Genomic DNA, 56001 nt, shown 5'->3' with positions numbered 1-56001 from the left:
CCACAGCGTATCGCGGGTGGTATCATCTCGGACGATGTATTTATCTTTCGGCGAACGGCCGGTAAAAATACCGGTATCGACGGCGATAGCACCAAGATTCGTCAACACACCTCGCTCGTACCCTTCCAGCGCGGGATTAAGCTCTTCCTGATACAGCGTATCGTAATCGGGGTTGTAGACCACTTCCTGGACGTCGTGAATACCATAAGCCTTGAGATCTTGCGGGGTTAAACCATTAACACGCATATCACTGCTCCTTAGCCAATATGTACTGCCTGAAATTGTAGGGTTTTTCTGGGGATGTTAACCGCGACGGGGCTCATAGATTTACGTATCTGGTCAAAACCCTTACTAACGGAAAACGCTGCGACTCCAGTCACAGGGCGGGCAGATTATCGCAGGAATCGCTTTTTGGTTGGGGAAAATGTTCTTAAAAGGTTAATCTCTGGTGAATTTATCCGGAAGAATGTGAATGTAATCGCATACATGAAAGAGAATTACGTAAGGGTTACATTGGGAAAACGATTCATGTCTCCTGCAACTATGATTTCAGATATTGCCGTTGAGACCCTGATATCGCTTTAATGGGACACTGTATTTTTGTAAGCAAGGGATGAATGATGGACAACAGTGAAACGTTATCCCCTTCAACGCGCCTGGCCGTCGTGCTGGCGGGCGCTTTACAGGGAGTGCTCTGCTATGCCATAACCTGGTACATCGGGCATGCAAAATTGCCGTCCGATACGCTGTGGTTGATGTGCGTTATTCCTGCCACCGTGGTAATGACGACCACGATGTCGCTTGCTGTGACATCGTTCAGAAAACCTTTTTTGTGGCTGGCGCTCGGGTTGATCGGCGCGGCAGTCGCGGGTATGGGCGGCTGGCTTAAGTGGAGTGTTGCAGGACTCGAAAGCTGGAGTCTCAGAGATGAGATGCTCATTTTCGGTTTTCATCTGCTGCTGATGACGTTGTTGGTGTTGCCATGGCTTCAGCGGCATCTGGATCCCGTCCCGACTACCTCGTTTTACAGCGATTTTTATCAACGCAACTGGCATAACGCGCTGACGCTGCTCATTATTTTTGTTTCGAATGGTCTCTTCTGGCTGGTGCTTTTCCTCTGGGCCGAGCTTTTCGAACTTATCGGCATCGGCTTTTTTGATTGGCTATTCTTCCATTCTGACGGGTTTATTTCAGTGGCGATTGGCGTGGTTTCAGCCAGTGCGGCCGTGCTCACGCGTATGCAGGTAAGGTTAATCCTTGCCCTGCAACATCTGCTGACCCTCATCGCCACCGGTCTGCTTCCCCTGATGGCGGCGCTGGCGCTGCTCTTTATTGGCGCGTTGCCTATTGTCGGCTTTGAAACCATTTCAGCCAGAATATCCGCCGCGGGCTTGCTGACCACCTTAGCGCTGCTGCTGTTATTCCTGGTGACGATAGTGTGGCATCCACAGCGTCAAACGCTGCCTTACTATGCCCCGCTGCGAGGGATAATTCGCCTTGCCGTGGCTATCGTACCCGCGTATCCGGTTCTGGCGGGATGGGCGCTGTGGCTACGCATTTCGCAATACGGCTGGTCACCCGAGCGTTTGTACGGGGTATTAATAACCATCGTGGCGCTGGTCTGGGCGGTCGGATTTTGCGCCAGCGTCCTGATCCAGCGTCGTGAACCGGAGAAGATCCATGCGTACGTCATCCCTGCGACCGGGCTGCTTTCCCTCATCTTCCTGGCGTTGATCCATACCCCTGTGCTGGATCCGTGGCGAATAAGCGTAGCAAGCCATATGGCCCGCTATCAGGAAGGCAGAATAACTGCGGATCAAGTCAGCCTGTATATGCTCAGTAACGCTGGACGAAAGGGGCGGGAGGCGATGCTCACGCTTCAAAACGATCCGCAGTTTATCTCTAACCCAAAACGCCAGCGTGAAATAAATGGTCTTCTCTCCGGGAACGCTGGCGGAGCAGGTAAGATGACCGCCGCGATGCTGGAAAAACAGGTCCAGCTCGCACCGGGAATGGCTCGTCCTGATAAGGCATTATGGCAAGCCATGCTCAGCAATCAGTATCGCTTTGAGAGCTGCGATAGCGCCCAGAGTAACTGTTTACTCATGCCGCTGGATCTTAACAGCGACGGCATGCCGGAAGCCGTGCTATTTCAATTTACCGATCGCACGATCGTGGCTTACACACAAACCGACACGGGCTGGAGGATCGCCGGGGACGCGTGGAAAATGCCGGAGGCATTGACCAGAGAAGAACTTGACCGCGCATTGAGGCAGAGGAAAGTGAAATCTGTCGTGAAGCCCTGGGCGGATATTGAGATTTTTGGGGAGCGTGTCGATATGAGCTACGACAGTTACAATAATGCGCAGTGGCGTTAGTGCTTTTTCTTGCCGGGTGGCGCTACGCTTACCCGGCCTACAATTAGCAATCATATGAAAAAATTGCACCATTCATTGTAGGCCCGTGCAAGCATAGCGCCGCCGGTCACCAGGCTCAGAGCTTAGTGAACCTGCGGATCCGCCGGAGAGGCGTTATTGCGGATCTCCGCGATATCCATCGAATTGAACACGTAGTGCGTACCGCAGTAGTCACAGTGCATATCGATTTCACCGTCTTCCGCCATGATGCTGTCGATCTCTTCATCCGGCAGGGTTTTCAGTGCGCCAGCACAACGCTCGCGGGAGCAGGTGCACTTAAATTCCACCGCCTGCGGATCGTAAACCGTCACTTCTTCTTCGTGGTACAGACGCCACAGCACGTCGGTCGCCGACAGGGTGAACAGCTCTTCCGCTTTGATGGTTTCCGTCAGCGTTGCCAGATGCTCGAAATCGTTGGTCTGTGCATCCTGCGCAGGCAGAACCTGGAGCAGCATACCGCCGGCAGCAGGCTGGCCGTCAACTTCACCGGTACGGATGAACAGGCGGGTTGGCAGCTGTTCGGAACGCATGAAGTAATCTTCCAGGCAGGCGGCAAGCGTATCGCCTTCCAGACCGACCACGCCCTGATAGCGCTCACCTTCTTCAGGCGAGATGGTGATGACCAGGTAGCCGTTACCGACCAGCGTTTTCAGATCGGCATTTTCAGGGATATCACCCTGAACGCGCGCCACGCCGCGCATCTGCTGCTGATTATTGCCGTTGATCACCGCCAGCGACATTGGGCCATCGCCCTGCAACTGTACGGTAATATCGCCTGCGAATTTCAGCGTGGCGGTCAGCAGGCTGGTGGCAACCAGCAGTTCGCCCAACAGGTTTTTCACCGGCAGCGGGTAGTTGTGGTTTTCCAGAATCTGTTTCCAGGTTTCGGATACGGTGACCAGCTCGCCGCGCACGGCGAATTGTTCAAACAGATAGCGGTGTAATTGGTCGTGTTGGGCCATTTTCATCTCTCGTGCAGGTGAGGGTTACTCGTTCTCACCGTGTTTAAATTTCATCAGATCGCGGCGCTCTTTTTTATCCGGTCGCCGGTCCGGGTGAGGCATGGTCAGCGCATTCATTTTGCGCGCCAGCGCGGTTTTCTCACGCTTCTCTATGCTCTGGGCCGTCTCTTCATAAAGCAAAACGGCTTCGGTTGCGGGCCGCCGCTGTTCGGTAATGGCTTTCACCACGACCGTTTTCTCATCGTTACCCTGGCGAAGCGTCAACGTGGCATTCAGTTCAACCAGCTTGCTCGGTTTGCTGCGCTGGCCGTTGTAATGCACCTTTCCGCCATCAACCATTTCACGGGCAAGGGCGCGCGTTTTATAAAAACGGGCGGCCCACAGCCATTTATCCAGTCTTACCCCATCAGAGGGTTTTTCTTTCATGGCGTCTCCTTCACGGTAAGTGAGGGGATCATCCGGCGATAGTCGTTCAGCCCCGGATGTCGCAGATAGCTTTTTTCAGCCAGGCCGGAATCAGGATTGGTCACGCCCAGGCAATAGCGAATGCCAAATGCGGCCGCAGCATCCAGAATTGGCTCACTGTCGTCAATGAACAGCGTCCGTTCCGGCTGTAAACCGGTCTCTTCCACCACGGCATGCCACAACCGCTGATCCTCTTTCGGATAACCAAATGTGTGGGTGGAAAGCAATAAATCAAGGTGTGAAGCAAGACCAGTATGTTCCAGCTTCACGGCCAGGTTATGGGGATGCGCATTTGTCAGCAAAATGCGGCGCTTACCGCAGGCTTTCAGCGCGTCCAGAAACGGGACCGTATCGTCACGCAGTACGGCGCGTGCGCCCTGGGCGGTGGTCATGGCACAAATATCCAGACCGAGTCGCTCGCTCCAGTAGTCAAGACAGTACCAGTTTAGCGTATGCTGCACCGCGCTATATTGCGAACGAATGAATTCCTGCGCTTCCGCTGGGGAGATCCCCTGCTGTTCACCGTATGTTTCGGGGACAAGCTTTTGCCAGAAATAGTTATCAAAGGCGAGATCGAGCAGCGTACCGTCCATATCAAGCAGGACGGTATCGACCGCCTGCCAGTCGATATCAAGATGCATAAGGGGGAACTCCAGCCAGAAGAAACGTGCGCGACAGGGTAGCACAACTTGTCGCGCAGGGACGTTATCCGATCAGGCTCTCAGAAGAGGAGATCAGTTTCGGGTTAAGGCATTTTTCGTAGTAGGCCTGGATGTCTGCCAGTCGCGTGCGGGAGCGCTGGTAGCGGCGTACGGCCTGAAACCCGTTCCAGACAATGCACGCCAGCATCGCAATCAGCAGCAGAGATGTTCCTACGTAGCGCCACAGGCCAGCGCTGTCAGGCATGCGGTGCAGGCCAATATGACGCGTGCCGTTGGCGTCGGTAAACAAGGTAGTGACGATCCCTTCCGCGCTGAACGGCGTTCGCATCAGCATCTGTGCCAGGCGCTGAAATTCGCTCCACTGTTCCTGAGCAGGATAGTCATACAGTGAAACCTGCGGGTAGGGTTGATCCACCAGGTCGCTGCCTTCATCGCTGGCAATCACAAATCCGCCTGGCGCCGGGCTGTTAAGCGCCTGGGCCGCACGGGTGGTTTCACGCAGCACGAAGGGGGCGGTAGACGTCGCCACCAGGTTATCCAGCGACTCGGCGCTGACCGGACGCAGAAGCACGTTCACGCCGTCGAGGCGTCCCGCTTCGGCGCGTTTCACCAGCGCATCCCAGTCCTTACTGTTGCCGAGGTTGACCAGCGCGTTCTTAAGCCGGATACAGTCATCCTGAGCGGAACAGAGATCTTCAGTTTTCAGGACGATTTCGCCAAAGTCATCCAGCAGCACCATGCCCGACTTCTGAATGGCCGAGCGCAGGGCAGGACTCACGCGAGAATCATCATCCGGTTTCGGATGGAGCTGGCGATTAATCGTCTGGGTGAGCGCGGTGGCCTTATTGACCACATCCGATTCCGGCAGCGGCAGCGGAGAGGCATCATTCCAGATGATCTGAGAGCAGTCGAAAGGCGCGAACGGCGAGTTCTGGCGCGTGTTCCAGGCGCCGGGCGTGTGGATATTACACATCCCGGTACCTTTCAGCCGCAACGTATCTCCCACGCGTACACCCGCTTCTTCAAGCTGCTGGACGCTGGTGGCTTCCACGGTTTGCGCCCCTTTGATCCACGACAGGGTAAACTTGATCGGCATATCCAGCGGCACGAAGAGCAGCAGCATAACGAAGACTAGCGCGGCGCCACCGGCAATCACCGCGCTGCGAAGCCAGTGCTGAAGCGGGAAGTTTTTCACTTCGTCGTGCAGGGACAAATAACGTCCCTGGCGTACAACGTGGCGGTCGAGATAGATATCAATATCCGTTTTGTGGCCCAGGTCCTGCGCAATCCACGGCTGCCAGTGGCGCGGATAGATAAGATCGATAATCCCGAGCGAGATATTGTTGATATGTTCCTGATCGTTCTCGCCGAACAATCCCCAGCGTTTTGGGGTTCCGCGCAGGCAGTGAATTTCACGTAACGACGTTTTGGCCGGCGGGGCAAATATGCCCCACAGTCCGGCGGCCAGCAGCAGTACGGCGCCACCCGCGAGCCACGGAACAAACACGTCCGGCGTCAGCAGGCAGATGAAAAAGAGCAGGAACGAGACGACAATCAGCACCGCTTCGCGAATGCCATCCGGGCGGCTCAGGACGTACTCTTCATGCGTCTCCTGACGGATGTTCAGCAGTTCAATCTGCTCTGTCTCTTCACCGCGAATGGAGGCCTGCGTTCCGCTCGCGCGCTCCAGCGCAAAGCGTGGCGCTTCCTGAACATATTCGCTCAGGGTATGACCATTAAGGGAAATAACCAGCGGCAACGTGTCGGTATGGATCAGCTCGACGCTGTTTTCATCGTTAATATACTGCTCCCAGAAGGGCGGCAGGTGGACTTCAACAGAATCGAGATAGTAACGCCACTTGTTGGGATCGTCGGTAGTGATGCCGTAGCGGGTAATGGAGCGCGTCACGCACAGAACAGTGTCGCTTTGTGCGTTCAGGTTAAGCGATACGGGGGCGGTGCTGGCGCCGGTAGGGCCAGGCGAAAGCCGGGATCGGTTCAGCGTGTCGAGATACTGCTCAACGGTGCTGCGTTCCTCTGGCGAGAGCTTGCGCGTGTTTGCCCCGGCGAACGCGTTTAAAAAGGGCAGCCGATAACGGCGATGTACGCGGCGCCTGAATACCCACACCGCAATCGACGCGCAGGCCAGCACAGCAGCGAGAAAAATCAAAATGGTGCTCATGCTTTCCCCATCTTACTTATCTTCTTACAGGTGTTGTCAGTCGCACCTTTTGTACAATGAATGAGATTCTGTGGTCGGCTATCGGCAAGTATGGAGTCTAACTTGAGCATGTTGACGCGCATCCCAGTGACCGGTAATGATACCAAAGCCTGTTCCGGCGCGATATCAGCAAATTCCTGGAAACATTTCAACCTCTTGACATTTGTTTTGAAATGAGAATCGCATTCAGTTACGTTGCATAAATGTAAATAAAGAGCAATTGACATTGCCGAAACCGTGCGGCGTATCGCACAATAAAGCCAGTTCACCCAGCAAAGACCCGTCAAGATGACCAAACCCTTACAAAAGCCCACCATTCTGAATGTTGAAACCGTCGCGAAATCGCGTCTGTTTAATGTTGAAAGCGTGGATCTGGAATTCAGCAACGGCGTGCGTCGTGTTTATGAGCGTATGCGCCCCTCCACGCGCGAAGCGGTGATGATTGTGCCCATTGTCGACGAGCACCTGATCCTCATTCGTGAATACGCCGTGGGCATAGAATCCTACGAGCTGGGCTTTTCCAAAGGACTGATCGACCCGGGCGAAACGGTTTTTGAAGCGGCAAACCGGGAGCTGAAAGAAGAGGTCGGTTTTGGCGCGAAGGAGCTGACGTTCCTGAAAAAGCTGAGTATGGCGCCGTCCTATTTCTCCAGTAAAATGAACATTGTTGTCGCGGAAGATCTCTATCCTGAATCCCTGGAAGGAGACGAGCCGGAACCGCTGCCGCAGGTTCGCTGGCCGCTGGCCCACCTGATGGATTTGCTGGAAGATCCTGACTTTAACGAGGCGCGCAACGTGAGCGCACTGTTCCTGGTGCGGGAGTGGCTGAAGGGGCAGGGGCGTTTGTAGCGCCACCCGTAAAAACGGCAACCGATGGTTGCCGTTTTGCATTACGCTGTAGGCCGGGTCAGGCGTCGCCGCCACCCGGCTTTTTTGTCGGCGTCAGAAGAGCTCGTGCGTTTCGCCGTTATCAATGATTTCGGTTCCCACCTCGTGCACTGCCTGCGTGGTGGGCTGCGTGCCCTCGATGAAATACTCTGCGCGGCTGTTGCCACCGTTCGCAAGCTGCCCGGTGCTGCGGTCAATATTGACCGTGACAATGCCCGGCGGAGGCGTTAGCGGCTGCTCCGGTACGCCGTCGAGAGCGGCCTTCATGTAAGCATCCCAGGCCGGCTGCGCACTCTTCGCCCCGCCCTCGTAACCGGAAATCTGATCTTTAATCGCGCCAGAAGCGGTTGTGCGCCCCAGAGTGCGGCGGTGATCGTCAAAACCAATCCAGACCGAGGTGACAACGCCCGGGCCATAACCCGAGAACCAGGCATCTTTTGAACTGTTGGTGGTGCCGGTTTTACCGCCAATGTCGCGGCGCTGTAAATCGCGGCCCGCTCGCCAGCCGGTGCCTTGCCAGCCCGGTTCGCCAAAGATGTTGGTGTTCAGCGCGCTCTTAATCAGGAACGACAGCGGGGTGCTGATGACGTGCGGGGCATACTCCTGCGCGCCGCTCTGGGCGACCAGCGCCTGATTGGCCTGTTCCAGCTGAGGCTGCGGCACCGTCAGATTCTGACGTTCCTGAGAGATCGCCACATCTTCCATATCCTTGTTTTCAAGAACATTTGATTTTGGCGTGTCGCCGTAAATCACCGGGATATCGCATTCAGGGCAGGCAATTTTCGGCTTCGCTTCAAACAGCACGCCGCCCTGATCGTTCTCGATTTTGCTAATGAAATACGGATCGACCAGGAAGCCGCCGTTCGCCATTACCGAGTATCCACGCGCGACCTGAAGCGGCGTAAAGGACGCGGAGCCGAGCGCCAGAGATTCGGTATGGACGATGTTTTGCGCCGGGAAGCCGAAGCGTTGCAGATACTCTGCCGCATAATCAACGCCCATCGCACGCATCGCGCGAACCATGACCACGTTCTTCGACTGGCCAAGTCCCTGACGAAGACGGATAGGGCCAGCGTATTGCGCCGGGGAGTTCTTCGGCTGCCAGTCAGAGCCCGCACCGGCATCCCAGCGGGAAATTGGCACGTCGTTGAGAATACTGGCGAGCGTCAGACCTTTGTCCATCGCCGCGGTATACAGGAACGGTTTGATGTTCGAACCGACCTGACGCAGCGCCTGGGTTGCGCGGTTAAATTTGCTCTGGTTGAAATCGAACCCGCCCACCAGCGCCATCACGGCACCGTTTTGCGGATTGATGGAGACCAGGGCAGAGTTGACGTCCGGCACCTGCGCCAGCCACCAGGCATCACCGACCTGACGTACCCAGATTTGTTGTCCGGTTTGTACGACATCGGTCACTTTACGCGGCGTCGGGCCCTGAAGAGTGTCGGAGCGGTACGGACGCGCCCAGCGGACACCCTCCATGCGCAGCGACACAGAGGTGCCATCGGCCATCATTGCCACCGCTTCCTGCGGATCGGCCTGGGTTACCACCGCCGGACGCAGCGGGCCATAGGTCGGCAGCGCCTTCAGGGAATCGGTGATTTTTTTGCTGTCCCATGCGCCTTCGCCCACTCTCCACAGCACGTTAGACGGGCCGCGATAGCCGTGACGCATATCGTAATCCATCACGTTATTACGCACCGCCTGCTGGGCAGCCTGTTGCACCTTGCGGGTCACGGTGGTGTAAACGCGATAGCCGTCTTCATACGCTTTGTCGCCGTAGCGGCGCACCATCTCCTGGCGAACCATTTCCGTCAGATACGGCGATGAGAAAGCAATTTCCGGCGCATGGTAATTGGCGTCGATAACCTCGCCGCGCGCCCGATCGTAGTCATCCTGGCTGATGTAGCCTTCGCTCAGCATACGCGACAGCACCACGTTGCGACGCGCGGTGGCGCGGTCCAGTGAGTAGAGCGGGTTAAACGTGGACGGCGCTTTTGGCAGGCCGGCAATGGTCGCCATTTCGCTCAGCGTGAGCTGATCGATCGGCTTACCAAAATAGACCTGCGCCGCTGCCCCTACGCCATAGGCGCGGTAGCCCAGATAGATCTTGTTGAGGTAAAGCTCAAGGATCTCGTCTTTGCTCAGCAGTTGCTCAATGCGGATCGCGAGGAACACCTCTTTGATCTTTCGCATTAGCGTCTTTTCCGGGCTCAGGAAGAAGTTACGCGCCAACTGCTGGGTAATGGTACTTGCCCCCTGAGAGGCATGACCAGAGAACAGCGCCACGCTTGCCGCACGGAAAATACCGACCGGATCCACACCGTGGTGCTCGTAAAAACGGCTGTCCTCGGTGGCGATAAAGGCCTTCACCATGACGGGTGGAATTTCATTTAAGGTCAACGGGATACGACGTTTCTCGCCGTATTGCGCCATCAGTTCACCGTCGGCGCTATAGACCTGCATAGGGATCTGGAGCCGCACATCACGAAGCGTGGCGACATCAGGTAGTTGCGGCTCGACATATTTGTACAAACCAATAATCGAGCCTGCTCCCAGCAGAATGCAACAGACTGCAAGGATCAATAAATACTTTACGAACTTCACCGGAGATTTCCCATTTGGTTTAGCCTGGGCAGTTTCTAAACAATCGCGCGGTAGTATAAAGGCAAGCCTGATTCATTGATATAGCCGTCACTCCGACGGGCGATAAGGAGATCGTGAAGCATGGCTTTTAAAACGTGGCAAACAGGCGTTCATATTCAACAGGATAAGGTGGTCGCGGTGGCGCTGACCCGGGAGCGGGCCGGCTGGCGTTTACGCCGCTGGTGGGCCGTGCCGCTGCCGGACGGCATTATCGGGGAGGGGAAAATACTCAAGCCAGATCATCTGGTTAATGCATTACGCGGCTGGCGGAAAACGTTGCCGCACGCGCATCGGGTTTTTCTCTCATTTCCGGCGACGCGTGTGCTGCAACGCGCGTTGCCCCGGCCCAACGTAGCCTTGCGCGACAGCGAACAGCTCACGTGGGTAGGGGCCACATTAGCACGTGAGCTGGAGATGCCCGCCGATACGCTCTGCTTTGACTACGCGCAGGATACGTTCAGCAACACATTTCATGTCACCGCGGCGCAAAACAGAGAGGTCGATACTCTGCTGTCGCTGGCGAAAGCGCTGCGTTTGCGCCTGGCCGCCATCGCCCCGGATGCCGGCGCGCTGGCTAATCTTCTCTCTGCTGTTGAACCCGCCCGGTGCGTGGCCTGGAGGGATGAAGACCAGTGGTTATGGGCGATGCGTCATCAGTGGGGGCGGCGCTATACCACAGAAGCGGCGACGGTGAATGAGCTGGCGGCGCTGCTTGCGCTGTCTCCTTCTGACATCGCCGTTTTTGATGCTGCTCGCGATCCCTGGAAAGCGGTGACGCTGTGTCAGCCGCCGCTGCCTGAATGCGGTGCTGAGTACACCGTCGCCCTGGCGCTGGCCATGAGCGAGGCACGTTGATGAGCATGCCCAATCTTTTACCGTGGCGTCGGCAACAGCGTATTCAGCGTCTGCGCTTCTGGGGCCTGCTGTACGTCGCCTCGTTGCTGGTGATGCTGGCGGGCGGCGTTAGCCTGCGGGCGGCTCAGTCTCTCTCGTCACAGGCGTTGCAAAGCGATCTGGCGGGCACGCGTGCGGTGCAGAAGGTATTGAAAGCCCGTCAGCCGCAGCCAGCGGCGCTGAATACCCCTTCTCAGCCGCCCGAGCCGGTGGCCTGGCAACCCGTGCTGGAATCCCTCGCAGGCGTCATGCCCCAGCAGGCCTGGCTGACGGCGCTGCGTTACCAGCCACCCACGCTGATCCTGACGGGTTATACCTCCTCACTTCCGGCGCTCTCCGCCATGACCGATGCGCTAAAAAGGGTGGCGGGTTTTAACCCCGGGCCGACAGGCGAACTGCAACAGGATAGCCAGGGGCGATGGATGTTCTCTTTTCAGCTGCATAGCCGGAGGTAGCCAGTGGGGATCTGGTATCAACGCTGGGCTGATGCACGCCCTTCCCGACGCGTACTTTGCTGGTTGATGGCATCGGGGTTCATCGCGTTTGTGATGTGGGGGCTGCTGCTCAGACCCCAAGCTCTTCGCTACGCCGACATTCAGGCGCAGGCCATCAGTACACAGCGGATTAATACCTCGCTGTGGCCAGAAGCCAGACGGCGACCGGGGGTGACGCAAGGGAAGCCCTCACAGCCCTTTTCTCCGCTGGTATTTCAGCGTGAGGACGCAAGGCTGGTGTACTGGAAGCCGCAAAAGAGTGGGGGAGAGCTGGCGCTGGATATCTCATGGAGTGCCGTTCCGGCGCTCTTTTCCCGGCTGGCGCTTAAGAACGTGCGGGTGAGCGCGTTTGATCTTACGCCTCAGGGTAAACAGCTACGCCTCAGCCTGCAACTGGAGGTCGGTCATGCGCGGTAAAGCCCGTTTGCTGATCCTGCTTTCTACGCTTTTCCTGACCGGGATGCGGGATCCCTTCTCAGTGCCACAGGAGCGCTGCGCAGCAGGGCAACTGAGCCAGTGGCGTTATCAGGGGATAATCAGTGGCGGCATAGATATCGGCCTTATGCAGGACGGGCAGAAACGTTGGCACCGGGTAAAAACGCAGATGCGGTTACCGCCAGGCTGGCGGGTGAGTGCGATAGATAAACAACAACTGACCGTTGATGTCGGCGACATGTGCGAGCCGAAGCGATGGACATGGCAACGAGAAGGAACGAAAAAAAGTGAAGATAAGGATATTGCTGTTGCTGACGGCACTCAGCCAACCCCTGTGGGCCGCCACGCCAAAACCGGTCACCCTGCTGGTGGATGACGTCCCGGTGGTGCAGGTATTACAGGCGTTGATAGCGCAGGCGGACCGCAATCTGGTGGTCTCGCCGGACGTCAGCGGTTCGCTTTCGCTGAACTTAACACGGGTGCCCTGGAGGCAAGCGCTCCAGACGGTAGTAAACAGCGCCGGGCTGGTATTGCGGGAAGAGGGCGGCATTTTTTATGTGCATACGGCAGCCTGGCAACGGGAACAACAGACGCGTAAAGAGCAGGAGCGAGCCCAGCGTCTGCTCGATGCCCCGCTTCTCTCTCACAGCATTCCGTTTGCCTGGGCGGATGCAGCCGAATTGCAAAAAGCGGCGGAGAAGCTCTTAAGCCCGAAAGGCAGTCTGTCCGTCGACAAGCGCACCAACCGTCTCCTGATAAGAGATAACCAGACGGTTGTGGACACGCTCACGCGCTGGGCGGCGCAGATGGATCTGCCCATCGAGCAGGTGGAGCTGGCGGCGCAAATCGTGACCATCAATGAAAAAAGCCTGCGCGAGCTGGGCGTGAAGTGGAGTCTCGCCGAGGCGTCAGAGGCGGGAAAAGTGGGGCAGGTAACGACGCTTGGTGCCGATCTGTCGGTGGCCAGTGCGACTACCCACGTGGGGTTCAACATCGGGCGCATCAACGGCAGGATGCTGGATCTTGAGCTGTCTGCGCTTGAGCAAAAGCAGCAGGTGGACATCATCGCCAGCCCACGGCTGCTGGCGTCGCATATGCAACCGGCCAGCATCAAGCAGGGCAGTGAAATTCCGTATCAGGTTTCCAGCGGCGAGAGCGGGGCGACATCCGTTGAATTTAAAGAGGCGGTATTAGGGATGGAGGTTACTCCAGTAGTGTTGTCAGGCGGACGCGTACGCCTGAAGCTGCATATCAGTGAAAATATGCCCGGACAGGTACTGCAACAGGCAGACGGCGAAACGCTGGCGATTGATAAACAGGAGATCGAAACGCAGGTAGAAGTAAAAAGTGGGGAAACGATCGCGCTGGGCGGGATCTTTTCGCAAAAGAATAAAACCGGACGCGATAGCGTGCCTGTACTGGGCAACATACCGTGGCTGGGTCAGTTGTTTCGCCATGACGGAAAAGATAACGAACGGCGCGAGCTGGTGGTGTTTATCACGCCACGTCTGGTCAGTATTCATTAATGGGTAACGATCCCCGCAATGATTTTGCATTCAGTTTGTTGCAGATGTTTGACGTGGGGCATGAATTAGCATACAAGGAGTACCGATTTGAGTTGGACTTACGTCTTATTTCCTTATGCGCCGGGAACGGTGATTTAATCAGTTGCCAAACAAGCCGGAGTATTGAGATAATTTTTCGTCTGACTCTCGCTCTATTGCAAATGAGGTTTCAGTTCATGTCCTGCTACGCCAGGTGTCTGCGCAGCGGGGATTACCATTAACGAATAGTCTTAGTAGTACCGAAAAAATGGCAGAGAAACGCAATATCTTTCTGGTTGGGCCTATGGGTGCCGGCAAAAGCACTATTGGGCGTCAGTTAGCTCAACAACTCAATATGGAATTTTACGATTCTGATCAAGAGATTGAGAAACGAACCGGAGCGGATGTGGGCTGGGTCTTCGACGTAGAAGGCGAAGAAGGTTTCCGTGACCGAGAAGAAAAAGTGATCAACGAACTCACGGAAAAACAGGGCATTGTGCTGGCAACAGGCGGCGGCTCTGTAAAATCTCGCGAAACCCGCAACCGTCTCTCCGCCCGTGGCGTAGTGGTCTATCTTGAGACGACCATCGAAAAACAGCTGGCACGCACGCAGCGTGATAAAAAGCGCCCGTTGTTGCAGGTTGAAACACCGCCACGTGAAGTTCTGGAAGCTTTGGCCGATGAACGCAATCCTCTGTACGAAGAGATTGCTGATGTGACCATTCGTACTGACGATCAAAGCGCTAAAGTGGTTGCAAACCAGATTATTCATATGCTGGAAAGCAACTGATTCTGGCTTTATATACACTCGCCTGCGGGTAAAAGCATTTAAGGTGGATGTCGCGTCATGGAGAGGATTACAGTTACTCTCGGGGAACGTAGTTACCCTATCACCATCGCGGCTGGTTTGTTTAACGATCCAGCTTCCTTCTTACCACTGAAAGCGGGTGATCAGGCGATGCTGGTCACCAACGAGACGCTGGCTCCGCTTTATCTCGAACGTGTACGCCACCTGCTTGAGCAGGCGGGCGTGAAGGTCGACAGTGTGATTCTGCCCGATGGCGAGCAGTACAAAAGCCTGACGGTACTGGATACCGTCTTTACCGCACTTCTGCAAAAACCGCACGGTCGTGATACAACACTGCTTGCTCTTGGCGGCGGCGTTGTGGGCGATCTGACCGGTTTTGCAGCCGCCAGCTATCAGCGCGGTGTGCGCTTTATTCAAATTCCAACCACGTTGCTGTCACAGGTCGATTCTTCTGTAGGCGGTAAAACGGCGGTTAACCATCCGCTCGGCAAAAACATGATTGGCGCGTTCTACCAGCCTGCATCGGTGGTGGTGGATCTCGACTGTCTGAAAACGTTGCCAGCACGCGAACTGGCGTCTGGCCTTGCAGAAGTGATCAAATACGGCATTATTCTTGACGGTGAGTTCTTCAACTGGCTGGAAGAGAATATGGATGGGCTGCTGCGCCTCGATGGGCAGGCGATGGCCTACTGTATTCGCCGTTGCTGTGAGCTGAAAGCAGAAGTCGTTGTCGCAGATGAGCGTGAAACCGGCTTACGTGCTTTACTGAATCTGGGGCATACGTTTGGTCACGCGATCGAAGCCGAAATGGGCTACGGTAACTGGCTTCACGGTGAAGCTGTCGCTGCCGGGATGGTTATGGCGGCCCGTGCCTCTGAACGTCTGGGGCAGTTCAGGCCGGAAGAGACAGCACGTATCATCGCGTTGCTTAAGCGCGCTGGCTTGCCGGTGAGTGGTCCGCAGGAAATGTCTGCGCAGGCGTACCTTCCCCACATGATGCGCGATAAAAAAGTATTGGCAGGTGAGATGCGTTTGGTGCTCCCGCTTGCAATAGGGAAAAGTGAAGTGCGCGGCGGAGTGCCGCACGAAGTCGTACTTGGCGCTATTGCTGATTGTCAGCAGGCGTAACAACTAGAAAGGTCAGACCGCTGTAACAGGTGGTCGTTTTAGCTTCAGGTAAATGCAGAGTCGTTGGCAGAAGCCTTTGAGTGGGGTGTTAAATGGATGAATTCAAACCAGAAGACGAGCTGAAACCCGATCCCAGCGATCGTCGTACTGGTCGTTCTCGTCAATCTTCAGAACGTGATAACGAGCCGCAGATCAACTTTGACGATGTCGATCTGGATGCAGACGATCGTCGCCCTTCGCGTAGCCGCAACGCGCGCAATGAGCGTGAAGACGAGGAGTTTGAATCCGAAGAAGAGTTAATGGATGAACAGCCTGTTGAACGTCGTCCGCGCAAGCGTAAAAAAGCGGTAGCGGCAAAACCGGCCTCCCGTCAGTACATCATGATGGGCCTTGGCGTTCTGGTGCTGGTACTGCTGATTGTCGGCATTGGTTCCGCACTAAAAGCCCCTTCTACCCATTCTACCGAGCAGACCGCGTCTGCCGAGAAGAGCATCGACCTGTCTGGTAACGATGCGAGCAACCAGGCGAATGGCGCTCAGCCTGCGCCGGGCACCACCTCCGCAGAACAGACCGCAGGCAACACCAGCGCCGGTCAGGATATCTCTCTGCCGCCTGTCTCTTCTACCCCGACTCAGGGCCAGGCGTCAGCTACGCCTGAAGGCCAGCAGCGTGTTGAGGTTCAGGGCGATCTGAACAACGCGCTGATGCAGCCGCAGAATCAGGAGCAGGTTAACGCTGCCGTGGTGAACTCCACGCTGCCAACTGAACCCGCCACCGTTGCGCCAGTGCATGGCAGCAATGCCCAGCAGCAAACTGCGGCAACGGAAACCAAACCGCGCCAGACGCAGACTGCGCCGCGTCAGGAACGTAAGCAGGCCGTGATTGAGCCGAAGCGTGAGACGAAACCACAGGCCGTGGCAAAAGCGCCAGAAACGAAAGCGCCAGCGCAGACAAAACCTGCGGTGAGCCAGCCGGTTAAAGCGCCAACGCCTGCGGCAACCGCTGCGCCGAAAGCAACGGCGACCACAACCGCGCCTGCGGCAACTGCGGCACCGGCTGCAACGCCAGCCGCTAGTGCATCCGGCACCACAGCAGGGAAAACGACGGGTAACGTGGGTTCTCTTAAAGCTGCTTCATCCAGCAACTACACGTTGCAGCTGAGCAGTTCGTCTAACTACGACAACCTCAACGCCTGGGCGAAGAAATCGAATCTGAAAAACTACGTGGTTTATCAGACGACCCGTAACGGACAGCCGTGGTACGTGCTGGTAAGCGGTGTTTATGCTTCTAAAGATGAAGCAAAACGTGCCGTCTCCACGCTGCCAGCCGATGTGCAGGCGAAAAATCCGTGGGCGAAGCCGATTCATCAGGTGCAGGCCGATCTGAAGTAATGTTTAAAGCGCAGGATGCTGTCGGAGCTTTCTCCACAGCCGGAGAAGGTGTAATCAGTTAGTCAGCATGAAAAAAAATCGCGCTTTTCTGAAATGGGCAGGGGGGAAATACCCCCTGCTCGATGATATTAAAAAGCACCTGCCGAAAGGCGAGTGTCTTATCGAGCCCTTCGTGGGTGCTGGATCGGTGTTCCTGAATACCGATTTTTCTCGTTATATCCTGGCGGATATCAACAGCGACCTTATCAGCCTCTATAACATCGTCAAACTGCGTACCGATGAGTATGTGGAAGAGGCGCGAAAGCTGTTTACCCCAGAGAATAACAACCCGGACGTCTACTATCAGTTCCGCGCTGAGTTTAATCAGAGCCAGGATCCGTTCCGTCGCGCGCTGTTGTTTCTTTATCTCAACCGCCATGGCTACAACGGCCTGTGCCGGTATAATCTGCGTGGCGAGTTTAACGTGCCGTTTGGCCGCTATAAGCGCCCCTACTTCCCGCAGGACGAGCTGTATCACTTTGCTGAAAAAGCGCAGAATGCCGAATTCTACTGCCTCTCCTATGAAGAGTGCATGGAGCTGGCGGGCGTAAACTCGGTGGTTTATTGCGACCCGCCTTACGCGCCGCTGTCTGCCACGGCAAACTTCACCGCCTACCATACCAACAGCTTTAGCCCTGCCGAGCAGGCGCGTCTGGCGGAGTTGGCGGAAAAGCTGGTCAGCAAAAGAATTCCGGTGTTAATTTCGAATCACGACACGCCTGATACGCGCGAATGGTACAAAGCCGCGAAGCATTTTCAGGTAAAAGTGCGGCGTAGCATTAGCAGCAACGGCGGCACACGTAAAAAGGTGGACGAACTTCTGGCGCTTTATCGACCCTGAGCCTTTGCCCGCCGGTAAACACATTTCAAGGAGATGCGGATGAAACAGTTTTTGATTGCTCCCTCAATTCTGTCGGCCGATTTTGCCCGCCTGGGTGAAGACACTGCCAAAGCTCTCGCGGCTGGCGCGGACGTAGTCCATTTCGACGTGATGGATAACCACTACGTTCCCAACCTGACCATCGGTCCGATGGTACTTAAAGCGCTGCGTAATTACGGGATCACCGCGCCCATTGACGTGCATCTGATGGTGAAGCCGGTTGACCGCATCGTGCCTGATTTTGCCGCAGCGGGTGCCAGCATCATCACTTTCCACCCGGAAGCCTCCGAGCACGTTGACCGCACGCTGCAACTGATCAAAGAGAACGGCTGTAAGGCGGGGCTGGTCTTTAACCCGGCGACCCCGCTGAGCTATCTCGACTACGTGATGGACAAGCTGGACGTGATCCTGTTGATGTCCGTTAACCCGGGCTTTGGCGGCCAGTCATTTATCCCACAGACACTCGACAAACTGCGTGAAGTGCGCCGCCGTATCGATGAGTCTGGCTATGATATTCGTCTGGAAGTGGACGGCGGCGTGAAGGTGAATAATATCGGTGAGATTGCGGCTGCGGGTGCGGATATGTTCGTCGCGGGCTCCGCCATCTTCGATCAGCCGGATTACAAAAAAGTCATTGATGAAATGCGCCGTGAACTGGCGAAGGTAAGTCATGGATAAATTGCAGGCTATTCGGGGTGTAGCATTTGACCTCGACGGCACGCTGGTCGACAGCGCGCCAGGATTAACCAGCGCCGTCGATCGGGCGCTGTATGCGCTTGAACTCCCCGTTGCGGGCGAAGAGCGCGTCGTGACGTGGATTGGTAACGGTGCGGACGTGCTGATGGAGCGCGCGCTGGCCTGGGCGCGTCAGGAGCGCGCCTCTCAACGTTCCGCACAGGGAAAACCGAGCGTTGATCTTGCGGATATCCCCCAGGACGAACAGCAGCGTATTCTGCGTAAACTGTTCGACCGTTTCTATGAAGAGACCGTCGAAGAGGGCAGTTTCCTGTTCCCGGATGTCGCTGAAACGCTGGGCGCGTTACATGCGAAAGGCATCCCGCTGGGGCTGGTGACCAACAAGCCAACACCGTTCGTTGCGCCTCTGCTGGAAGCGCTGGATATCGCGAAATACTTCTCCGTGATTGTGGGCGGCGATGACGTGCAGAATAAAAAGCCGCATCCGGAACCGCTGTTGCTGGTGGCAGGAAAATTATCCTTAGCACCGGCAGAGCTGCTCTTTGTCGGTGATTCCCGCAATGATATTCTGGCTGCCAGAGCGGCTGGTTGCCCGTCTGTTGGGTTGACCTACGGCTACAACTACGGTGAGGCCATTACGCTGAGTGAGCCGGACGTTGTGTTCGACCACTTAAAAGATTTGTTGCCCGTACTCGGGCTCTCGCACAGTGAACATCAGGAATTGAATAATGACTAAGCCCATCGTTTTTAGTGGCGCACAGCCTTCAGGTGAACTGACCATTGGTAACTACATGGGTGCGTTACGTCAGTGGGTGAGCATGCAGGATGACTACCACTGCATTTATTGCATCGTGGATTTACATGCTATCACCGCGCGTCAGGATCCCGAGAAGCTGCGTAAAGCGACGCTGGATACGCTGGCGCTGTATCTGGCCTGCGGTATCGATCCCGAGAAGAGCACCATTTTCGTTCAGTCTCACGTGCCGGAGCACGCGCAACTGGGCTGGGCGCTGAACTGCTACACCTACTTCGGTGAGCTGAGCCGCATGACCCAGTTCAAAGATAAATCTGCCCGTTACTCTGAAAACATCAACGCCGGTCTGTTTGACTATCCGGTACTGATGGCGGCCGACATTCTGCTGTACCAGACCAACCAGGTGCCGGTGGGTGAAGACCAGAAGCAGCATCTGGAGCTGAGCCGCGATATCGCCCAGCGCTTCAATGCGCTGTACGGCGACGTGTTCAAGGTGCCGGAGCCGTTTATTCCAAAATCCGGCGCGCGCGTGATGTCGCTGCTGGAGCCGACCAAAAAGATGTCCAAGTCTGACGATAACCGCAACAACGTTATCGGCCTGCTGGAAGATCCGAAATCGGTGGTGAAAAAGCTCAAACGTGCGGTAACCGACTCCGACGAGCCGCCTGTGGTGCGCTACGACGTGCAGAATAAAGCGGGCGTGTCCAACCTGCTGGACATTCTCTCCGGCGTAACCGGACAGAGCATCCCTGAGCTGGAAAAACACTTCGAAGGCAAGATGTACGGCCACCTGAAAGGCGAAGTGGCTGATGCCGTTTCCGGTATGCTGACCGAGTTGCAGGAGCGTTATCATCGTTACCGTAACGACGAAGCTTTCCTGCAAAAAGTGATGAAAGAGGGCGCAGAAAAAGCCAGCGCGCGCGCGTCCGAAACTCTGAAAGCGGTGTACGAGGCGATTGGGTTTGTGGCGAAACCTTAAGCCGCTACCCGACAAATACGGACTCAATAAAAAACCGGGAAATTCCCGGTTTTTTTACGCCTGAAAAAACGCTTACTGCTGTGCCGCCGGGCCGCAACCGCCAATAATCTTCGAAATGGAGATCGCCGGGTGCAGCAGGTAATCATAGCTGCAATTATTTTTTGTATTTTGAACGTGACCGGTGCAGGCCGTCAGAGTTGATAACAGGCCGACCAGAACGGCAGCTTTTGCCAGTTTGAACATACGCATTCCTTGTCTAAAAATCTAAAATTGGATGTAACACGAGGGAATAAATGGAAAAGTTCCATTATGCGGGCGGTATGTTATCGACTGAGGTATGAAGGGAGTAGTCCGCATAAGGACTACTCCGAGAAGAGAGACTATGGTTAGTGGTTTGAGAACCAGTTCAGCTTTTCGCGCAGCTCAACCACCCGTCCAACAACGATCAGCGCCGGGCTTTGAACCTGCTGCGCCAGCTCACCCAGCTGCGTCAGCACCCCATCAACCACGCGCTGCGTAATGGCGGTACCGTTTTCTACCAGCGCGACCGGCATATCTGCTTCCATGCCGTGTTCCAGCAGTTTCGCCTGGATAGTGGCGGCCTGATTTAGCCCCATATAGAAGACCAGCGTCTGCTTTTCAGCGGCCAGATTATGCCAGTCCAGCTCGCTGCCGGTTTTCAGGTGTCCCGTTACCAGGCGCACGCTCTGGGCATAGTCGCGATGGGTCAACGGGATACCGGAATAGGCAGAACAGCCGGATGCTGCGGTAATACCCGGCACCACGGAGAACGGAATAGCCGCGTTGCACAGGGTTTCCAGCTCTTCACCGCCGCGACCAAAGATAAACGGATCGCCACCTTTCAGGCGCACCACGCGCTTACCTTTTTGCGCTTCCCGCAGCAGGATCTGGTTGATCTCCTCCTGCGGCACGCAGTGATAACCCGCCCGTTTGCCGACGAACACGCGGTCAGCATCCCGGCGTACCAGGTTCATGATGTCATCAGAGACCAGACGGTCATACACCACGATATCGGCCTGCTGGATCTGCTGTAAGCCTTTCAGCGTCAGCAGGCCCGCATCGCCGGGACCTGCGCCCACCAGCACCACTTCACCGCGGTGATCCAGCGGTTCCGAGAGGAGTTGCTCGGTGGTCTCTTCAACCGCCTTTGCGTCCTGATTGGCCAGTGACTGCGCCAGCCTGTCGTTGACAAAGAACTTCTCCCAGAAGCGACGGCGTTCGCCCACTGTTGAGAAGGTTTGCTTCACGCGGGAACGAAGCTGCCCGGCGTAGTGGGCAATCTGGCCGAGATGCTGCGGCAGCACGGACTCCAGTTTTTCCCGCAGCAGGCGCGCAAGCACGGGCGAGCGGCCGCCGGAGGACACCGCAATCATCAGCGGTGAACGGTCGATAATCGACGGCATGATAAAGCTCGCCTCTTTCGGGGCATCCACCACGTTACAGAAGATGCGGCGTGCTTCGCAGGCGTCGCTGACGCGCTGGTTAACGTCATCGTTATCCGTTGCGGCGATGGTCAGCCAGCAGGTTTCCAGCAGGGATTCATCAAATTCGCCCTGCACCAGCGTGAGCATCCCTTCCTGCGCCCAGACGTCAAACTGTGGGGCGAAGGTGAGGGCGTTAACGGTCAGGCGGGCGCCAGCCTCCAGAAGCAGGCGGGCTTTGCGTTCAGCCACATCGCCGCCGCCCACGAGCAGGCAGTCGCGGTTGCGTAATTGACAAAAAATCGGCAGGTGATCCACGACGTTACCTCACAGCATTCATGGCGGGGGAAGAATTGACGTCAGGATAACAGCAGGGATCGTACAGAACATACGGTTTTTCCTGCTGCTACCCACAAGAGGTCATAAGCCCTTCCTATTGGAAAGGCGGAGGGTTACGCTTTCAGCTGCACCTCGCCGTCCTTCACGCGGACGTCGTAGTGCTTCACAGAGAAGCTTTCATCTTCCATGCAGCGCCCGTCGGTTAAGCGGAAGCGCTGCTTTTTCAGCGGGCTGGCGACCCACAGGTCGCCCTGGTGTTCCGCAATCAGACCGCGGGAGAGCACGCTGGCCTCAAAGAACGGGTCGATATTGCTGATGGCAAAGACCTGTTCATCGTGGCGAGGGCGGAAAATCGCCACCTGCTCGTTACCCAGCAATGCACAGACGCCGGTTGCTGGCAGAATGTCGTTAATGTTGCAGATGTTTACCCACTGGCTCATGCGTTTTCCTCCACCAGCATCACCGGAATGCGTTCATACGGGGTTGCAGGACGATGCTGTTCGCGCTCCGGCACCACCTGCACGTTCGGGTCGCGCTGGGTGCTGTTGATAAAGTGTTTGAAGCGCGTCTGCGCCGCTGGCCTGTTCACGGTTTCGGTCCACTCGCAGATCACCGCCTCGCGCAGGCGAGCCATCTCGGACTCCAGTTGTTCGTTCAGTCCCAGCTTGTCGTCAATGATGACCGACTTCAGGTAGTCGATACCGCCTTCGAGATTATCCAGCCAGGACGCGGTACGGGTCAGCTTATCGGCGGTACGAATGTAGAACATCATGAAGCGGTCGAGATACTTGATCAGCGTATCGCGATCGAGATCCGCCGCCAGCAGATCCGCGTGGCGAGGCTTCATCCCGCCGTTGCCGCACACGTACAGGTTCCAGCCTTTCTCGGTGGCGATGATACCCACGTCTTTACCCTGCGCCTCCGCACATTCACGGGTACAGCCTGAGACGCCGAACTTCATTTTGTGCGGAGTACGGATGCCTTTGTAGCGGTTTTCCAGCTCGACGCCGAAGCCCACGCTGTCGCCTACGCCGTAGCGGCACCAGGTGCTGCCCACGCAGGTTTTCGCCATGCGCAGCGCTTTGGCATACGCGTGACCGGTTTCGAAGCCCGCCTCAATCAGCTGACGCCAGATTTCCGGCAGATCGTCTTTCTGCGCACCAAACAGGCCGATACGCTGGGAACCGGTGATTTTGGTGTACAGGTTAAACTCACGGGCGATACGGCCCACGGCGACCAGCCCTTCCGGAGTAATTTCCCCTCCGGCAGAACGCGGGATCACTGAGTAAGTCCCGTCTTTCTGAATATTGGCCAGGAAGTTGTCGTTAGTGTCCTGAAGCGGGGTGTGCTCTGGTTTGAGCACATACTCGTTCCAGCAGGACGCCAGCAGGGAACCGACGGTCGGCTTACACACTTCACAGCCGTAGCCCTGGCCATGTTTCTCCAGCAGCTCGTCAAAGGATTTGATGCCTTCCACACGGATCAGGTGATACAGCTCCTGGCGAGAGTAAGCGAAGTGCTCGCACAGGTTGTTGTTCACTTCGATGCCCTGTTTCGCCAGTTCAGCGTTCAGTACCTGCGTGACCAGCGGAATACAGCCGCCGCAGCCGGTACCGGCTTTGGTTTCGGCCTTCAGCGCCGCAACGGTGTGGCAGCCTTTGTTGATAGCGGAGATCAGCATGCCTTTGGTGACGTCGAAGCAGGAGCAAATCTGCGCGCTGTCCGGCAGTTTATCTACACCAATAGATGGCTTACCGCTGGAGGCGTGCGCCGGCAGGATCAGCGCGTCCGGGTTTTCCGGCAGCTCAATGGCGTTCAGCACCAGCTGGAGCAGGTTACCGAAGTCGCTGGTATCGCCCACCAGCACTGCACCGAGCAGGGTTTTGTTGTCCTGGCTGACGATAAGGCGTTTGTAGACCTCTTTGCTTTCGTCCAGATAGACGTAGCTGCGGGAGTTCGGGGTGCGGCCATGCGCATCGCCAATGCCGCCTACGTCCACGCCCAGCAGCTTCAGCTTGGCGCTCATGTCTGCGCCGGTAAAGGCGTTTTCGTTGCCGAGGATATGGTCAACGGCAACCTGCGCCATTTTGTACCCTGGCGCCACCAGACCGTACACGCGGTTATTCCAGCTGGCACATTCGCCAATGGCGTAGATATCCGGATCGGAGGTCTGGCAGGTATCGTTGATTATGATCCCGCCGCGCTGGGCGACGGCCAGGCCGCACTGCGTGGCGAGCTTGTCGCGCGGACGAATACCGGTGGAGAAGACGATGAAGTCCACTTCCAGCTCGCTGCCGTCGGCAAAGCGCATGGTTTTACGCGCTTCGGTACCTTCCTGCACGATCTCTTTGGTGTTTTTGCTGGTGTGAACCTTCACGCCCATGCTTTCGATTTTACGGCGTAGCTGATCGCCACCCATGTGGTCCAGCTGTTCCGCCATCAGCATCGGGGCAAATTCGATGACGTGGGTTTCAACGCCGAGGTTTTTCAGCGCGCCTGCCGCTTCCAGACCCAGCAGGCCACCGCCGACAACCGCACCGCGTTTGCTTCGACGTGCGCAGGATTCAATGGCGTTGAGGTCTTCAATGGTACGGTAAACGAAGCAATCCTGGGTTTCCGACCCTTTAATCGGCGGGATCCACGGATAGGAGCCAGTCGCCATGATCAGCTTATCGTAAAAAACCGTACGCCCGGCGCTGGAGTGGATCACTTTCTCCTGACGGTTGATGGTGATAGCGCGTTCGCCCACCAGCACTTTTACGCCATGCTTCTCGTAGAACCCGTCGCGCACCAGAGAGAGCTCTTCGGCGGTATGGTGGGAGAAGTAGGAAGACAGGTGCACACGGTCGTACGCCTTGCGGGGTTCTTCACAGAACACGGTAATATCGAACTGGTCAGCATCGGCTTTATCGAGAAGATCCTCAATAAAGCGGTGGCCGACCATGCCGTTACCGATGATAGCGAGTCTGACTTTGCTCATTTTTGCCTCGATTTCTTTTCTATTACTGCCTACCTTAACGATTCAGCAGAGGCACTTATTGATGCAAATCAAATACGCCTGCACCTACCCCTTAGTGGGTATATCTATGATTTGTCAGGATTTTTATAAGTGGCGGATATTGTTCGTTTTTTGTGCTTGCCTGTTTTTTGCACAATTTTGGTGGGGTTTTTTACGAATCGGCAGTCAGAGCGGGTGAGCAGGGTAAAACCCCTTTGCAGATCGCAAAGGGGTGATGGCGATTAGTGGGTAGCTGTTGCCGTATTGTGCTGGCGGTGACGGGTCACAAAGCCCAGCACGAAGCACATGATAAACACCACGGCGTACAGACCATTAGCGGTATGCAGCGCTGCCAGCGGGCCGCTGTGCGCCACAATCGGGCCCGTGACCACGAAGGTCAGCATGGTGCCGATGGTGCCGCAGGTCAGCACGAAGTTCACCAGCTTTGGCGAGGCCACTTTGGTCTGAAGAGAGCCAAGGGTGATGATCGAGGTATAAATCGCGCTGGAGAAGAAGCCCAGGGTCAGAATGAACCACGGCATATGCTCCGGGGAACCGTTGATGAACAGATACATCAGCACGGTCGCCAGACCCGCCAGGACGGTCAGAATACGTTGCAGGTCGAAGAAGCGCAGGATGAAGCTAAAGGCCCACATGCCGAACATGTAAGACATCCAGAAATCGCTCACCAGCTTGCCCGCGTCGTTCAGGCTCATGCCCAGACCTTTGGCGTATTCCGGTACCCACGAGATAAAGCCCAGCTGACCCAGGATGTAGCACAGGGCGGCAATGGAGAGGAACAGCACGCCGATACCCCATTTTTCCTTCGCCACCGGCTCTGAGGTGGTCTGCGCTTTTTTGCCGAGCACCGGGAAGTCACAGCCGAAGGTCAGAATGAAGATCGCGACATAGACCAGACCGATACAAGCGTATACCCAGTACCATTCAATGCTGCGTGCGAGAAGATACGCGGCGACCATCGGGAAAATCATCCCGGCCATGCTGAAGAAGGAGTCGGTAAACAGCAGACGCGCGCCGCGCTGGCGGCCTTCATACATATGGGTGATCAGGAACGTACCGATCGACATAGTGATCCCGCTCACCAGGCCCAGCACGAACATGGCGGCGGAGAAAAGGGCGATGCTGTGGCTCAACATCAGGCCCGCCACGGCGGCTACCATCAGCACGAAGCCGAAGCGCAGCTGGGTTTTCAGCGGCACGATTTCCATCAGCCAGGCATTCAGGAAAATAGAGATCAGGATCCCCGCGTTCAGGAAGGTGAAGGTGTTACTCATGCTGGAAACGGGAAGCTGGAAATACTCTGCGATATTCCCCATCACCATCCCGGTGACGATCACCAACGCGCCGGTCAGGGCGTAGGAGAAGAAGCTGATCCATGTGAGCTTGATGCGATTGCTGTTAGTCATGTCTGGCCTGTTAAAAGTAAAGAAAAACGCATGGACTGCGTTTGAGCGGGCAGATTTTAGTCGCGAAAGTGATCTAATTAAATCTTTTCAGAAAATTTTGAGCACAATTGCAGGCTTTAACGTGATAAAGATCACATTCTATCGCGTGCTGAACAATCGTTTGCGCGGTAATAATTGTTTCAATTTCGTAAAATTAGGTAAAAGACTGGTCTGGGTTCATACTGCTCTTTAGAATCAAGCCATTCGCTTTTTATACTGCGCTTTGTTAAGGAATTCTCATGCTCAAATCAACACTGGCGGCTGTCGCAGCTGTGTTTGCTCTTTCTGCCGTTTCCCCTGCTGCGCTGGCAGCCAAAGGAGACCCTCACGTCCTGCTGACTACCTCTGCGGGGAATATTGAGCTGGAGCTGGATAGCCAGAAAGCCCCCGTTTCCGTGAAAAACTTCCTCGACTACGTGAACAGTGGTTTTTATAACAACACTACGTTCCACCGCGTGATCCCGGGCTTTATGATTCAGGGCGGCGGTTTCAACGAGCAGATGCAGCAGAAAAAGCCTAACCCGCCAATCAAAAATGAAGCGGATAACGGCCTGCTGAACAAGCGCGGCACCATTTCCATGGCGCGTACGGCGGATAAAGACAGCGCCACCAGCCAGTTCTTCCTCAACGTGGCGGACAACGCTTTCCTGGATCACGGCCAGCGCGACTTTGGCTATGCGGTCTTCGGTAAAGTGGTGAAAGGCATGGACGTGGCGGACAAGATCTCTCAGGTTCAGACCCACGATGTCGGTCCATACCAGAATGTGCCGTCTAAGCCAGTGGTGATCCTCTCCGCGAAAGTGCTGCCGTAATTGTTTTCCCACACGGGCATATCCTGCCCGTGTCTTTCCCTCCTCCCAGCGAAAGCGCGTTTTGCTGCTTATACTTGTGGCAAACGGACTATTCAGGGAGGCGTAGTGAAAAAACTCACCGACAAGCAAAAATCCCGATTCTGGGAGCAACAGCGTAGCGTCAATCTTCAGGCCAGTTGCCTCCTTGAAAAAGGCAAGGGTCCAGCGGAACCCGATATTGAAACGCTGGAACTGGGGCCTTCTGCACCGGGTTTACCCCATCTGTGCCTTATTCACCGCCATTTATTCCGCAACGAAATGAAAGGGGCTGGCGAGCTGCGCACCGCCGATATTTCCAAAGGCGACATTCCTTTTTGCCATTTCGAGTACATCGAGAAGGTGGGGAATGAGCTGATGGCTTCGCTGGAAACCGATAAATATCTGGTCGGCCTTCCCAAAGAGGATTTCACAGACAAAATGAGTCACTACTACTGTGAAATCAACATGCTACATCCGTTTATGAGCGGCAATGGCGTGGCCCAGCGGATCTTCTTTGAACAGCTGGCGATCCATGCGGGCTACGTGCTGAACTGGCAGGGTATCGACCCGGACGACTGGGCCGCCGCCAACCAGAGCGGGGCGACGGGGGATCTGGCCGCCCTGAACGCCATCTTTGCTAAAGTAGTGAGCGAAGCGCGGGGATCTGAGTAGAATAAGGCGGCAATTTTTTCGGGGGCCGCCATGATTCTGCTGATTGATAACTACGATTCCTTTACCTGGAACCTTTACCAGTATTTTTGTGAGCTGGGGGCAGAGGTGGTTGTCCGCCGTAACGACGAGATCGCGTTGGCAGACATTGACACACTGGCTCCCCGGAAAATCGTGATTTCGCCGGGGCCGTGTACCCCGTCGGAGTCCGGTATCTCCCTGGAGGCGATCCGCCACTATGCAGGCAGGCTGCCGATTCTGGGCGTCTGCCTGGGCCATCAGGCCATTGCGCAGGTTTTTGGCGCGACCATTGTCCGTGCCGCGAAAGTCATGCACGGTAAAACCTCGCCGGTCACGCACACCGGTACGGGCGTATTCTCAGGACTCAACAATCCGCTAACCGTGACGCGCTACCATTCGCTGGTGATCGATCCGCCGACGCTCCCGGCCTGCTTTGAGGTTACCGCCTGGAGCGAGACGCAGGAGATCATGGGCATTCGTCACCGGAATTGGGATCTTGAAGGCGTGCAGTTCCACCCGGAAAGCATCCTGAGCGAGCAGGGGCACGCGCTGCTGGCGAATTTCCTCAACCGCTGAATAACTGTTGCCTTGTTGTGATTTTTTATGCATATTTTGTGATTATATTTTCACAATCACTGTGACATAAGAATGGATGGTCATGACATGGCAACTGAACAACCAGCAATTACCCGCGCGACATTCGATGAAGTGATCCTGCCGATTTATGCACCGGCTGAGTTTATTCCGGTAAAAGGGAAAGGCAGCCGCGTGTGGGATCAGCAGGGCATAGAGTACGTAGATTTCGCGGGCGGTATTGCGGTGACGGCGCTGGGCCATTGCCATCCTGCGCTGGTGGACGCGCTGAAAACCCAGGGCGAAACCTTGTGGCACACCAGCAACGTTTTCACCAACGAACCGGCGCTGCGCCTGGGCCGTAAGATCATCGATGCAACCTTCGCCGAACGCGTGCTGTTTATGAACTCCGGCACCGAAGCCAACGAAACCGCCTTTAAGCTGGCGCGCTATTACGCAACCACGCGCCACAGCCCGTTTAAAACCAAAATCATCGCCTTCCATAACGCTTTCCACGGTCGCTCGTTCTTTACCGTTTCCGTGGGCGGCCAGCCGAAGTATTCCGACGGCTTTGGCCCGAAACCAGCGGACATCATCCACGTGCCGTTTAACGATCTGCATGCGGTGAAGGCGGTGATGGACGACCACACCTGCGCGGTGGTGGTCGAGCCGATTCAGGGGGAAGGCGGCGTCACGGCGGCTACCCCGGAATTTCTGCAAGGGCTGCGCGCGTTATGCGATGTTCATCAGGCGCTGCTGGTGTTTGATGAAGTGCAGTGCGGGATGGGGCGTACCGGAGATCTGTTCGCTTACATGCACTACGGCGTCACGCCGGATATTCTGACCAGCGCGAAAGCGCTCGGCGGCGGCTTCCCGGTCAGCGCGGTGCTCACCACCCAGGATATCGCTTCCGCGTTCCACGTCGGCTCACACGGCTCCACCTACGGCGGTAATCCGCTGGCGTGCGCCGTGGCGGGCGCGGCGTTCGACATCATCAACACGCCGGACGTTCTGAACGGCGTGAATGCGAAACGCGACCTGTTTGTGAAACACCTGAAAAAGATTGATGAACAGTACGACGTGTTCAGCGAGATCCGCGGCATGGGGCTGCTGATCGGCGCTGAGCTGAAGCCGCAGTATAAAGGTCGCGCGCGCGATTTCCTGCACGCCGCCGCCCATGAAGGCGTTATGGTGCTCAACGCCGGGCCGGACGTGATGCGCTTTGCGCCGTCGCTGGTGGTGGAAGAGTACGACATTGAAGACGGGTTAACCCGCTTTGCCGCGGCGGTCGCGAAGATTGTAAAAGGCTAATACGCCGTCCGCTTCAACCTGCGGGTTAACCAAATCCCGTGATGCGGACGCTGACGCCATGCCACCGAGGAAATGGTGTGCATGGTGTTCAGGTGCCCGAGAACGCGCTGCAAATGCTGCTCCAGGGTGCTCATCGGGCCGTGGGTGAGTGTTTCCGGCGCTTCCAGAATATTTGACTCTCCTGACTCGCCCGGCGCGTCATACTCCAGACGCTGCTGACAGCGCTGCAACGCAATTTCACACGACTGCAAATAGCGCTGCGCCAGGTCTGGCGTCAGCATGGTGTGCTCGCGCGCCAGCGTGGTCATGGCGTTGATGTGCTCGACGATAAACTGGCTGTGCGTGACCCACAGCTTCATGTCCGCCAGGTAGTGCGCGTTAAAGCCCGGCTCCTGCATGGCCTGGTTCAGGGAGTTGAACAGGGCGTTATGCGCCTGGTTGACCTTCATGCGCTCGTAGGCCAGCGGGGAAGGCTGCGGGTCGTCGCTCAGGATCAGACGAATGGCCTGCTGATCGGCCTCCAGCGCGTCGTGGGCGTTCTGCCTCAGCAGCCCGCTCTGCCACTGTGGCCACAGCCAGACCATACCGCCAAAGGCGATCAGACAGCCAATCAGCGTATCGACCAGCCGGGCAATAATAAACTGTTCCCCGTTAAGCGTGAGCAGTTGCAGGGTATACACCGCCGTCACCGTAAAGCCCACCATCGCCCAGCCGTAGTTTTTGCGGATAATCAGATAGCTCACTAGCGTGATCGCCAGCATACCGGCCAGGGTATAGCCCTCCGGCACGTGGAAGTGCAGCGTCACGCCCGCGATAATCAGCCCCGCCATCGTGCCGCCCGCCCGATGCAGAATACGGACCCTTGTGGCGCCATAGCCGTTCTGGGTAACAAACAGCACGGTCATTAAGATCCAGTAGGGTTTCGGCAGGTGCAGGGCCATTCCCATCAGGCTGGCGATGCTCAGCATCACGCTGATCCTCGCGGCGTTGCGCAGGGCGGAAGACTTCAGTGAAAGATAGCTTTTCAGCGCGGGCAGCAGCGGGAGCCGTTTTTGCTTATCGGCCATCAGGTCGCGGGCATAAAGCGGGCGCTGAGTGCGCAGCACGCGGGCGATGCGGCTGAAATGCCAGGCGGCAAATTGGCCGACCGGGTTATCCGCGTGCTGACGCGCAATCTTTTCCAGCGCGCCGAGCTGTTTATCCATGTTAAAGCGCGTCGGGTAACGGTGATAAAGAATATCATCAGCCAACACCCGCAGGCGCGCCGCGACGGTCTGCGCATTCCAGCGGATCACCGCTTCCGCATGGCTGCGCTCTACCAGCTTTTGCACCTCTTCCGGATTATGCAGGCTGACGGAGATATGCTCCTGCAAATCCAGCCCGACCTGGAAGGTACGCAGCAGCCGCTTATATTCATGATTTTTATTGGCGGCAAGCATGTGCAGCTGCTGGTAGCACTGGCTGATCAGATCCACCACTTTTTGCTGCCGCTCCAGCAGCGGCGGCAGGGATTTTTCCGGGTCGGTATGCTGGGTGAGCAGGGTGTATTTTGCTTCACAGTATTCAGCAAGCTGCACGTAGAGCAGGCTCAGGGATTCACGCAGCGGCTGTTCCCGCCACAGCCAGAACCAGAACCAGTTAAACAGCCCGTACCACAGCGTGCCGAGGGCGTAGATCAGCAATGGCTCCCACACCGGCATATTGCCCGCAAGGCTTAAGGTAAAGATGGCGGCTATCAGCGACGCGGGAAGCAGGCGGGCGTGCAGCGAGCTGATTTCGGCGGTGACGCCGAGCGTCATCGCCAGCACGGTCAGGATCAGCGGCAGCGGAATGTCGCGGGCCAGTAAAAGCTGCACGGCAAGGCTACAGCCGGCAAACAGGCAGCCGCCAATAATCAGGCGTTTGAAAAAGCGTTTATGCGGCGTGTCCAGACCGGCAATGTTGCAGCAGGCGGGCACGAGAGAAAACAGCAACCCCTGCTGAAGATGTCCGAGAAGCAGGCCCACGGCCACGGGGAGACACAACACCAGCGTTTGTCGCAGTGCGTAGTTAACTTCCGGATGATAGATCAGCCTGCGCCACATGAGGAGTAGAGACAAAAACGGCGTGCCACCCTGCGGCGGCACGCCGTCTGACCGGAATTAACGGGTCCCGTAAACCACGATGGTTTTACCGTGGGCGGAGATCAGGTTCTGGTCTTCCAGCATCTTCAGGATACGGCCCACTGTTTCACGGGAGCAGCCGACGATCTGACCGATTTCCTGGCGGGTAATTTTAATTTGCATACCGTCAGGGTGGGTCATGGCGTCCGGCTGTTTCGCCAGGTTCAGCAGCGTCTGTGCGATACGACCGGTTACGTCCAGGAAAGCAAGGTTACCTACCTTCTCAGAGGTCACTTGCAGACGGCGTGCCATCTGGGAAGAAAGACGCATCAGGATGTCAGGGTTCACCTGAATCAGCTGACGGAATTTCTTGTAAGAAATTTCAGCCACTTCACATGCTGTTTTAGCACGAACCCAGGCGCTACGTTCCTGGCCTTCTTCAAACAGGCCCAGTTCACCGATAAAATCGCCCTGGTTCAGATAAGAAAGGATCATCTCTTTCCCTTCTTCATCTTTGATCAGCACGGCCACCGAGCCTTTAACGATGTAATACAACGTTTCCGCTTTTTCACCCTGGTGAATCAGCGTGCTCTTTGAAGGGTACTTATGAATGTGGCAATGAGACAAGAACCATTCGAGAGTCGGGTCTGTTTGCGGTTTGCCAAGCACCATGCGCTGTTATCCTCTGTTATAAGCTGTCACCAGAGTCATAAGATGCATCCGGACTCTGGGGTTGCAATCGAATTCTTACCCATACCCTGGGAAGTCGGCTGTCGTAACGTTTCGCAGCCAGTAAAGTTTGATGTCCTCTGCATACATGTGTAACGTCAATGTATTACTGTAGCATCCAGAGTGTTTTAGCATAGCTTTCGCTGCGTGTCTCCTGGTGTCTCGCTTCAGCATGACGCAGGTCGCCTTCCGTTGCGAGAAATGTAACGTACACGTAATCTGTCATAAAAAATGCAACGTTGGAGTGAGTGAATATGCAAGCGCGTGTGAAATGGGTTGAAGGGTTAACGTTCCTGGGCGAGTCGGCCTCCGGGCACCAGGTTTTGATGGACGGTAACTCCGGCGATAAAGCCCCAAGCCCGATGGAAATGGTGCTGATGGCGGCAGGGGGATGCAGCGCGATCGACGTGGTGTCGATCCTGCAAAAAGGCCGTCATGACGTGACCGATTGTGAAGTGAAGCTGACGTCAGAACGTCGCGAAGAGGCGCCACGCCTGTTCACGCACATCAATCTGCATTTTGTTGTCACCGGGAAAGCGCTGAAAGACGCGGCGGTGTCACGTGCGGTGGATCTCTCAGCAGAGAAGTACTGCTCCGTGGCGTTGATGCTGGAGAAAGCGGTAAACATCACCCATTCGTATGAAGTGATCGAGGCTTAATTTTTTGGCGGGTGGCGCTTCGCTGACCCGCCCTACAAAAGCATGACCGTAGGCCCGGTAAGCGCAGCGCCACCGGGCAAAAAAATCACGCGATCTGCTTCCCTTCCATCAGCCGCTGCACCAGCGGCGTCATGATCAGCTCCATCGCCAGCCCCATTTTTCCGCCGGGCACCACTAACGTATTCATGTGCGAAATAAACGAGCCTTGCAGCATCGCCAGCAGCCAGGGGTAATCGATGCCTTCCAGGTTGCGGAAGTGGATCACCACAAAGCTTTCGTCCAGCGAGGGAATGCTTTTCGCGGCGAACGGGTTGGAGGTATCCACGGTGGGCACACGCTGGAAGTTAATGTGGGTGCGGGAGAACTGTGGCGTCAGGAAGTTAATGTAGTCTTCCATGGAGCGCACCACCGAGTCCATCACCGCTTCACGCGAGTGGCCGCGCTCGCTGATGTCGCGCGTCAGCTTCTGGATCCACTCAAGGTTTACAATCGGCACCACGCCTACCAGCAAATCCACGTGGCGCGCCACGTCGTGCTGAGGCGTCACCACGCCGCCGTGCAACCCTTCGTAAAACAGCACGTCAGTCGGTTCCGGCAGCGGCTGCCAGGGCGTGAACGTGCCGGGTACCTGGTTCCAGGGAACGGCTTCATCGTAGGTGTGCAGATACTTGCGGGACTGTCCGGTGCCGCTTTGCCCGTATTCGCGGAAGGTTTGCTCCAGCAGACCGAAGTCATTCGCCTCCGGACCAAAGTAGCTGATGTGTTTACCCAGATCGCGCGCCTTGCGGATGGCCATATCCATCTCCGGGCGCGTGTAGCGGTGAAAGCTGTCGCCCTCTACCTCTGCCGCCCGTAAATTCAGCTGTGCGAAGATCTTGCGGAAGGCGAGGCTGGTGGTGGTGGTTCCCGCCCCGCTCGAACCCGTAACGGCAATAACCGGATGTCTGGCAGACATAGCAACTCCCTGACTGGAAAAGTTTTAAGATCAGCCATGAAACGCGTTGCGGGGCATGATATTGACCGTCTCATGCAGTTCGGACCATACCAGCACCACGTCGCCGCTTTTAAGCTGGCGCTTAACATCGTTGACCTTTTGTTCAAGCGAACGTTCATGTTCACCATAATCGGTGCCTTCGCGCAAGACAAAGCTTTCAATCAGATTATCGAGCGTTTCGGGAGAGAGATCCTGCCAGGGAATAATCATTTTTTACCGTCCAGATAAGCCGTTAACCAGTCGGGAATACGCGTCTCAAGCCACATTTTAGGCCGACGCAGCGTGCCGCCAACAAAGCCGACGTGTCCGCCAAACTCGGTAAGCTGATACTGCACGTTGGCCGGCAGATAATCGGGCGCGGGGATCGAGTGATGATCCATAAACGGATCGTCTTTGGCGTGGATAATCAGCGTGGGTTTCGTGATTTGATTCAGTAAAGGCATGGCGCTGCACTGACGGTAATAGTCGATTGCATCGGCAAAGCCGTGAATTTTCGAGGTGATCAAATCATCAAACTCGCGCAGGCGCTTCACGCGTTTGAGCTGTTGCAACGTCACAGGCAGCGTATCCGGGTAGGCCTTTAGCTTGCGCGCGGCGTTGGCTTTCAGCAGGTTGAGCAGGTAACGCTGGTAGACTCGCGAAAACCCCTTTTCCATATGATAGCTGCACTGCTCAAGCATAAATGGCGCGGAGACAATAACCGCCGCGTCCAGCGGTACGGCGTCGCTCTCTTTCGCCAGCAGGCAGGCCAGCATATTGCCACCCAGCGAATATCCCACCGCTGCCGTTGGCGCCGCGCCAAAACGGTCTCTCAGCCAGCGCAGAAACCAGGTGCCGTCCTCGGTTTCACCGGAGTGATAGATGCGTTTCTGGCGATTTGGCTCGCCGCTGCATCCGCGAAAGTGCATCACGACCCCAAGCCAGCCGCGGGCTTTCGCCGCCTCGATGAGGCCGTGGGCGTAAGGGCTGTGCAGGCTACCTTCCAGACCGTGAAACACCACCAGACGAGGTTTATGTTTGGCCCGCTCCGGATCTTCGCTCCAGGCAAGATCCAAAAAGTCGCCATCCGGCAAATCCAGGCGTTGCCAGTGAGGGGCGAACCGTACCTTGCGCCGGATCAGGCGCGGCAGCATGGTTTGCAGGTGGGGGTTAGCCACCCCGCGCATGGGCACAAACTCTGCGCTCTCTTCGGCTGCAATGTCGAAGTCTGAGGGAATGATTTGGGTCATAAGGGCGATGCTGATTCTTGTCAGTAATTAACTATACCTTCCGGATTGTACCCCGTTTAGCCCGTTTTTCCGAAATATGAACTGATCCCGATCACATTTCCTTACCTTGTTTATTACTCTCAAGCTAATGATTCCGTCCTACGCTTAATTGATGCCTTTCTCACCAGAGCGCACACTTTACTCAACGTCAGGCAAATCAGAATGATGTGCTGAATCAGGAGGTTAATAATGTTATCTGGGCAAACTCCCACCCGGCAATGGAACACCCGACGCACTGAGAAAGCGCGTCGTCTGGCATCCGTACCGGTACAGGGCAAGGTACTGCCAACGGGCGATCTTGTCGCCATGCTGGAAAAACTGATCGCACCAGGCGACAAAGTCGTTCTGGAAGGTAATAACCAGAAGCAGGCGGATTTCCTTTCCCGTTCACTGGCGGAAGTAAACCCGCAAATCGTACATGACCTGCATATGATCATGCCGAGCGTGGGCCGCAGCGAACATCTGGACATCTTTGAGAAAGGCATCGCCCGCAAGCTGGACTTCTCTTTCTCCGGTACGCAAAGCCTGCGCATTTCGCAGCTGCTGGAAGATGGTCAGCTCGAAATCGGGGCGATCCACACCTACATCGAACTCTATTCACGTCTCTACGTTGACCTGTCGCCAAACGTGGCGCTGATTGCCGGTTTTAAAGCGGACCGCAAAGGCAACCTCTATACCGGGGCGAGTACCGAAGATACCCCGGCGCTGGTAGAAGCCGCCGCGTTCCACGACGGTATCGTCATCGCACAGGTGAACGAACTGGTGGACGACGAGTGCGACCTGCCGCGCGTTGATATCCCGGGCTCGTGGATCGATTACGTGGTGGTGGCGGACAAGCCGTTCTTTATTGAACCGCTCTTCACCCGCGACCCGCGCCTCATCAAACAGGAACATATCCTGATGGCGATGATGGCGATTAAAGGCATCTATGCGGAGCACCAGGTGCAGTCCCTGAACCACGGGATCGGCTTTAACACCGCGGCGATTGAGCTGCTGCTGCCAACCTACGGCGAACAGCTCGGGCTCAAAGGCAAAATCTGTAAACACTGGACTCTGAACCCGCATCCAACGCTGATCCCCGCCATCGAAAGCGGCTGGGTCGAGAGCGTCCACTGCTTCGGCGGCGAGCTGGGGATGGAAGAGTACATCCGCGCCCGTCCGGACGTGTTCTTTACCGGTGCAGACGGCTCTATGCGCTCTAACCGCGCCTTCTGCCAGCTGGCAGGTCAGTACGCGGTGGATATGTTTATCGGCTCTACGCTACAGGTTGATGGTTACGCCAACTCCTCAACCGTGACCCGCGGTCGTCTCTCCGGCTTCGGTGGCGCGCCAAATATGGGCCACGATCCGCACGGTCGTCGCCACGCCACGCCGGCCTGGCTGAACATGATCACCGAGCCGGACCCAATGCAGCGCGGTAAAAAGCTGGTCGTGCAGATGGTGGAAACTTTCCAGGCGGGCGTGAAGCCAACCTTCGTGGAAAAACTCGACGCCGTAGACGTGGCGAAAGCCTCCGGTATGCCGCTGGCGCCGGTCATGATTTACGGTGATGACGTCACCCACGTGCTGACGGAAGAGGGGATTGCGTACCTCTACCGGGCGAAAGATCTGGAAGAGCGTCGCGCGATGGTCGCCGCCGTGGCGGGTATTACCGATATCGGTCTGGGCGTGGATGCCAAACGCGTGGCGGAACTGCGCCAGAGCGGGAAGGTGGTTTATCCGGAAGATATGGGTATTCGCCGCACCGACGCCACCCGCTCTCTGCTGGCCGCAGGCAGCGTGTCCGACCTCGTTGAGTGGTCCGGCGGTCTGTATAACCCACCTGCGAAATTCCGGAGCTGGTAATGAAACTTGTGCCCCAGATCCAGGTTGAAGGCGGTGCCGAATGGCTGGCGCGAACCGCCACGCAGTGTCTGATTGACGAAGCACGCTTAAGCCCGAAACCCGGTCTGGTGGACAGCCGGGGGAACGGCGCGCACCACGATTTATCGCTTGCGCTGATGGAGCGTTCCGCCCACAGCCTGACCCCCACGTTTCAGGCGCTGGCGCAGCAGAGCTGGCAGCGTCCGGCGGATATTGCCCTCAGGCAAACCGTTGGCCGCCTGGGTCGCGAAGGTGAACGGCAGATGATGGCCGCTACCGACGGCGTGAATACGCACCGTGGCGCGATCTGGGCCTTAGGACTGCTGGTGAGCGCGGTGGCGATGCTGGGCGGTGATGCCAGCGCGCAGGCCGTCGCGAACACCGCCGCGCAGCTGGCGAAACTGCCGGACGACGCGGCACCAAAAGTGTTCAGCAAAGGGTTACGCGCCACGCACCGCTACCGAGTGCCGGGCGCGCGTGAAGAGGCTCAGCAGGCGTTTCCGCACGTTATGCAGCGCGCGCTGCCGCAGCTTCGCCTCAGCCGTTTCAACGGCAGCAGCGAAACGCACGCCAGGCTTGACGCGCTGATGGCAATCATGACCTCGCTCACCGATACCTGCGTGCTGTCGCGCGCCGGCATGGAGGGGCTGGATGCCATGCAGAACGGTGCCCGTGCGGTGCTGAACGTTGGAGGATGCGCAACGCTTGCCGGACAGCAGGCGCTGGCGCGGTTAGACCGTCAGATGCTGACGCTCAACGCCTCGCCGGGCGGTGCCGCAGACCTGCTTGCCGCCACGCTGTTTCTTGACCGCATCGAAACGCCCTATTCAACGCATTAAGAGGATGTTATGGAAAAAATTACATTGACCGTGCCCGCCAGCCGCGAAGTAAGCGGCAGGGCGCTGGCAGGGGTAGTCGGTTCCGGGGATATGGAGGCGCTTTTCACCGCCGAACCGGGCCAGACCTTAACCATTGATATCACCACCTCCGTCGACAACAGCCGCGGACGCTGGGAGGCGTTGTTCAACCGCCTGCAAACCGTCAGCAGCCTGCCCGCAGGCAAACTGACCATCCACGACTTCGGCGCGACGCCGGGCGTGGCACGCATTCGTATCGAACAGGTCTTTGAAGGGGTGAATCATGCGTGATGACAGCAGCTTTATCGAACTAAAAGCGCGCCAGCGTGCGCAGGCATTGCTTGACGACGGCAGCTACCGCGAACTGCTGGACCCGTTTGAAGGCATTATCTCTCCATGGCTTGGGCCACAGGGGATTGTTCCTCAGTCCGATGACGGCATGGTGGTCGCGAAAGGGACCATCAACGGCCAGCCTGCGGTAGTCGTGGCGATTGAAGGCACCTTCCAGGGCGGCAGCATGGGCGAAGTGTCCGGCGCCAAAATGGCGGCGGCGCTGGAGCTGGCGGCGGAAGATAACCGCAACGGCATTCCGACTCAGGCGGTACTGTGCCTCGAAACCGGCGGCGTACGTTTGCAGGAAGCCAACCTTGGCCTGGCGGCGATTGCCGATATCCACGCTGCGATCGTTGACCTGCGTCGCTATACCCCGGTCGTCGGGATTGTCGCCGGGACCGTAGGCTGCTTCGGCGGGATGTCTATCGCCGCGGCGCTGTGCAGTTACCTGATTGTGACCCGCGAAGCGCGTCTTGGCCTCAACGGCCCGCAGGTTATTGAGCAGGAAGCGGGCATTGAAGAGTACGACTCCCGCGACCGTCCGTTTATCTGGAGCATGACCGGCGGCGAAGTGCGCTATGAAAGCGGGCTGGTGGACGCGCTCGTCGGCGACGGCGTGAACGCGGTGAAAGCCGCGATGAACGAGGCCATCGCCAAAGGCGTACCGGCGAAACATCGCACCGATAACTACGACGATTACCTGAGCCGTCTGACGAATTTCGACACCCGCAAACAGGCCGATGCCGAACAGATTAAAGCGCTTTTTGCCCGGGAGGTGAAATGATGAGTACTTCAATAAGCCGTGGCGAACTCTGGCTGGAAACCCTCGCCCCTAACGCCAAACGTCTGGAAGGGTTATGCCCGTCCGTGCAGGCGGCAGATGGCGAGCTGAACGGTGAAACGGTGCGCTTTGTCGCCGTGGTGCCGGACGCCAACAACCACTTCCCGCGCGCGGCGCAAGGGGAAGTGGGCCTGCTGGAAGGCTGGACGCTGGCAAAAGTGGTCAGCGAAACCGTAGCTGCTGACGCTGATAAAGCCGTGAAGCGCCCGATTGTGGCGGTGATCGACGTCCCAAGCCAGGCCTATGGTCGTCGCGAAGAGGCGTTTGGTATCCACCAGGCGCTGGCCGGAGCCGCTGCCGCCTACGCCAACGCGCGTTTAGCGGGGCATCCGGTGATTGGTCTTATCGTCGGTAAGGCCATGTCCGGCGCGTTTCTGGCGCACGGCTACCAGGCTAATCGCCTGATTGCCTTCAACGATAAAGGCGTGCTGATCCACGCGATGGGCAAAGAGTCTGCGGCGCGCATTACGTTGCGTACTGTAGAGGCGCTGGAAAAACTGGCGGCAACCATTCCGCCAATGGCGTACGACATCAGCAACTACGCCACGCTGGGGCTGCTTTCTGATCTGCTGGACATCAGCAATCCGGATGCCCCTTCTGATAACGATCTGACGCTGGTGAAAACCACCCTGCAACAGGCCATCAGTGACGCTCGTCAGGACACCACGTTGAAAAACCGTCTGGGTGCTGACAACCGCCGCAGCTCGGCGCTCGTACGTGAACGCATGCGAGCCAGCTGGTAAGTAACAAGAGACCTGCCAGATGCATCACCCCGTGGGCGCACCCGCTGCGTCCACGCGGGGAGCTGTATCCTGAAAATAATAAACATCGCGCCAGTGCTTAAACTTTTTTACTACAGGTGATTTATGACTTACGTAATTGTTCATGCTCTTGCACCGATTTTCGTCATCATGCTGCTGGGATTCTGGGCCGGTAAGGCAAAGATGGTCGATAACAAAAATGTTTCCCTGCTGAATATCTTCGTTATGGATTTTGCACTCCCTGCCGCGCTGTTCAGCGCCACCGTGCAAACCCCGTGGACCGGCATTGTGGCGCAGTCGCCGCTGATCCTGGTTCTCACTCTGGCGATGTGGATCACCTATGCGGCCATCTACTTCCTTGCCACCAAAGTCTTTAAAAAATCCCCGCAGGATGCGGCCGTGCTGACGCTGACCGTCGCCTTGCCAAACTATGCGGCGCTCGGCCTGCCGATTCTGGGCAGCGTGCTGGGTGAAAGTTCTTCTACTTCTCTCTCCGTGGCGGTCTCCATCGCCTGTGGTTCGGTGCTGATGACCCCGTTCTGCCTGCTGATTCTGGAGCGTGAGAAAGCCCGCGCCGAAGGCAATAACTCCGGTTCAACGCTTTCCATGCTGCCGGTGCTGATGTGGCGTTCCATTAAAAAACCGATCGTGATGGGCCCGCTGCTGGGTGTGATCCTGTCCGCTATCGGCATCACCATGCCGGAGCTGGTACTGGCGGCGATTAAACCGCTGGGACTGTCCGCGACCGCTGCGGCGCTGTTCCTGACCGGGGTGATCCTCTCCGCGCGTAAGCTTCAGATCAACACCATGGTGATCACCTCCACCATCGCTAAGCTGCTGATCCAGCCAGCGATTGCCTGGGGTATCGTCTTGATCTTCGGTCTGCACGGCTCTGTGGCGATCACCGCCATCCTGATGATTGCGCTGTCCGCGGGCTTCTTCGGCGTCGTGTTCGGTAACCGCTTTGGCGTGCAGTCGCCGGATGCAGAAGCCGTGCTGCTGTTGAGCTCCGTACTGTGTATCCTGTCGCTGCCGCTGTTTATCTCGCTGACTTCAGGAATGTAATCATGACCACAACATTACGCCCCCACGACCTTATCTGGCTTACCGCGCGTGACGCGCTGGAAGGTGTCACCGACTCCTGGGTGGACGCGGCCTGGCATACCGGGCTGCCGGTAGTGGTACGGCGTGATGTTGATAGTGAAGGCCGTATTCCCGTTGGCGTGCGCGGTTTACGTCGCGACCAGCGTGCGGCCGGATGGGTGAAGCCCGGGAACGTGCTGCGCGTGGTTTCGCCTGAAGATTTGTGCGTCACCGCCGATCTGCTGCGTTCGCCGTTTATCACTCAGCCGCCGGTTCAGGTGGCGCTTCAGCTTGCTCAGCAGTCGTGGCCGTGGACGTGGGGGATAACCGGCAGTACGGGTTACGCGCTGGCGACCGGTATTCCGGTGATCCACGCCGACAGCGATCTCGATCTGCTCATCCGCGCTCCGCACGCCGTGTCACCTGACGCGTTTACCAGCTGGCAGGCTCAGCTTGGCCGCGCGCTGTGCCGGGCGGATACGCAGGTGGATACGCCCGAGGGCGGATTCGCGCTGGCGGAATGGTTACGTGATGGCAAAACGCTGCTGAAAACCCGCCGTGGACCGCGCCTGGTGGCGGATCCATGGCACAGGGAGGAGTAATGAAAATACTGTTTACCTTTCCGGGGCAGGGCACACAGCATGAAGGTATGCTGCAAAACCTGCCGGGAACGGAGCTGGAGCAGGCGCGTGAGGTGCTTGGCGCCGAAGTGAATACGCTGGACAGTGCAGCCTCGTTAAACCACACCCGCGCGGTTCAGCTGTGTCTGCTGATTTCAGGCGTGGCCTGGGCGCGCGAGCTTGAGCGGCACGGCGTGTCGCCGGATATCGTCAGCGGGCTGTCGATTGGGGCCTATCCGGCGGCGGTTATCGCAGGCGCGCTGGACTTTACGGACGCGCTGAAGCTGGTGGCGCTGCGTGGCGATCTGATGGAGCAGGCGTATCCGCACGGCTACGGCCTGACGGCGATAATGGGCTTGACCCTGCCGCAGGTGGAAAACCTTATCCAGGGGACAGGAACCTATATCGCTAATCTGAATGCCGAAACGCAGATCGTTATAGCCGGAACCGATGACGGCATGGCGCGGGTGGCCGAACGCGCGATGGCGAAGGGTGCGAGCAAGGCCAAACGGCTGGCGGTAAGCGTGCCGTCGCACTGCGAGCTGCTGGCGGAACCCGCACAGAAGCTGGTAGCGGCATTTGAATCGGTCACGCTTTCACGCCCCCGCTGCGCGTACCTGAGCGGCAGTACCGGGCGCGTGCTTTGGCAGCCAGAGAAAATTGCCGACGACCTGGCGATGAACATGGCGCGCACCGTGCGCTGGCAGGAGGCAGTTATTTCCGCCAATGAACGCGAAGCCCGGCTGGCGATTGAGATGCCGCCAGGGGGCGTACTGACCTGCCTGACGCGTCAGGCTGCGTGGGAAGGAGAATCCATTTCGCTGGAGCGCAGCGGGGTGGAGGTGGCGGTGCATCTGGCAGGGCGGCTTCAGCGGTGAGTTTGATGCCCGGTGATCCGGGAGTAGGCCCGGTAAGCGTAGCGCCACCGGGCATTAATATCAGGCACCATCCTGCAAACTGCGGGCATACATCCGCCCTTCAGCGGCCAGCGCCCGCAGGCTCGGATCCTGTTCGCGGTTGCGGGCAAAGACGATCGCAATCAGCTGCTGCATCTGGTACGGCTCTGCCAGCTTCAGGAGCTGCACGGAATTCTCGTAGACCTTTTTCATCCTGCCCGGCATCAGCGTAAACCCGACCCCTGCCTGCACCAGGCTCAGCATCGAGAAGATATCGTTCACGCGCGTCACAATATCCGGCTCGAAGCCGGCGATATGAAACGCTTCCTGAAACCCTGCATACGTGGCGAACCCTTCCGCGAGGGCGACGAACTTCCGATCTTTATAGTCGCGCAGATCGGCGGGGCCGCTGGTATTGAGCGTGGCAGAGGCCGGCGCGGCAAGGAAAATATCGTCGTGGAACAGCGGCAGCACTTCGAGACTGTTACGGTCGATATCGCTTTCGGAGATAGAGATTAAAATCGCGTCCAGCGACCCTTCATCCAGCATGTGCAGCAAGGTTTCGTTAGATCCCATCGTGAGATCCATCTCCAGATCCGGGCGGCGCAGCTTCATGCCCATGATCAGGCGCGGCACGGTTTCCAGCGTCAGCGAGTAGAGCGTGCCGACGCGTAACCGCCCCTGACCAATGCCGGCGACCTTGCGCGACGCTTCCAGCCCGCGCTCCATCACCTGCATCACCTCCTGGCAATACTCCAGTAGCGTCCACGCCGAGGGGAGGGCAATCAGGTTGCGCCCTTTGTGGGTAAAGAGCGGGCAGCGGACATTCTCTTCCAGGGTATGCAGCGCCCGGTGTACGCTGACGCCGCTCAGGCCGAGCGTTTCGGCGGTACGCGCGATATTGCCCTTCTCCATGAACGTCATGAAGATGCTGAGCTTACGGAACGTAATCTCGCTCGTGGTATCGAAACCCATAACCCTCCCGGCGTGTTAGTCGGCTTGCAGCATCGCTTCCAGCTGTTCCTGCGCGTCCAGCCATGCCATTTCGCACTCTTCGAGGCTGGATTTGGCCTTCGCCTGCGTTTGCAGGCAGTCCGTTAGCTCCGCTTTACGGCGCTGATCGTACAGATCGCTGTCACCCAGCTTCTCTTCAACGGCGGCAAGCGTGGCGTTGAGCTTTTCCATCTCTTTTTCGAGACGGGCAATCTCTTTACGCAGCGGCTGAGTCTGGGTACGCAGCTCCGCTTCACGGCGCTTCTGGTCTTTGCGCGCCTGCGCGCTGTTGGCGTTGTCTTTCGCTGACTCTTCCGGCTGGTTTTCCTGCTTCTGCACGTCCGTCAGCCACTGCTGATAATCTTCCAGATCGCCGTCGAACGGCTCCACTTTGCCGCCGTGCACCAGGTAGAGATCGTCGGTGGTGGAGCGGATCAGGTGGCGATCGTGCGACACGACAACCAGCGCCCCTTCGAACTCAATCAGCGCTTCGGTCAGCGCCTGACGCATGTCGAGATCAAGGTGGTTGGTCGGTTCATCGAGCAGCAGCAGGTTTGGACGCTGCCAGACGATCAGCGCCAGCACCAGGCGGGCTTTTTCACCGCCCGAGAAACGCGCGGTGTTTTCAGTGACCTTATCGCCCTGGAAGCCGAAGCCGCCGAGGTAGTCGCGCAGCTTTTGCTCCATTTCCTGCGGGGCCAGGCGAGCCAGGTGCTGAATTGGCGATTCATCCGCGCGTAAAAATTCCAGCTGATGCTGGGCAAAGTAGCCAAGCTTAATGCCCTTCGACAGGCCGATTTCGCCGCTGACCGGGTTAAGCTCGCCCGCCAGCAGCTTGATCAGCGTGGATTTACCGGCGCCGTTACGCCCCAGCAAACCAATGCGTGAACCCGGCACCAGGTTAAGCTTAATAGAGTCGAGAATAATGCGATCGCCATAGCCTGCGCTCACTTTTTCCATTTTCAGCAGCGGGTTCGGCAGGCTCTCCGGCTCGCGGAAACTGAAATGGAACGGGTTATCCACGTGCGCGGGGGCGATCATCTCCATGCGTTCCAGCATCTTGATGCGGCTCTGCGCCTGCTTGGCTTTTGACGCCTTGGCCTTGAAACGATCCACAAAGCTTTGCAGGTGCGCTACGCGCTGCTGCTGGCTTTCATACATCGCCTGCTGCTGGGCAAGGCGCGTCGCGCGCTGGCGTTCGAAGGAGCTGTAGTTGCCGGTGTACTCGAACATGCTTTGCTGTTCGATATGAATGATTTTATCCACCACCGGATCGAGGAAGTCGCGGTCGTGGGAGATCAGAATCAGAGTGCCCTGATAGCTCTTGAGCCACTTCTCCAGCCAAATAACCGCATCGAGATCGAGGTGGTTGGTCGGTTCATCGAGCAGCAGGAGGTCGGAGCGGCAGATCAGCGCCTGCGCCAGGTTGAGGCGCATACGCCAGCCGCCCGAGAAGTCGCTGACCGGGCGTTCAAGCTGTTCGCTGCTGAAGCCCAGACCGTGCAGCAGGCTGGAGGCGCGGGAGCGAATGGTCCAGGCGTCGATGGCGTCAAGCTTGCCGTGAACGGTGGCGATGGCGTGGCCGTCGTTGCGCTCGTTGGCGGCATTGAGCTCCGCTTCGAGCCTGCGGTATTCGCGGTCGCCGTCGATAACATAGTCGAGTGCGGGTTCGCTCAGCGCAGGCGTCTCCTGGTTCACCCAGGCAAGCTGCCAGTTGCCCGGGAAGGTAAAGTTCCCGCCGTCCGCGCTTATCTCGTTTTTCAGCAGCGCCAGCAGGGTGGATTTACCGCAGCCGTTTTTGCCGACCAGCCCCACCTTCTGGCCCGGGTTGATGGTAGCAGTCGCGTTATCCAGCAGGACGCGCACGCCGCGACGAATTTGTAACGAGGAGAAAACAATCATAGAAGCGCCGTATGTTCCGACTATGTTAATTTGTCATTATGATAATGTAAGGTGTGGGCCATTTTCCCCACCGGGCCGCCATGGTAGCCCAAAACGACAACAATACACAAAAACAGAACCGGGAGGGGAGTGATGTCTCAGACAGCGAAAGTGCTGCTGCTGTATGCCCATCCGGAATCTCAGGACTCGGTGGCGAACCGGGTGCTGCTTAAGCCGGCCACACAGCTCAGTAACGTCACGGTGCACGATCTCTACGCGCACTATCCTGATTTTTTTATCGATATTCCTTACGAGCAGGAACTGCTGCGTCAGCATGACGTGATTGTGTTCCAGCATCCGCTCTATACCTATAGCTGTCCGGCGCTGCTCAAAGAGTGGCTGGACCGCGTGCTGAGCCGGGGCTTTTCCAGCGGGGTAGGGGGCAACCAGCTGGCGGGAAAGTACTGGCGGAGCGTCATTACCACCGGTGAGCCGGAAAGTGCCTACCGTCACGACGGGCTGAACCGTTATCCCATGAGCGACATCCTGCGGCCGTTCGAGCTGACGGCGGCGATGTGCCGCATGCACTGGATGAGCCCGATTATTGTTTACTGGGCGCGGCGGCAGGAACCAAAGGCGCTGGCGAGCCATGCCAGAGCCTACGGAGAATGGCTGGCATCACCGATACCGGCGGGAGGACGCTAATGGACGGTTCGAATTTACTCCTTGCCGGGGTGCTGTTTTTGTTTGCCGCCGTGGTCGCCGTGCCGCTTGCCGCGCGTCTCGGCATCGGCGCGGTGCTGGGCTATTTGCTGGCGGGGATCGCCATTGGCCCTTGGGGGCTGGGGTTCATCAGCGATGTGGATGAAATTCTGCACTTTTCCGAGCTGGGCGTGGTGTTTTTGATGTTCATCATCGGCCTTGAGCTGAACCCCTCCAAACTATGGCAGCTGCGGCAATCTATTTTTGGCGTCGGGGCGGCGCAGGTGTTGCTCAGCGCCGCCATTCTGGCGGGCCTGCTGATGCTGACGCAGTTTTCCTGGCAGGCGGCGGTGATTGGCGGGATCGGTCTTGCGATGTCGTCGACGGCGATGGCGCTACAGCTGATGCGCGACAAGGGGATGAACCGCAACGAGGCGGGGCAGCTGGGCTTTTCGGTACTGCTGTTCCAGGATTTAGCGGTGATCCCGGCGCTGGCGCTGGTGCCGCTGCTGGCAGGCTCCGGAGACGATCATTTCGACTGGATGAAAATCGCCATGAAGGTGCTGGCCTTCGCGGGCATGCTGATTGGCGGACGGTTTTTACTGCGCCCGGTATTCCGGTTCATTGCCGCTTCCGGCGTGCGCGAGGTATTTACCGCCGCAACGCTGCTGCTGGTTCTCGGCTCGGCGCTGTTCATGGATGCCCTCGGGCTGTCGATGGCGCTCGGGACGTTTATCGCCGGGGTGCTGCTTGCGGAAAGTGAGTACCGCCACGAACTGGAGACCGCCATCGATCCGTTTAAGGGGCTGCTGTTAGGGCTATTCTTTATTTCGGTGGGCATGGCGCTCAACCTCGGCGTGCTCTATACCCATCTGCTGTGGGTCGTGATGAGCGTGGCGGTGCTGGTCGCGGTGAAAACGCTGGTGCTGTATGTTCTGGCGAGAATTTACGGGCGGCGTAGCTCGGAAAGAATGCAGTTTTCCAGCGTGTTAAGCCAGGGTGGAGAGTTTGCGTTTGTGCTGTTTTCCACGGCGTCGTCTCAGAAGCTGTTCAAAGATGACCAGATGGCGCTGCTGCTGGTGACGGTAACGCTGTCGATGATGACTACGCCGCTGCTGATGAAGCTGGTGGATAAACTGCTGTCGCGCCGCCTGAACCCGGCAACCGATGAAGATGAAACGCCGTGGGTGGAGGACGATAAGCCGCAGGTGATCGTCGTGGGCTTTGGCCGCTTCGGGCAGGTGATTGGACGCCTGTTGATGGCGAACAAAATGCGCATCACGGTGCTGGAGCGCGATATCAGCGCGGTCAACCTGATGCGCAAATACGGTTATAAGGTCTACTACGGCGATGCGACGCAGCTTGAGCTGTTGCGATCGGCGGGAGCGGAGGCCGCGGAGTCCATCATTATCACCTGCAACGATCCGGAAGACACCATGAAGCTGGTGGAGCTGTGCCAGCAGCATTTCCCGCATCTGCATATTCTGGCGCGTGCCCGCGGACGTGTTGAAGCTCACGAACTTTTGCAGGCGGGCGTGAAACACTTCTCCCGTGAAACGTTTTCCAGTGCGCTGGAGCTGGGGCGTAAGGCGCTGATCTCGCTTGGGATGCATCCTCATCAGGCCCAGCGGGCCCAGATGCACTTCCGCCGGCTGGATATGCGAATGCTGCGCGAGCTGATGCCCGTGCACAGCGACACGGCGCAGATCTCCCGCGTGCGGGAAGCGCGCCGCGAACTGGAGGAGATCTTCCAGCGCGAAATGCAGCAGGAACGACGCCAGCTCGACGGCTGGGATGAATTTGAATAAAGGGTAACGAAAGATGGCTGTACGTAAACGCTTTATCGCGGGCGCAAAGTGCCCGTCCTGCCAGGCGCAAGATACGCTGGCCATGTGGCGCGAAAATAATATCGATATCGTTGAATGTGTTAAGTGCGGCCACCAGATGCGTGAGGCCGACAAAGAAGCTCGCGATCACATTCGCAAAGAAGAGCAAGTGATCGGCATTTTTCATCCAGACTAGCGATATGCTCTGAGTTTTTTTAAGCTTAAGGGTACACGGGTGCAGATTTCCGCTACAATCTGCGCCAGTAATTTTCCCACGCTCAGGAGATATCATGAAAGTAGCAAAAGACCTGGTGGTCAGCCTGGCCTATCAGGTACGTACAGAAGACGGTGTGTTGGTTGATGAGTCTCCGGTGAGTGCGCCGCTGGACTACCTGCATGGTCACGGTTCCCTGATTTCCGGCCTGGAAACTGCGCTGGAAGGCCATGAAGTTGGCGACAAATTCGACGTTGCGGTAGGCGCGAACGACGCTTACGGTCAGTATGACGACAACCTGGTTCAGCGCGTTCCTAAAGACGTGTTCATGGGCGTTGACGAGTTGCAGGTTGGCATGCGCTTCCTGGCTGAAACTGACCAGGGTCCGGTTCCTGTTGAAATCACTGAAGTTGAAGACGACCACGTCGTGGTTGACGGCAACCACATGCTGGCTGGCCAGAACCTGAAGTTCAACGTAGAAGTTGTTGCTATCCGTGAAGCAACCGAAGAAGAGCTGGCTCATGGCCACGTTCACGGTGCGCACGGTCACGACCATGACCACGATCACGGCCACGACGGCTGCTGCGGTGGTCACGGCCACGACCATGGTCACGACCACGGTAAAGGTGGTTGCGGTAACGGCGGCTGCGGTTGCCACTGATTCCGTACTGCGGAAAATAAAAAAGCGGGATAATCCCGCTTTTTTTACGCCTCAATAATGAGGTGGTGGCGTCTCTTCCGACTGAGAGGCAATATTCGACGGCTGTGTGGCCTTCAGCTTTTCCGTCAGCAGGCGCATATGATCGCGCAGTTTTGCCATTTCAAGCTCATGGGCCGTTACGGTCTGGTTCAGTTCTTCGATGGTGATGTCCTGAAAAGCCAGGCGGCTTTCCAGCTCAGCCAGTCTCGCTTCGATCATTGTATCCTTCATCATTCACCTCGTTTATATCTCATACGCCATAATGGACCCGCGGCGGCGAAGTTTAGCTGACATTTTCCGTAAGTACAGTATCCATCTCCCTGACAAGAAACTTATTTAAACAAAAATAGTCTGAAAAGAGGCGACAATAGGGGGAGTCTGTCTGTAGATTTCTTCCACAACGTTTTATAGTACGTCACTCATTTACGTTTAACACTGGGGTGAGAGACCTCAGGTCCTGGAGATATGGATGAAATCACTGTTTAAAGTTACGCTGCTGGCGACCACGATGGCCGTTGCGTTCAACGCGCCGCTGTCTTTCGCTGCTGATACTGCTGCGAAGCCTGCTGCGACTACAGACAGCAAAGCGGCATTCAAAAATGACGACCAGAAATCCGCCTACGCACTTGGCGCGTCTCTGGGTCGTTACATGGAAAACTCTCTGAAAGAACAAGAGAAGCTGGGCATCAAACTGGACAAAAACCAGCTGATCGCCGGTGTTCAGGATGCATTCGCCGACAAGAGCAAGCTCTCTGATCAGGAAATCGAGCAGACTCTGCAAGCGTTTGAAGCGCGTGTGAAAGGTGCCGCTCAAACCAAGATGGAAGCAGACGCTAAAGATAACGAAGCGAAAGGCAAAGCCTACCGCGACAAGTTTGCTAAAGAGAAAGGCGTTAAAACGTCTTCTACTGGCCTGATCTATAAAGTTGAGAAAGAAGGGACCGGCGACGCGCCTAAAGACAGCGACACCGTTGTGGTGAACTACAAAGGTACGCTGATCGACGGTAAAGAGTTCGATAACTCTTACACCCGCGGTGAGCCTCTCTCCTTCCGTCTGGACGGTGTGATCCCGGGCTGGACCGAAGGCCTGAAGAACATCAAGAAAGGCGGTAAGATCAAGCTGGTCATTCCACCAGACCTGGCTTACGGCAAAACTGGCGTTCCGGGCATTCCGGCTAACTCTACGCTGGTATTTGACGTAGAACTGCTGGACATCAAACCGGCTCCAAAAGCGGATGCGAAAGCCGACGCACCGGCTGATGACAAAGCCGCAGCAGCCAAGAAGTAATGCTGAGAAAAACCGCCGCCTGCCAGGCGGCGGTTTTTTTTATGTGGGGCAGATATAATTAACACTGGAAAGCGTTATACACGCTGTATTAATTTAGTTGTCCGTGTAGATAATGAGCCTGCCCTGAAAACCTAACGACAGGCTCCTGAAAAGGAGTGTTTTTTTCATGTCCAGGTCGCTTTTAACCAACGAAACCAGTGAACTTGATTTGCTGGATCAACGTCCATTTGACCAGACCGACTTCGATATTCTGAAATCCTACGAAGCGGTAGTGGACGGGTTAGCGATGCTCATTGGTTCCCACTGCGAAATCGTATTGCATTCCCTGCAAGATCTTAAGTGTTCCGCTATCCGCATTGCGAACGGTGAGCACACTGGCCGTAAAATTGGTTCGCCAATCACCGACCTTGCATTGCGTATGTTGCATGACATGACCGGCGCGGACAGCAGCGTCTCAAAATGCTATTTCACCCGCGCCAAAAGCGGCGTGCTGATGAAATCAGAAACTATCGCGATTCGAAACCGCGACCACCGGGTTATCGGGTTGCTGTGCATCAACATGAACCTTGATGTGCCCTTCTCTCAAATCATGAGCACCTTCATTCCGCCAGAAACGCCGGACGTGGGCTCGTCGGTGAACTTTGCTTCCTCCGTTGAGGATCTCGTGACCCAGACGCTGGAGTTCACCATTGAAGAGGTGAATGCCGATCGCAACGTATCCAACAACGCCAAGAATCGTCAGATCGTCCTGAACCTCTATGAGAAAGGGATTTTTGATATCAAAGATGCCATCAACCAGGTGGCCGATCGCCTGAATATCTCTAAACACACCGTTTACCTTTATATTCGCCAGTTCAAAAGCGGCGATTTCCTGGGGCAAGACAAGTAATGCGCTTTGCGTTAATGGTGACGGGCCCGGCGTACGGCACCCAGCAGGCCAGCAGCGCGCTACAGTTTGCCCATGCGCTGCTTGATGCCGGCCATGAACTGGCAAGCGTCTTCTTCTATCGTGAAGGGGTGTATAACGCGAACCAGTTTACCTCTCCGGCAAGCGATGAGTTTGACCTTGTGCGCGCCTGGCAAAAATTAAACGAAAAGCATGGCGTTGAGCTGCATATCTGCGTCGCCGCGGCACTGCGTCGCGGTGTGGCGGATGCGACCGAAGCCGAACGCCTCGGTCTGGCGGGGGCCAACCTGCAACGGGGCTTTTCGCTCAGCGGATTAGGTGCATTGGCACAGGCTGCATTGACCTGCGACAGAGTGGTGCAATTTTGATGAAGCGCGTAGCGTTTGTTTTTACTTCTGCGCCGCACGGCAGCGCTTCAGGTCGGGAAGGGCTGGATGCATTGCTCGCGACATCGGCATTAACCGAAAATATCGGCGTGTTCTTTTTAGGCGATGGCGTATTCCAGCTTCTGGCAGGCCAACAGCCACAGGCTATTCTTGCGCGCGATTACATTGCGACCTTTAAGGTCCTGCCGCTCTATGACATTGAAACCTTCTATGTGTGTGCCGACTCGCTGGCCGCTCGTGGGTTAAACGAGAAAACATCGTTCGTGCTGGACGTGACGATCCTCGCCTCTGCGGCGCTGCGCGAACATCTCTCTCACTACGATACCGTTCTGACTTTCTGAGGCCGTCATGCTCCATACCCTGAGCCGTTCACCGTGGCAATGCGATATCGACACGTTACTGAGCATGCTGCGCGAAGGCGACGATCTGCTGCTGATTCAGGATGGCGTGCTGGCGGCGCTTGAAGGCAGCCGTTTTGTTGAAATCCTCAGTAATGCCCCCATAACTGTCTCTGCGCTGAAGGACGATCTGGATGCGCGGGGTCTTTCTGGTCAAATTTCAGCCAAAATTGACGTGGTTGGCTATACTGATTTCGTCAATCTTACTGTGACGCATGCCAGTCAAATGAACTGGTGATTTGAGATCGCTGTATATTTCTTGACACCTTTTCGACGTAGCCCTAAAATTTCGCGTCCTCATATTGTATGAGGTCGTTTTATTACGTGTTTACGAAGCAAAAGCTAAAACCAGGAGCTATTTAATGGCAACAGTTAACCAGCTGGTACGCAAACCACGTGCACGCAAAGTTGCAAAAAGCAACGTGCCTGCGCTGGAAGCCTGCCCGCAGAAACGTGGTGTATGTACTCGTGTATATACCACCACTCCTAAAAAACCAAACTCCGCACTGCGTAAAGTATGCCGTGTGCGTTTGACTAACGGTTTCGAAGTGACTTCCTACATCGGTGGTGAAGGTCACAACCTTCAGGAGCACTCCGTGATCCTGATCCGTGGCGGTCGTGTTAAAGACCTTCCGGGTGTTCGTTACCACACCGTTCGTGGTGCGCTGGACTGCTCAGGTGTTAAAGACCGTAAGCAGGCTCGCTCCAAGTACGGCGTGAAGCGTCCTAAGGCTTAATGGTTCTCCGTTAAGTAAGGCCAAACTGATTTATCTTAATGTCAAACTAAACTCGTAGAGTTTTGGACAATCCTGAATTAACAACGGAGTAATCCCATGCCACGTCGTCGCGTCATTGGTCAGCGTAAAATTCTTCCAGATCCGAAATTCGGATCAGAACTGCTGGCAAAATTTGTAAATATCCTGATGGTAGATGGTAAGAAATCTACCGCAGAAGCAATCGTATACAGCGCGCTGGAGACCCTGGCTCAGCGTTCTGGTAAAAATGAACTGGAAGCTTTCGAAGTCGCTCTCGACAACGTGCGCCCGACTGTAGAAGTTAAGTCTCGCCGCGTTGGTGGTTCTACTTATCAGGTTCCAGTTGAAGTTCGTCCGGTTCGTCGTAATGCTCTGGCAATGCGTTGGATCGTTGAAGCTGCTCGTAAACGCGGTGATAAATCCATGGCTCTGCGTCTGGCGAACGAACTTTCTGATGCTGCGGAAAACAAAGGTACCGCAGTTAAGAAACGTGAAGACGTTCACCGTATGGCAGAAGCCAACAAGGCGTTCGCACACTACCGTTGGTAATCCCTTCGGAGTCGTAGTCACCAGGCGGGCGCTTCAGAGAAGCCGCCCGCTCTGGGTAACTTAACTGAACGCCTAAAGATATAAACGAGGAATCAAATGGCTCGTACAACACCCATCGCACGCTACCGTAACATCGGTATCAGTGCGCACATCGACGCCGGTAAAACCACTACTACCGAACGTATTCTGTTCTACACCGGTGTAAACCATAAAATCGGTGAAGTTCATGACGGCGCTGCCACCATGGACTGGATGGAACAGGAGCAGGAGCGTGGTATTACTATCACCTCCGCAGCGACTACTGCTTTCTGGTCAGGTATGGCTAAGCAGTACGAACCGCATCGCGTAAACATCATCGACACCCCAGGGCACGTTGACTTCACCATCGAAGTAGAACGTTCCATGCGTGTTCTTGACGGCGCGGTAATGGTTTATTGCGCAGTTGGTGGTGTTCAGCCACAGTCTGAAACCGTATGGCGTCAGGCGAACAAATATAAAGTTCCACGCATCGCGTTCGTTAACAAAATGGACCGTATGGGTGCTAACTTCCTGAAAGTTGTTGGCCAGATCAAAACCCGTCTGGGCGCGAACCCTGTTCCGCTTCAGCTGGCAATTGGTGCTGAAGAAGGTTTCACCGGCGTTATCGACCTGGTGAAAATGAAAGCGATCAACTGGAACGAAGCAGATGCGGGCGTTACCTTCGAATACGAAGATATCCCGGCAGAGATGCAGGACCTGGCTGACGAATGGCACCAGAACCTGATCGAATCCGCAGCAGAAGCTTCAGAAGAGCTGATGGAGAAATACCTGGGTGGTGAAGAACTGACTGAGCAAGAGATCAAATCTGCTCTGCGTCAGCGCGTTCTGAACAACGAAATCATCCTGGTAACCTGTGGTTCTGCGTTCAAGAACAAAGGTGTTCAGGCAATGCTGGATGCGGTAGTTGACTACCTGCCATCCCCGGTTGACGTTCCTGCGATCAACGGCATCCTGGACGACGGTAAAGACACTCCGGCTGAGCGTCACGCAAGTGATGACGAGCCGTTCTCTGCACTGGCGTTCAAAATTGCTACCGACCCATTCGTGGGTAACCTGACCTTCTTCCGCGTTTACTCTGGTGTGGTTAACTCCGGTGACACCATCCTGAACTCCGTGAAAGCGGCGCGTGAACGTTTTGGCCGTATCGTACAGATGCACGCTAACAAACGTGAAGAGATCAAAGAAGTTCGTGCGGGCGACATCGCTGCTGCTATCGGTCTGAAAGACGTGACTACTGGTGACACCCTGTGTGACCCGGATCACCCAATCATTCTGGAGCGTATGGAATTCCCAGAGCCGGTAATCTCCATCGCGGTTGAACCAAAAACCAAAGCTGACCAGGAAAAAATGGGTCTTGCTCTGGGCCGTCTGGCGAAAGAAGACCCATCATTCCGCGTATGGACTGATGAAGAATCTAACCAGACCATCATCGCTGGTATGGGTGAACTGCACCTGGACATCATCGTTGACCGTATGAAACGTGAATTCAACGTTGAAGCGAACGTGGGTAAACCTCAGGTTGCTTACCGCGAAGCGATTCGCGCGAAAGTTACCGATGTTGAAGGTAAACACGCTAAGCAGTCTGGTGGTCGCGGTCAGTACGGTCACGTTGTGATCGACATGTACCCACTGGAGCCGGGCTCTAACCCTAAAGGTTACGAGTTCATCAACGACATCAAAGGTGGTGTAATTCCTGGCGAATACATCCCTGCCGTTGATAAAGGCATCCAGGAGCAGCTGAAAGCTGGTCCTCTGGCTGGTTACCCGGTTGTAGACATGGGTGTTCGTCTGCACTTCGGTTCTTACCACGACGTTGACTCCTCTGAACTGGCGTTTAAACTGGCTGCGTCTATTGCCTTTAAAGAAGGCTTTAAGAAAGCAAAACCAGTTCTGCTTGAGCCAATCATGAAGGTTGAAGTAGAAACTCCGGAAGAGAACACCGGTGACGTTATCGGTGACTTGAGCCGTCGTCGCGGTATGCTGCGTGGTCAGGAATCCGAAGTAACTGGCGTTAAGATCCACGCTGAAGTTCCGCTGTCTGAAATGTTCGGATATGCAACTCAGCTGCGTTCTCTGACCAAAGGTCGTGCATCATACACTATGGAATTCCTGAAGTATGATGATGCGCCGAACAACGTTGCTCAGGCCGTTATCGAAGCCCGTGGTAAGTAATCCACAGGATTAAAACCTAAGTCCCGTGCTCTCTCCGAAGGGGAGAGCACTATAGTAAGGAATATAGCCGTGTCTAAAGAAAAATTTGAACGTACAAAACCGCACGTCAACGTTGGTACTATCGGCCACGTTGACCATGGTAAAACTACCCTGACTGCTGCAATCACTACCGTACTGGCTAAAACCTACGGCGGTGCTGCTCGTGCTTTCGACCAGATCGATAACGCACCAGA

The 56001-nt window shown here is 56.5% G+C and carries 58 protein-coding genes and 2 pseudogenes (1 of these 60 only partly in view); 41 read left to right on the top strand and 19 right to left on the bottom strand.

From position 1 onward, the window contains the following. Positions 1-246, bottom strand: the 5' portion of a protein-coding gene (gene pckA, locus A3466_RS04050) for a phosphoenolpyruvate carboxykinase (ATP) (protein WP_063449516.1). The gene continues 1374 nt to the left of window position 1, outside the view; 246 of the gene's 1620 nt are visible here — the first part of the coding sequence; its start codon is at positions 244-246; its stop codon lies off the left edge, out of view. 371 nt (positions 247-617) lie between these two features. Between pckA and A3466_RS04045 the strand changes: the two genes are divergently transcribed. Continuing rightward, the gene (locus tag A3466_RS04045; RefSeq protein WP_245167728.1) at positions 618-2378 is read left to right on the top strand and encodes a DUF4153 domain-containing protein; all 1761 of its coding nucleotides are present in this window, start codon (positions 618-620) and stop codon (positions 2376-2378) included. Between the two features lie 122 nt (positions 2379-2500). Here A3466_RS04045 and hslO read toward each other — a convergent pair whose 3' ends face one another. From hslO to A3466_RS04025, 4 genes are all read right to left on the bottom strand, one after another. Continuing rightward, entirely contained in the window at positions 2501-3379 is an 879-nt protein-coding gene (hslO, locus tag A3466_RS04040; RefSeq protein ID WP_063449560.1) for an Hsp33 family molecular chaperone HslO, read from the bottom strand. Positions 3380-3403: 24 nt separating this feature from the next. After that, the gene (gene hslR / locus A3466_RS04035) at positions 3404-3805 is read right to left on the bottom strand and encodes a ribosome-associated heat shock protein Hsp15 (protein ID WP_063449514.1); all 402 of its coding nucleotides are present in this window, start codon (positions 3803-3805) and stop codon (positions 3404-3406) included. Next, a complete protein-coding gene (gene yrfG / locus A3466_RS04030) occupies positions 3802-4485 on the bottom strand; it encodes a GMP/IMP nucleotidase (RefSeq protein ID WP_063449513.1) in 684 nt (227 codons plus the stop codon). The genes hslR and yrfG overlap by 4 nt, the downstream gene beginning before the upstream one ends. A gap of 64 nt (positions 4486-4549) precedes the next feature. Further along, positions 4550-6688 carry an intracellular growth attenuator family protein gene (locus A3466_RS04025; protein ID WP_063449512.1) on the bottom strand — a complete coding sequence of 713 codons (2139 nt, stop codon included), beginning with the start codon at positions 6686-6688 and terminating at the stop codon, positions 4550-4552. A 327-nt stretch (positions 6689-7015) separates the two neighbouring features. On the opposite strand from A3466_RS04025, the gene nudE reads away from it, so the two are divergent. Next, positions 7016-7576, top strand: a complete 561-nt coding sequence (gene nudE, locus A3466_RS04015) for an ADP compounds hydrolase NudE (protein ID WP_063449510.1) — start codon at positions 7016-7018, stop codon at positions 7574-7576. Positions 7577-7669: 93 nt separating this feature from the next. Here nudE and mrcA read toward each other — a convergent pair whose 3' ends face one another. Further along, positions 7670-10222, bottom strand: a complete 2553-nt coding sequence (mrcA, locus tag A3466_RS04010; protein ID WP_063449509.1) for a peptidoglycan glycosyltransferase/peptidoglycan DD-transpeptidase MrcA — start codon at positions 10220-10222, stop codon at positions 7670-7672. Between the two features lie 120 nt (positions 10223-10342). On the opposite strand from mrcA, the gene pilM reads away from it, so the two are divergent. The 12 genes from pilM (at position 10343) to trpS (ending at position 20303) form a co-directional block, all read left to right on the top strand. Next, positions 10343-11116 (top strand): pilus assembly protein PilM, encoded by a 774-nt coding sequence (gene pilM / locus A3466_RS04005; protein ID WP_063449508.1) that lies wholly within the window; start codon positions 10343-10345, stop codon positions 11114-11116. Beyond that, positions 11116-11610 carry a PilN domain-containing protein gene (locus A3466_RS04000; RefSeq protein WP_063449507.1) on the top strand — a complete coding sequence of 165 codons (495 nt, stop codon included), beginning with the start codon at positions 11116-11118 and terminating at the stop codon, positions 11608-11610. The genes pilM and A3466_RS04000 overlap by 1 nt, the downstream gene beginning before the upstream one ends. 3 nt (positions 11611-11613) lie before the next feature. Then, entirely contained in the window at positions 11614-12066 is a 453-nt protein-coding gene (locus A3466_RS03995) for a hypothetical protein (protein WP_063449506.1), read from the top strand. Continuing rightward, complete coding sequence (locus tag A3466_RS03990; protein WP_063449505.1) at positions 12056-12460, top strand: HofP DNA utilization family protein; 405 nt, start codon at positions 12056-12058, stop codon at positions 12458-12460. Before A3466_RS03995 ends, A3466_RS03990 begins: the two co-directional genes overlap by 11 nt. Beyond that, complete coding sequence (gene hofQ, locus A3466_RS03985; RefSeq protein ID WP_063449504.1) at positions 12372-13610, top strand: DNA uptake porin HofQ; 1239 nt, start codon at positions 12372-12374, stop codon at positions 13608-13610. The genes A3466_RS03990 and hofQ overlap by 89 nt, the downstream gene beginning before the upstream one ends. Positions 13611-13896: 286 nt before the next feature. Next, on the top strand, positions 13897-14418 hold the full coding sequence (gene aroK, locus A3466_RS03975) for a shikimate kinase AroK (RefSeq protein ID WP_003861630.1): 522 nt from the start codon (positions 13897-13899) through the stop codon (positions 14416-14418). Positions 14419-14475: 57 nt separating this feature from the next. Beyond that, positions 14476-15564: a 3-dehydroquinate synthase gene (gene aroB / locus A3466_RS03970; RefSeq protein ID WP_063449502.1), complete on the top strand. Its 1089-nt coding sequence runs from the start codon at positions 14476-14478 to the stop codon at positions 15562-15564. Between the two features lie 92 nt (positions 15565-15656). Then, positions 15657-16955 (top strand): cell division protein DamX, encoded by a 1299-nt coding sequence (gene damX, locus A3466_RS03965; RefSeq protein ID WP_063449501.1) that lies wholly within the window; start codon positions 15657-15659, stop codon positions 16953-16955. A 67-nt stretch (positions 16956-17022) separates the two neighbouring features. After that, positions 17023-17835: an adenine-specific DNA-methyltransferase gene (gene dam, locus A3466_RS03960; protein WP_063449500.1), complete on the top strand. Its 813-nt coding sequence runs from the start codon at positions 17023-17025 to the stop codon at positions 17833-17835. 39 nt (positions 17836-17874) lie between these two features. Next, positions 17875-18552, top strand: a complete 678-nt coding sequence (gene rpe, locus A3466_RS03955; protein WP_003861634.1) for a ribulose-phosphate 3-epimerase — start codon at positions 17875-17877, stop codon at positions 18550-18552. After that, positions 18545-19306, top strand: a complete 762-nt coding sequence (gene gph, locus A3466_RS03950) for a phosphoglycolate phosphatase (protein WP_063449499.1) — start codon at positions 18545-18547, stop codon at positions 19304-19306. The genes rpe and gph overlap by 8 nt, the downstream gene beginning before the upstream one ends. Beyond that, positions 19299-20303 carry a tryptophan--tRNA ligase gene (gene trpS, locus A3466_RS03945; protein ID WP_023298773.1) on the top strand — a complete coding sequence of 335 codons (1005 nt, stop codon included), beginning with the start codon at positions 19299-19301 and terminating at the stop codon, positions 20301-20303. Before gph ends, trpS begins: the two co-directional genes overlap by 8 nt. A gap of 72 nt (positions 20304-20375) precedes the next feature. Here trpS and A3466_RS03940 read toward each other — a convergent pair whose 3' ends face one another. The 5 genes from A3466_RS03940 to tsgA all read right to left on the bottom strand — a co-directional run bounded on the left by A3466_RS03940 (position 20376) and on the right by tsgA (position 26509). Beyond that, positions 20376-20546, bottom strand: coding sequence for a YhfL family protein (locus A3466_RS03940; RefSeq protein ID WP_008503029.1), 171 nt, complete (start codon positions 20544-20546; stop codon positions 20376-20378). Between the two features lie 143 nt (positions 20547-20689). Continuing rightward, the gene (gene cysG, locus A3466_RS03935; protein ID WP_063449498.1) at positions 20690-22063 is read right to left on the bottom strand and encodes a siroheme synthase CysG; all 1374 of its coding nucleotides are present in this window, start codon (positions 22061-22063) and stop codon (positions 20690-20692) included. A 134-nt stretch (positions 22064-22197) separates the two neighbouring features. After that, positions 22198-22524 carry a nitrite reductase small subunit NirD gene (gene nirD / locus A3466_RS03930; protein WP_063449497.1) on the bottom strand — a complete coding sequence of 109 codons (327 nt, stop codon included), beginning with the start codon at positions 22522-22524 and terminating at the stop codon, positions 22198-22200. Further along, the gene (nirB, locus tag A3466_RS03925) at positions 22521-25064 is read right to left on the bottom strand and encodes a nitrite reductase large subunit NirB (RefSeq protein WP_063449496.1); all 2544 of its coding nucleotides are present in this window, start codon (positions 25062-25064) and stop codon (positions 22521-22523) included. Before nirB ends, nirD begins: the two co-directional genes overlap by 4 nt. A gap of 260 nt (positions 25065-25324) precedes the next feature. After that, complete coding sequence (tsgA, locus tag A3466_RS03920; RefSeq protein WP_063449495.1) at positions 25325-26509, bottom strand: MFS transporter TsgA; 1185 nt, start codon at positions 26507-26509, stop codon at positions 25325-25327. Positions 26510-26787: 278 nt separating this feature from the next. Here tsgA and ppiA point away from each other — a divergent pair, with 278 nt between their 5' ends. The 5 genes and pseudogenes from ppiA (at position 26788) to argD (ending at position 29952) form a co-directional block, all read left to right on the top strand. Beyond that, on the top strand, positions 26788-27360 hold the full coding sequence (gene ppiA, locus A3466_RS03915) for a peptidylprolyl isomerase A (RefSeq protein ID WP_022649614.1): 573 nt from the start codon (positions 26788-26790) through the stop codon (positions 27358-27360). Between the two features lie 105 nt (positions 27361-27465). Beyond that, positions 27466-27537: pseudogene (locus tag A3466_RS23790) on the top strand (YhfG family protein); the annotation flags it as partial. Between the two features lie 45 nt (positions 27538-27582). After that, positions 27583-28050 (top strand): annotated as a pseudogene (locus A3466_RS03910) (putative adenosine monophosphate-protein transferase Fic); the annotation flags it as partial. Between the two features lie 30 nt (positions 28051-28080). Beyond that, the gene (gene pabA, locus A3466_RS03905) at positions 28081-28644 is read left to right on the top strand and encodes an aminodeoxychorismate synthase component 2 (RefSeq protein ID WP_063449493.1); all 564 of its coding nucleotides are present in this window, start codon (positions 28081-28083) and stop codon (positions 28642-28644) included. An 87-nt stretch (positions 28645-28731) separates the two neighbouring features. Then, on the top strand, positions 28732-29952 hold the full coding sequence (gene argD, locus A3466_RS03900) for a bifunctional acetylornithine/succinyldiaminopimelate transaminase (protein WP_209445935.1): 1221 nt from the start codon (positions 28732-28734) through the stop codon (positions 29950-29952). On the opposite strand, the gene A3466_RS03895 is transcribed toward argD, so the two are convergent. After that, positions 29949-32036 (bottom strand): YccS/YhfK family putative transporter, encoded by a 2088-nt coding sequence (locus A3466_RS03895; protein ID WP_063449491.1) that lies wholly within the window; start codon positions 32034-32036, stop codon positions 29949-29951. The two genes, argD and A3466_RS03895, sit on opposite strands and share 4 nt — an antisense overlap. Before the next feature lie 57 nt (positions 32037-32093). Then, the gene (gene crp, locus A3466_RS03890) at positions 32094-32726 is read right to left on the bottom strand and encodes a cAMP-activated global transcriptional regulator CRP (protein ID WP_000242758.1); all 633 of its coding nucleotides are present in this window, start codon (positions 32724-32726) and stop codon (positions 32094-32096) included. 311 nt (positions 32727-33037) lie between these two features. On the opposite strand from crp, the gene A3466_RS03885 reads away from it, so the two are divergent. After that, a complete protein-coding gene (locus tag A3466_RS03885; RefSeq protein WP_063449490.1) occupies positions 33038-33442 on the top strand; it encodes an OsmC family protein in 405 nt (134 codons plus the stop codon). Positions 33443-33527: 85 nt separating this feature from the next. On the opposite strand, the gene A3466_RS03880 is transcribed toward A3466_RS03885, so the two are convergent. The 3 genes from A3466_RS03880 to A3466_RS03870 are packed head-to-tail and all read right to left on the bottom strand — an operon-like array spanning position 33528 to position 35665. Next, positions 33528-34397 (bottom strand): phosphoribulokinase, encoded by an 870-nt coding sequence (locus A3466_RS03880; protein ID WP_063449489.1) that lies wholly within the window; start codon positions 34395-34397, stop codon positions 33528-33530. Positions 34398-34427: 30 nt separating this feature from the next. After that, positions 34428-34646: a YheU family protein gene (locus tag A3466_RS03875; protein ID WP_003861664.1), complete on the bottom strand. Its 219-nt coding sequence runs from the start codon at positions 34644-34646 to the stop codon at positions 34428-34430. Further along, positions 34643-35665, bottom strand: coding sequence for a hydrolase (locus A3466_RS03870; protein ID WP_063449488.1), 1023 nt, complete (start codon positions 35663-35665; stop codon positions 34643-34645). Before A3466_RS03870 ends, A3466_RS03875 begins: the two co-directional genes overlap by 4 nt. Before the next feature lie 228 nt (positions 35666-35893). On the opposite strand from A3466_RS03870, the gene mdcA reads away from it, so the two are divergent. The 8 genes from mdcA to mdcH all read left to right on the top strand — a co-directional run bounded on the left by mdcA (position 35894) and on the right by mdcH (position 42940). Next, positions 35894-37549 (top strand): malonate decarboxylase subunit alpha, encoded by a 1656-nt coding sequence (mdcA, locus tag A3466_RS03860; protein ID WP_063449487.1) that lies wholly within the window; start codon positions 35894-35896, stop codon positions 37547-37549. Next, positions 37549-38406 carry a triphosphoribosyl-dephospho-CoA synthase gene (locus tag A3466_RS03855; protein WP_063449486.1) on the top strand — a complete coding sequence of 286 codons (858 nt, stop codon included), beginning with the start codon at positions 37549-37551 and terminating at the stop codon, positions 38404-38406. Before mdcA ends, A3466_RS03855 begins: the two co-directional genes overlap by 1 nt. Positions 38407-38415: 9 nt before the next feature. Then, the gene (gene mdcC / locus A3466_RS03850) at positions 38416-38715 is read left to right on the top strand and encodes a malonate decarboxylase acyl carrier protein (protein WP_015571419.1); all 300 of its coding nucleotides are present in this window, start codon (positions 38416-38418) and stop codon (positions 38713-38715) included. After that, positions 38708-39541, top strand: coding sequence for a biotin-independent malonate decarboxylase subunit beta (locus A3466_RS03845; protein WP_063449485.1), 834 nt, complete (start codon positions 38708-38710; stop codon positions 39539-39541). Before mdcC ends, A3466_RS03845 begins: the two co-directional genes overlap by 8 nt. Continuing rightward, positions 39541-40341 (top strand): biotin-independent malonate decarboxylase subunit gamma, encoded by an 801-nt coding sequence (gene mdcE, locus A3466_RS03840; RefSeq protein ID WP_063449484.1) that lies wholly within the window; start codon positions 39541-39543, stop codon positions 40339-40341. Before A3466_RS03845 ends, mdcE begins: the two co-directional genes overlap by 1 nt. A 123-nt stretch (positions 40342-40464) precedes the next feature. After that, positions 40465-41424 (top strand): AEC family transporter, encoded by a 960-nt coding sequence (locus A3466_RS03835; protein ID WP_063449483.1) that lies wholly within the window; start codon positions 40465-40467, stop codon positions 41422-41424. 2 nt (positions 41425-41426) lie between these two features. Further along, positions 41427-42044 (top strand): malonate decarboxylase holo-ACP synthase, encoded by a 618-nt coding sequence (locus A3466_RS03830; RefSeq protein WP_063449482.1) that lies wholly within the window; start codon positions 41427-41429, stop codon positions 42042-42044. Next, the gene (mdcH, locus tag A3466_RS03825) at positions 42044-42940 is read left to right on the top strand and encodes a malonate decarboxylase subunit epsilon (protein WP_063449481.1); all 897 of its coding nucleotides are present in this window, start codon (positions 42044-42046) and stop codon (positions 42938-42940) included. The genes A3466_RS03830 and mdcH overlap by 1 nt, the downstream gene beginning before the upstream one ends. A gap of 60 nt (positions 42941-43000) precedes the next feature. Here the strand turns inward: mdcH and A3466_RS03820 are convergent, their stop codons facing one another. Together A3466_RS03820 and A3466_RS03815 are read right to left on the bottom strand one after the other, a co-directional pair. After that, entirely contained in the window at positions 43001-43933 is a 933-nt protein-coding gene (locus A3466_RS03820; RefSeq protein ID WP_063449480.1) for a LysR substrate-binding domain-containing protein, read from the bottom strand. A gap of 15 nt (positions 43934-43948) precedes the next feature. Next, positions 43949-45853, bottom strand: coding sequence for an ABC transporter ATP-binding protein (locus A3466_RS03815; protein ID WP_063449479.1), 1905 nt, complete (start codon positions 45851-45853; stop codon positions 43949-43951). A 132-nt stretch (positions 45854-45985) separates the two neighbouring features. On the opposite strand from A3466_RS03815, the gene kefG reads away from it, so the two are divergent. The 4 genes from kefG (at position 45986) to slyD (ending at position 49235) form a co-directional block, all read left to right on the top strand. After that, positions 45986-46537, top strand: coding sequence for a glutathione-regulated potassium-efflux system ancillary protein KefG (gene kefG / locus A3466_RS03810; protein WP_074160922.1), 552 nt, complete (start codon positions 45986-45988; stop codon positions 46535-46537). Then, positions 46537-48342 carry a glutathione-regulated potassium-efflux system protein KefB gene (gene kefB / locus A3466_RS03805; RefSeq protein WP_063449477.1) on the top strand — a complete coding sequence of 602 codons (1806 nt, stop codon included), beginning with the start codon at positions 46537-46539 and terminating at the stop codon, positions 48340-48342. The genes kefG and kefB overlap by 1 nt, the downstream gene beginning before the upstream one ends. A gap of 13 nt (positions 48343-48355) precedes the next feature. Then, a complete protein-coding gene (locus A3466_RS03800) occupies positions 48356-48556 on the top strand; it encodes a YheV family putative zinc ribbon protein (RefSeq protein ID WP_063449476.1) in 201 nt (66 codons plus the stop codon). A 94-nt stretch (positions 48557-48650) separates the two neighbouring features. After that, positions 48651-49235, top strand: coding sequence for a peptidylprolyl isomerase (gene slyD / locus A3466_RS03795; protein WP_023331458.1), 585 nt, complete (start codon positions 48651-48653; stop codon positions 49233-49235). Positions 49236-49286: 51 nt separating this feature from the next. Here the strand turns inward: slyD and A3466_RS03790 are convergent, their stop codons facing one another. Then, on the bottom strand, positions 49287-49505 hold the full coding sequence (locus tag A3466_RS03790) for a protein SlyX (protein WP_063449475.1): 219 nt from the start codon (positions 49503-49505) through the stop codon (positions 49287-49289). A 238-nt stretch (positions 49506-49743) separates the two neighbouring features. On the opposite strand from A3466_RS03790, the gene fkpA reads away from it, so the two are divergent. The 9 genes from fkpA to A3466_RS21985 form a co-directional block, all read left to right on the top strand. Then, a complete protein-coding gene (gene fkpA / locus A3466_RS03785; protein WP_063449474.1) occupies positions 49744-50562 on the top strand; it encodes an FKBP-type peptidyl-prolyl cis-trans isomerase in 819 nt (272 codons plus the stop codon). 166 nt (positions 50563-50728) lie between these two features. After that, positions 50729-51451: a helix-turn-helix transcriptional regulator gene (locus A3466_RS03780; RefSeq protein ID WP_023333674.1), complete on the top strand. Its 723-nt coding sequence runs from the start codon at positions 50729-50731 to the stop codon at positions 51449-51451. After that, positions 51451-51837: a sulfurtransferase complex subunit TusD gene (gene tusD / locus A3466_RS03775; RefSeq protein WP_063449473.1), complete on the top strand. Its 387-nt coding sequence runs from the start codon at positions 51451-51453 to the stop codon at positions 51835-51837. The genes A3466_RS03780 and tusD overlap by 1 nt, the downstream gene beginning before the upstream one ends. Continuing rightward, complete coding sequence (gene tusC / locus A3466_RS03770; RefSeq protein ID WP_063449472.1) at positions 51837-52196, top strand: sulfurtransferase complex subunit TusC; 360 nt, start codon at positions 51837-51839, stop codon at positions 52194-52196. Before tusD ends, tusC begins: the two co-directional genes overlap by 1 nt. Positions 52197-52203: 7 nt before the next feature. Further along, positions 52204-52491: a sulfurtransferase complex subunit TusB gene (gene tusB / locus A3466_RS03765; protein WP_063449471.1), complete on the top strand. Its 288-nt coding sequence runs from the start codon at positions 52204-52206 to the stop codon at positions 52489-52491. A gap of 124 nt (positions 52492-52615) precedes the next feature. Beyond that, complete coding sequence (gene rpsL, locus A3466_RS03760) at positions 52616-52990, top strand: 30S ribosomal protein S12 (protein ID WP_000246815.1); 375 nt, start codon at positions 52616-52618, stop codon at positions 52988-52990. A gap of 96 nt (positions 52991-53086) precedes the next feature. Beyond that, positions 53087-53557, top strand: coding sequence for a 30S ribosomal protein S7 (gene rpsG / locus A3466_RS03755; protein WP_003861706.1), 471 nt, complete (start codon positions 53087-53089; stop codon positions 53555-53557). A 96-nt stretch (positions 53558-53653) separates the two neighbouring features. Beyond that, a complete protein-coding gene (fusA, locus tag A3466_RS03750; RefSeq protein ID WP_063449470.1) occupies positions 53654-55768 on the top strand; it encodes an elongation factor G in 2115 nt (704 codons plus the stop codon). Positions 55769-55837: 69 nt separating this feature from the next. Next, positions 55838-56001, top strand: a 164-nt coding sequence (locus A3466_RS21985; protein ID WP_001445782.1) for a GTP-binding protein, incomplete at its 3' end; no start/stop codon positions are given.

The sequence above is a fragment of the Enterobacter genomosp. S genome (assembly GCF_001631805.1).
Lineage (GTDB): Bacteria > Pseudomonadota > Gammaproteobacteria > Enterobacterales > Enterobacteriaceae > Enterobacter > Enterobacter quasihormaechei.
The sequence above is the reverse complement of the archived record's forward strand: the minus strand, read 5'-3'. Positions and strand labels throughout refer to the sequence as shown.

What these genes read in the sequence shown, in the direction of transcription:
- A3466_RS04045 (WP_245167728.1), top strand. Translation starts at nt 618, where the DNA reads ATGATGGACAACAGTGAAACGTTATCCCCTTCAACGCGCCTGGCCGTC.
- hslO (WP_063449560.1), bottom strand. Translation starts at nt 3,379, where the DNA reads ATGGCCCAACACGACCAATTACACCGCTATCTGTTTGAACAATTCGCC.
- hslR (WP_063449514.1), bottom strand. Translation starts at nt 3,805, where the DNA reads ATGAAAGAAAAACCCTCTGATGGGGTAAGACTGGATAAATGGCTGTGG.
- yrfG (WP_063449513.1), bottom strand. Translation starts at nt 4,485, where the DNA reads ATGCATCTTGATATCGACTGGCAGGCGGTCGATACCGTCCTGCTTGAT.
- A3466_RS04025 (WP_063449512.1), bottom strand. Translation starts at nt 6,688, where the DNA reads ATGAGCACCATTTTGATTTTTCTCGCTGCTGTGCTGGCCTGCGCGTCG.
- nudE (WP_063449510.1), top strand. Translation starts at nt 7,016, where the DNA reads ATGACCAAACCCTTACAAAAGCCCACCATTCTGAATGTTGAAACCGTC.
- pilM (WP_063449508.1), top strand. Translation starts at nt 10,343, where the DNA reads ATGGCTTTTAAAACGTGGCAAACAGGCGTTCATATTCAACAGGATAAG.
- A3466_RS04000 (WP_063449507.1), top strand. Translation starts at nt 11,116, where the DNA reads ATGAGCATGCCCAATCTTTTACCGTGGCGTCGGCAACAGCGTATTCAG.
- A3466_RS03990 (WP_063449505.1), top strand. Translation starts at nt 12,056, where the DNA reads ATGCGCGGTAAAGCCCGTTTGCTGATCCTGCTTTCTACGCTTTTCCTG.
- aroK (WP_003861630.1), top strand. Translation starts at nt 13,897, where the DNA reads ATGGCAGAGAAACGCAATATCTTTCTGGTTGGGCCTATGGGTGCCGGC.
- aroB (WP_063449502.1), top strand. Translation starts at nt 14,476, where the DNA reads ATGGAGAGGATTACAGTTACTCTCGGGGAACGTAGTTACCCTATCACC.
- damX (WP_063449501.1), top strand. Translation starts at nt 15,657, where the DNA reads ATGGATGAATTCAAACCAGAAGACGAGCTGAAACCCGATCCCAGCGAT.
- dam (WP_063449500.1), top strand. Translation starts at nt 17,023, where the DNA reads ATGAAAAAAAATCGCGCTTTTCTGAAATGGGCAGGGGGGAAATACCCC.
- rpe (WP_003861634.1), top strand. Translation starts at nt 17,875, where the DNA reads ATGAAACAGTTTTTGATTGCTCCCTCAATTCTGTCGGCCGATTTTGCC.
- gph (WP_063449499.1), top strand. Translation starts at nt 18,545, where the DNA reads ATGGATAAATTGCAGGCTATTCGGGGTGTAGCATTTGACCTCGACGGC.
- trpS (WP_023298773.1), top strand. Translation starts at nt 19,299, where the DNA reads ATGACTAAGCCCATCGTTTTTAGTGGCGCACAGCCTTCAGGTGAACTG.
- A3466_RS03940 (WP_008503029.1), bottom strand. Translation starts at nt 20,546, where the DNA reads ATGTTCAAACTGGCAAAAGCTGCCGTTCTGGTCGGCCTGTTATCAACT.
- nirD (WP_063449497.1), bottom strand. Translation starts at nt 22,524, where the DNA reads ATGAGCCAGTGGGTAAACATCTGCAACATTAACGACATTCTGCCAGCA.
- nirB (WP_063449496.1), bottom strand. Translation starts at nt 25,064, where the DNA reads ATGAGCAAAGTCAGACTCGCTATCATCGGTAACGGCATGGTCGGCCAC.
- tsgA (WP_063449495.1), bottom strand. Translation starts at nt 26,509, where the DNA reads ATGACTAACAGCAATCGCATCAAGCTCACATGGATCAGCTTCTTCTCC.
- ppiA (WP_022649614.1), top strand. Translation starts at nt 26,788, where the DNA reads ATGCTCAAATCAACACTGGCGGCTGTCGCAGCTGTGTTTGCTCTTTCT.
- pabA (WP_063449493.1), top strand. Translation starts at nt 28,081, where the DNA reads ATGATTCTGCTGATTGATAACTACGATTCCTTTACCTGGAACCTTTAC.
- argD (WP_209445935.1), top strand. Translation starts at nt 28,732, where the DNA reads ATGGCAACTGAACAACCAGCAATTACCCGCGCGACATTCGATGAAGTG.
- A3466_RS03895 (WP_063449491.1), bottom strand. Translation starts at nt 32,036, where the DNA reads ATGTGGCGCAGGCTGATCTATCATCCGGAAGTTAACTACGCACTGCGA.
- crp (WP_000242758.1), bottom strand. Translation starts at nt 32,726, where the DNA reads ATGGTGCTTGGCAAACCGCAAACAGACCCGACTCTCGAATGGTTCTTG.
- A3466_RS03885 (WP_063449490.1), top strand. Translation starts at nt 33,038, where the DNA reads ATGCAAGCGCGTGTGAAATGGGTTGAAGGGTTAACGTTCCTGGGCGAG.
- A3466_RS03880 (WP_063449489.1), bottom strand. Translation starts at nt 34,397, where the DNA reads ATGTCTGCCAGACATCCGGTTATTGCCGTTACGGGTTCGAGCGGGGCG.
- A3466_RS03875 (WP_003861664.1), bottom strand. Translation starts at nt 34,646, where the DNA reads ATGATTATTCCCTGGCAGGATCTCTCTCCCGAAACGCTCGATAATCTG.
- A3466_RS03870 (WP_063449488.1), bottom strand. Translation starts at nt 35,665, where the DNA reads ATGACCCAAATCATTCCCTCAGACTTCGACATTGCAGCCGAAGAGAGC.
- mdcA (WP_063449487.1), top strand. Translation starts at nt 35,894, where the DNA reads ATGTTATCTGGGCAAACTCCCACCCGGCAATGGAACACCCGACGCACT.
- A3466_RS03855 (WP_063449486.1), top strand. Translation starts at nt 37,549, where the DNA reads ATGAAACTTGTGCCCCAGATCCAGGTTGAAGGCGGTGCCGAATGGCTG.
- mdcC (WP_015571419.1), top strand. Translation starts at nt 38,416, where the DNA reads ATGGAAAAAATTACATTGACCGTGCCCGCCAGCCGCGAAGTAAGCGGC.
- A3466_RS03845 (WP_063449485.1), top strand. Translation starts at nt 38,708, where the DNA reads ATGCGTGATGACAGCAGCTTTATCGAACTAAAAGCGCGCCAGCGTGCG.
- mdcE (WP_063449484.1), top strand. Translation starts at nt 39,541, where the DNA reads ATGAGTACTTCAATAAGCCGTGGCGAACTCTGGCTGGAAACCCTCGCC.
- A3466_RS03835 (WP_063449483.1), top strand. Translation starts at nt 40,465, where the DNA reads ATGACTTACGTAATTGTTCATGCTCTTGCACCGATTTTCGTCATCATG.
- A3466_RS03830 (WP_063449482.1), top strand. Translation starts at nt 41,427, where the DNA reads ATGACCACAACATTACGCCCCCACGACCTTATCTGGCTTACCGCGCGT.
- mdcH (WP_063449481.1), top strand. Translation starts at nt 42,044, where the DNA reads ATGAAAATACTGTTTACCTTTCCGGGGCAGGGCACACAGCATGAAGGT.
- A3466_RS03820 (WP_063449480.1), bottom strand. Translation starts at nt 43,933, where the DNA reads ATGGGTTTCGATACCACGAGCGAGATTACGTTCCGTAAGCTCAGCATC.
- A3466_RS03815 (WP_063449479.1), bottom strand. Translation starts at nt 45,853, where the DNA reads ATGATTGTTTTCTCCTCGTTACAAATTCGTCGCGGCGTGCGCGTCCTG.
- kefG (WP_074160922.1), top strand. Translation starts at nt 45,986, where the DNA reads ATGTCTCAGACAGCGAAAGTGCTGCTGCTGTATGCCCATCCGGAATCT.
- kefB (WP_063449477.1), top strand. Translation starts at nt 46,537, where the DNA reads ATGGACGGTTCGAATTTACTCCTTGCCGGGGTGCTGTTTTTGTTTGCC.
- A3466_RS03800 (WP_063449476.1), top strand. Translation starts at nt 48,356, where the DNA reads ATGGCTGTACGTAAACGCTTTATCGCGGGCGCAAAGTGCCCGTCCTGC.
- slyD (WP_023331458.1), top strand. Translation starts at nt 48,651, where the DNA reads ATGAAAGTAGCAAAAGACCTGGTGGTCAGCCTGGCCTATCAGGTACGT.
- A3466_RS03790 (WP_063449475.1), bottom strand. Translation starts at nt 49,505, where the DNA reads ATGAAGGATACAATGATCGAAGCGAGACTGGCTGAGCTGGAAAGCCGC.
- fkpA (WP_063449474.1), top strand. Translation starts at nt 49,744, where the DNA reads ATGAAATCACTGTTTAAAGTTACGCTGCTGGCGACCACGATGGCCGTT.
- A3466_RS03780 (WP_023333674.1), top strand. Translation starts at nt 50,729, where the DNA reads ATGTCCAGGTCGCTTTTAACCAACGAAACCAGTGAACTTGATTTGCTG.
- tusD (WP_063449473.1), top strand. Translation starts at nt 51,451, where the DNA reads ATGCGCTTTGCGTTAATGGTGACGGGCCCGGCGTACGGCACCCAGCAG.
- tusC (WP_063449472.1), top strand. Translation starts at nt 51,837, where the DNA reads ATGAAGCGCGTAGCGTTTGTTTTTACTTCTGCGCCGCACGGCAGCGCT.
- tusB (WP_063449471.1), top strand. Translation starts at nt 52,204, where the DNA reads ATGCTCCATACCCTGAGCCGTTCACCGTGGCAATGCGATATCGACACG.
- rpsL (WP_000246815.1), top strand. Translation starts at nt 52,616, where the DNA reads ATGGCAACAGTTAACCAGCTGGTACGCAAACCACGTGCACGCAAAGTT.
- rpsG (WP_003861706.1), top strand. Translation starts at nt 53,087, where the DNA reads ATGCCACGTCGTCGCGTCATTGGTCAGCGTAAAATTCTTCCAGATCCG.
- fusA (WP_063449470.1), top strand. Translation starts at nt 53,654, where the DNA reads ATGGCTCGTACAACACCCATCGCACGCTACCGTAACATCGGTATCAGT.